The following is a 57,064-nucleotide window of genomic DNA, read 5'->3' on the forward strand; positions in this document are numbered from 1 at the left end:
GTCGGGGTGCAGGCGCGCGGTGCGAAAGCCGCGCACCCCGAGCGCCGGGTTTTGTTCGTGCTCCGGGGTGAGAAACGGCAGCGGCTTGTCGGAGCCGGCGTCGAGCGTGCGCAGCACGACGTGCCCGCCGCGAAACCCCTCGAGCACCGACCGGTAGGCGGCGACCTGCTCGTCAAAGCCGGGGGCCTCCGTTCTGCCGAGAAAGCAGAACTCGGTGCGAAACAGCCCAACGCCGTCGGCGCCGCGCTCGACAGCCGCCGCGACATCGGCGGGGCCGCCGACGTTCGCGAGAATGCCGACCGCAGTGCCGTCGGCGGTCGCGCCTGGCCCGGCGAAGGGCTCGAGCGCTACCGCGGGTTCGCTCGTCGCACTGGCCCGCTGGGTCGCATCGGGGTCGCGCATCACCTCACCGGTCGTGCCGTCGACGAGCACGATGTCGCCGTCAACGAGCTCGCGCGCGATGGGCGCCGCGACGACCGCCGGGATGCCGAGCCCACGGGCCAAGATCGCGGTGTGCGAGGTGGGGCCGCCCTCGGCAGAGAGAATGGCAATGCAGCGCGCCGGGTCGAGCTCGGCCGTATCGGCCGGCGCGAGATCGTCGGCGACGAGCACGAACGGCTCCGCTGACTCCGGGATGCCTGGAAGCGGCGCGCCCGTGAGCTCAGCGACAACGCGCGTGCGGATATCGCGCAGATCGGTGACTCGCTCCGCCTGCAACCCACCGACCTCGGCGAACTGCGCGGCGACGGTCTCGAGCGTCTCCCAGGCCGCCGCCTCGGGAGTGAGCCCGCGCTCGCGAATCGCCGCGGTCGCGTCTGCGATGAGCGAGGGGTCGCTCGCGAGCGCCGCGGTTGCGCGCAGCACTTCGGCGCTGGCGGGTGCGGATCCCGAACTGGCGAGAGCACCGCCCCGCGACGCGGGCGCCGGCGTTTCGGCCGCGTCGGCGCGGGCGCGATAGCCGGCGCTCACCGCGGCAACCGCGCGCTCAAGCGCCGCGACCGCGGCATCGCGCTCGCCCTCGGGTAGGCGCGCGCTCCCGTCTGGCTCGGGCAGGGCATCGGGCATGCGCAGCACGGGCCCGAAGACCCGGCCGGGGCTCACGCCGATCGGCTGCGCGCCCGGTGCCGCCGACGCGGCGGTGCGTGTGGCGGAGCGCGGCGCTTCGCCCGGCGCACCCGCTCCACGACCCGCGGCGGCCTCGCCAAAGCCCTCGGCGATGAGGGCTGAAAGTGCTGCAACCGCGGCCTGCGCCTCAGGCCCCTCGCCGGTGAGCGTGACAGTGTCGCCCGCGCGCGTGCCGAGGCCGGCGAGGCCGAGCGCGCTCACGGCAACCGCGCTGCGGCCCGCGGCGGTCGTCACCGTCACAGTGGCGTCGAAGCCCGCGGCCGCGGCCGCGAGCTGCCCGGCCGGCCGCGCGTGCAGGCCAGCAGGGTTCACGATCTGCACCTCGCGGGCGGCGGCGTTGGCCTCCACGGAAGCCGCCGCGGAGGCACCGGAGCGCGCCGACGAGGCCGCCGCGTGCTCACCGGGAGCTGACCCGGCGCCCGTATCTGCTCCACCCTCGTCACCCGGTTGACCACCGAGCTGCTCGATCTTCCCCGCGAGCGCGCCGGCGGCCTCCGCCGCTACCTCGGCGAGGCTCGCACCGCCGGCCGCGCGCACGACCGCGGCGAGCAGCCCCTCGACGAACGGAGCCGGCACAACACGCACCTCGACGTCTGGGTCTGACAAAAACTCGAGCGCCATCTCGGCCGAAAGCACCGCCGAGCCGAGGTCGGTGAGCACGACGACGCCCTGCCCGTCGTCTGCCTCGGCGATCGCGTCGGCGACCCGCACCGCGTCGGTGCCGAAGCCGCCGTCTGACGTGCCTGCCGCGAGCACCACCCGCGGCGGGGCGCCTGCGACCATTTCGAGCGCGAGCGCGAGCGCGGCCTCCGCGAGCTGAGCGCTGTGCGAGACGACGACGATGCCGACCACGGTCAGGCGCCCGCGAGCTCGTCGGCCAGCGCCCGCAGCAGCAGCGCGCTCGACGCGGCGCCCGGGTCGATGTGACCCGCGCTGCGCTCTCCGAGGTAGCTCGCTCGCCCCTTGTGGGCGACGAGCGGTGCGGTCGCGTCTCGGCCGGCCTCGGCGGCGGCAGCAGCAGCAGCGGCCGCCTCGGCGAGGCCGGCCCCAGACGCGGCTGCACCCTCAAGCTCCGCGACCGCCGGCAGCAGCGCGTCGAGCATGGTCTTGTCGCCCGCCTCGGCCTTACCGCGCGCGATCACCCCGTCGACGCCCGCCCGCAGGGCGGCCGCGAGCGCGGCGGCGTCGAGCTCGGTTGCGTCGCCCCCGGTCGCCCCGAAGCGCAAAAACAGCGTTCCGTAGAGCGGGCCGCTCGCGCCGCCGACGGTCGACACGAGCGTCATGCCGACGGCCTTGCCAAACGCGCCAACCGACTCCGGCGTCGCCTCGTCGATCTTCGCTACCGCCGCCGCCATACCTCGGCTCATGTTGCTGCCGTGGTCGGCGTCGCCGATCGCGGCATCGAGGTCGGTGAGGTACTGCCGCTCTGCGGTGACGGTGTCGGAATAGCGCCGCAGCCACGCGGTGAGCTGGGAGAGCGTGATCACATCGGTCATCGTTACGCTCCCCACCGCAGGCCGGGGGTGTTCACTGGCGCGTCCCAGAGCGCAAGCATGTCGTCGCTTGCGCGCAGCACGGTCACCGAGCAGCCCGCCATTTCGAGCGAGGTGATGTAGTTGCCGACGAGGCAGCGCGCGACCGTGACGCCGCGCTCGGCGAGCAGCTTCGAGACCTCGCCGTACATGAGGTAGAGCTCGAGAAGCGGCGTGCCACCCATGCCGTTGAGCATCACGATCGCGGGCGCACCGGTGAAATCGAGGTCGGCGAGAATCGGCTCGACGAGGCTCGCCGCCACCTCTTTCGCCGAGGCGAGCTTGACGCGCTTGCGGCCGGGTTCGCCGTGAATGCCGACGCCGAGCTCCATCTCGTCGTCTGCGAGCTCGAACGTCGGCTTGCCCGCGGCCGGAACCGTGCAGCTCGTGAGGGCCATGCCCATAGAGCGCCCGCTCGCGTTCACGTCTCGCGCGAGCTGCGCAACCGCGGCGAGGTCACGCCCCTCCTCGGCGGCGGCCCCGACGATCTTCTCGATGAGCACCGTGAGCCCAACACCGCGCCGCCCGGCCGTGTACAGCGAATCCTGCACCGCGACGTCGTCGTCGATGATCACCGATTCGACCTCGACACCCGTCTCGGCGGCGGCGAGCTCGGCGGCCATCTCAAAGTTCATGACGTCGCCGGTGTAATTCTTCACGAGGTGCAGCACGCCGGCGCCGCCGTCGACGAGCCGCGTCGCTTCGAGCAGCTGGTCGGGCGTTGGCGAGGTGAATACCTGGCCCGCGACGGCCGCGTCGAGCATGCCTGTGCCGACGAAGCCGCCGTGCAGCGGCTCGTGGCCCGACCCGCCGCCCGAAACGATGCCGACCTTGCCCGGCTTCGCGCCGCCGCCGCGCGCGATGATGCGGTGCTCGTGGTCGACGTGCAGCTCTGGGTGCGCGGCCGCGACCCCCAGCAGAAACTCCGCGACAACGTCGTCAACTCCATTGATCAGCTTCTTCATCGAGAATCACTCCTCCTGCTGGGCGCCCTCCGTTAGGCGGCCTCGGTCTAACCCTCTCGCCTCGCGCGGCGCGCGTCAAGAGTTCATAGGAGCTTCTCGGGGAGTCGGCAGGCCGAGCGGGGTTAGCCCCCGAAGAATTCAGCCGTCGTTTACCGCGACGCGGGCGGCTAGCCGGTTCGTGGCGAGCCTGAGCGCCCGATCTGGGTCGACTCCGGCCGCGTTCGCGCGGATCACGAGCGCGAGCATCGCGTCGCCGATTCCCACCTCGGCCATCGCTGCCTCGGCCGGCCCGATCGCCGCCGAGAGCGGGTCTTCTGCGGAGCGCTCGGCGGCCGACGGGTCGACGAGCTTCGCGCGCTTGAGCCGTTCGACGACCTTCGCGGCCCTGGCGAGCGTCGGCATCCCGGCTGGAATGCCCTCGAGAGGCGCGCGCGAGCCGCGCTCTTCCCCCGCCGCGTCTTCTTTGAGCTGCTCCCACTCGGCGTTGAGCTCCTCGACGCTCATGTAGCCCCGGTCGCCGAAGACGTGCGGGTGGCGGGCGATGAGTTTCTCGTTCAGCGAGCGGGCGACGCTCGCGAGGTCGTAACCCTCGCCGCGCTGCTCCGCGAGCACCGCGTGAAACAGCACCTGATAGAGCACGTCGCCGAGTTCGCCCCTGATTTCTTCTGGGGGCAGCTCCCGCTCGATCGCGTCGATGAACTCGGAGGTCTCTTCGATGAGAAACGGTGCGAGCGACTCGTGCGTTTGGGCCGCATGCCACGCGCAGCCGCCCTCTCCAACGAGGCGCCGCACGGTGTCGAGAACCCCCTGCACGGCTTCGCTTGCGGGTGTCGGGGTGGGTCTGTCGGCGCCAGCATCCATACCCCGAGCCTAGCGGGTGTGCCTGCCCGTCGGCGAAGAGTGGTGCCGCGACCGGCGCCTGGCTGCGTCAGCACCGCCGCCGAACTGAGCGCGAGTTCGCGCAACAGCCAGGCACTGGGTTAGGCAAGCAGTAGCTCTACCTTCACAAGCGAGCAGAAGGCCTGCAAGCGATCGAAGCCCGGGGCCCATCAGCATTGCGAGGTTAACGTCGCGCACGAGTTCGATGGCCGTCATCGTGCGAGTTTCGTAGCTCGCGCGCGGCAGAATTCCGCCGGCGGCCGGCACCTCGTGCAGCAACGCTAAACCACACCTCGCCACACTCGGGGGCGGCCCGCTGGCTCAAAGTCACAGCTCCCCTTGTGGCGCCGGCGTTAGGCTCGCCCGTATGACCTCCGTGACCACTCGCCGCACACGCCGACTTGCCTCCTCAGCAGCGGCCGCAGCCGCCGCAGCCGGGCTGCTCCTCGGGCTCACCGGCTGCGCCACGTTCTCGTTGGGTACGCCCCAGTCAGCCCCCGAGACGCAGCTCCCCGACCGCGTCGGGCCAGACGGCTGCGGGGTGAGCTCCGAGCGGGTCTCCGCGCTCGTGAACGAGGCGCTCGCCGAGGTCGGCAGCGTGCAGGAGTCGGTGCTCGCCGGCGAAGCACCAGACCTATCGGCGCTCCTCGCCCCGTTCGAGACCGACCTCGCCTCGCTCACCGAGGGCATCACCGACCCCGAGGTGCTCGCGGCGCTCAAAGACGTGCAGGCCGCTTTCACCGGGCTCGGTGAGATTCCCGTGCCCGCAAACCTGCTCGAGGGCGTCGGCTACGCCCAAGAGATCACGGCACAGATTCAGGCCCTGAACGACGCCGGTTCGGCGCTCCAGCAGCTCTGCAACGCGAAATAGCCTGCCGAGGCCGCGCCGAGTGGTCGGCGAGGCTCGCGCGGTTGCGTGCCGGCGGGGTGCGGATCCACGGCTGTGGTGGATCCGCGACGGCGGCGGATCCGCCACACTCACGGATCCACCGCCGCGCGCTACCCCTCGGCGCCCTGCCCGGCCTTCGGGTCGCCATCTGGCTCGAGCAGCGTCTGAATCACCGTCGACGTCCACTTCACAATGTCGCCGTCGTCTGGCGTTGCGCGCTGCCCCACCCCAGCAAGCGGGCTGCGGGCCGAAGCCGTGCCGCCCGGCAGCGGAATCTGCAGCGTCTTCGTCGACTCGGTGTATTTGCCGCCCGGGTACATGCGGTTCATGCGCATGCGGCGCGAATCGAGCAGCGTCACCGGCTCGAGTCTGAGCGTCGGGCCGAGCGCAACGACCTTCGTGAGGCCGAGAATCGAGGCACGGCGGCGCAGCCCCGAAACTCCCGCGAGGCGCTCAACCTCCGGCGGCGGCGCGCCGTAGCGGTCGGTGAGCTCCTCAAGCACGAGCTCGACGTTCTCGGCGGGGGCCTGCGGGTGCGAGGCGGCCGAGAACTTCTGGTAGGCCTCGAGGCGCAGCCGCTCGCTCTCGACGTAGTCCTCGGGAATGTGCGCGTCGACGGGAAGCTCAAGGATGAGCTCGGTGTTCGTCTGCACGTCCTCGCCCTTGAACGTGCTCACGGCCTCGCCGATCATGCGCAGGTAGAGGTCGAAGCCGACGCCGGCGATGTGGCCCGACTGCTCGCCGCCGAGCAGGTTGCCAGCCCCGCGCAGCTCGAGGTCTTTCAGCGCGACCTGCATGCCCGACCCGAGCTCGTTGTTCGCGGCGAGGGTCTCAAGCCGCTCGTTCGCGTGCTCGGTGAGCGGCTTGTCTGGGTCGTAGAGGAAGTAGGCGTAGGCGCGCTCGCGGCTGCGCCCGACGCGGCCTCGCAGCTGGTGCAACTGACTCAGGCCGTACTTGTCGGCCTGGTCGATGATGATCGTGTTCGCGTTGGCGATATCGAGGCCGGTCTCGATGATCGTCGTCGAGACGAGCACGTCGAACTTGCGCTCCCAGAAATCTTGCACCACCTGCTCGAGCTGGTGCTCAGACAGCTTGCCGTGGGCGACGGCGACGCGCGCCTCTGGCACGAGCTCCGCGATCTTCGCCGCGGTGCGGCCGATCGAGCTCACGCGGTTGTGCACGAAGAACACCTGGCCCTCGCGCAAGAGTTCGCGGCGGATCGCGGCCGAGATCTGCCTGTCGCTTCGGGGGCCGACGAAGGTGAGAATCGGGTGGCGATCCTCAGGCGGCGTCGCGAGCGTCGACATCTCGCGGATGCCGGTGACCGCCATCTCGAGCGTGCGCGGAATCGGGGTCGCGCTCATCGCGAGAATGTCGACGCCTGTCTTCAGCGCCTTGAGCTTGTCCTTGTGCTCGACGCCGAAGCGCTGCTCCTCGTCGATGATGAGTAGCCCGAGATCTTTGTAAATGACGTTGTCAGCCAGCAGCCGGTGCGTGCCGATCACCACGTCGACGGTGCCGGCGGCGAGGCCTTCGAGCGTCTCCTTCGCCTCTTTGTCTGTCTGGAAGCGGCTGAGCGCGCGCAGCTGCACGGGGAAGCCCGCGAACCGGTTCTGAAACGTCTCGAAGTGCTGGTTCGCAAGCAGCGTCGTCGGCACGAGCATCGCGACCTGCTTGCCGTCTTGCACGGCCTTGAACGCTGCCCGAATCGCGACCTCGGTCTTGCCGAAGCCGACATCGCCCGCGAGCAGCCTGTCCATCGGCACCGGGCGCTCCATGTCGCGCTTCACCTCGTCGATCGTGGTGAGCTGGTCGAGCGTCTCGGCGTACGGGAACGCCTCCTCGAGCTCGCGCTGCCACGGGGTGTCGATCGAGAACGCGTGGCCGGGCGACGCCATGCGCGCCGAGTAGAGCTTCACGAGTTCGACCGCGATGTCGCGCACCGCCTTGCGCGCCTTCTTCTTCGCGCCCTCCCAGTCGCTGCCGCCCATCTTTGAGAGCGCGGGCGCCTCGCCGCCGACGTAGCGCGACAGCTGGTCGAGCTGGTCGGTCGGCACGTAGAGCTTGTCGCGCGGCATGCCGCGCTTCGTCGAGGCATACTCGATAACGAGGTACTCGCGCAGCGCCTTACCTGCGTCGCGGCCGATGCCGGTCGGCACCATGCGCTGCGTGAGCTCCACGAACTGGCCGATGCCGTGCGTCTCGTGCACGACGTGGTCGCCGGCGACGAGCTTCAGCGGGTCGACGACGTTCTTGCCGCGGCGCCGCGCGAGCTTCTGCCCCGTCTGGTTCTGCGACGTGACCGTGCGGCCGAAGAACTCTGCCTCGGTCTCGACGAGCAGCTTTGCCTCTTCGCTCTCGAAGCCCTGCCACGCGATGCCGGTGACGAGGTAGATCACGCCACGCTCGAGCTCTTCGGGCAACTCGTCGACCATGCGCGCGGCCGCCCCGAACTCGGTGAGCAGGTCTCGGGCGCGCTCGACAAGCCCAACGCCCTGGGCAGTAATCACCGCGCGCCAGCCCTCGCTCACGCGCCCACTCAGGTACACGAGCGCCTGCGCGGTCGCGTCGCCCTCGCCGGCGCCGCGACGCACCGATCCGCCCTGCACGGTGACGACCACGTCGTCGACGCCATCGATGACGGTGAGGCCACGGGGCTCCGCCTCGAGATCGGCTGCGGTGGTCGCGGTCGGCACGGTGGTGTCGTCGGCGTCGCGCACGAACCCCGTCATGCTCCACCACGGCCGCCCGTGCGAGGCGCGCCTGAGCTCGGCGACGGTGAGCATGCCGCTGTCGCCGGTGGGAACTGGGGTCTCGGCGCCGACGGTCGCCGCGTGCCACGCGGCCTCGAGAAACTCGCGGTTCGTCTCGGCGAGGCTCACCGCGCGGCCCGCGACGCGCTCGGGAGACACGACGAGCACCGCACCCCCGGCCGGGAGCAGCGCGGTGAGCGGCGCGAGCCCCGGCACGAGCTGCGGCAGCAGGCTCTCCATGCCCTCGACGGCGATGCCCTCGGTCATCTTCTCGAGCATCGTCGACAGCGCCGGGAACTTCGGCAACAGCTCCGCGGCTCGCTCCCGCACCGCGTCGGTAAGCAGCAGCTCCCTCGCTGGCCACAGCTCGAGGGCCGCGACCGGGTCGCCGGCGCTGCGCTGGTCTGACACCGAGAAGCGGCGAATCTGGTCGACCTCGTCGCCGAAGAAATCGACGCGCATGGCCTGCTCGGCTGCGGGTGGGAACACGTCGAGAATGCCGCCGCGCACGGCGAACTCGCCGCGCCGCGTGACCATATCGACGCGCGTGTACGCATAGTCGACGAGCCTGCGCGCGACGGCCTCGAGCCCGCGCCCGCCGTCGCCAGCGCTTGGCTCCTCTCCCGCCCGCAACACCACGGGCTCGGCCTGTGCAGCGTGCGGCGAAACGGGCTGCAGCGCAGCGCGCACCGAGGCCACCATCACGAGCGGCCCGGCCTCTGCCCGCTCCGGGTCAGCAGCGTAGTCTCGCAGCATTCGGAGCGCCTCGGCGCGGCGCCCCACCGTCTCGGCGCTCGGGCTCAGCCGCTCGTGCGGCAGCGTCTCCCACGCCGGGAATTCGGTCGTGCGCGCCGACGGAACGAGCGAGGCTACCGCCTGGCGAATGGCGTCGGCCTCGCGGCTTGTCGCCGCGATGAGCAGGTACGCGCCGCGATCTCCAGCCTCGCGCCTGCGCCTGATGAGGCCGGCGATGAGCGGCGCGCGCAGCCCGTCGGCGACCGAGAATTCGGAGTCCCTGGGAGCTGAGTCGAGCGCCCTGGCAAACGACGGCGCGGCCTCAAGGTGACGGTCGAGCCCCCCGAGGCTCATCGCGCTCCTCCGTGGAAGCGCTGCTGGGTGGCGGTCAGGCCGTCGGTGACGAGCATCTCGCTCGCGTCGGCAGCGTCTTCGAGGAGCACGGCCAGCGTGTCGCGCTCACCCGAGGCGAAGGGCTTCAGCACGAAGTCTGCCGGGTCTTGCTGCCCTGGAGGCCTGCCGATGCCGATTCTCACGCGCAGAAACTCGGGGGTGCCGAGCGCCTTCGCGATGTCGCGCAGGCCGTTGTGGCCGCCGTGTCCACCGCCCTGCTTGAGCTTCAGCGAGTCGAAGGGCAGGTCGAGTTCGTCGTGCAGCACGATCACTCGCTCGGGGTCGACCCCGAAGTACTTCGCGAGCGCCGACACCGGGCCGCCGGAGGTGTTCATGAAGCCGTTCGACTTCGCGAGAATGAGCTTCGGCCCGCCTGGCACGAGCCGCCCCTCGGCAACCCGGGAGTTCGTCTTGTGCGGCGAAAACTTCGCGCCGAGCCGGTCGGCGAGCACATCGAGCGCCAGCTGGCCTACGTTGTGCCTGGTCGTCTCGTACTTCGGCCCGGGGTTACCAAGCCCGACGATCAGCCAACTATCACTCGCCACGATTACTTCGTCCTTTTTCTTTCGCAGGCCAAACACCCCCTAAGCCTATGCGGCCAGCGGGCCTGAAGCGTGCGAAATTGCTCTCGGCGGAACAGCTCGCACACCAACACAAAACCCGCCGGGCGGTGAGGCACCGCCCGACGGGTCTTGCGAACAACTCAGACTTACTCGGCAGCTGCCTCGGCGTCTGCTGCCTCGTCCTCGGTCGAGGTGCCGCGCGGCACAACGATCTGGACAACGAGGTGAGCCGCGTCGTCGATGAGCTCTGCGCCCTTCGGCAGTGCCAGGTCGCCAGCGAGAACCTGAGTTCCCTCTTCTGCGCCCTCGACGCTGACCTCGACCGACTCGGGGATCGCGGTTGCGGGAACGAGCAGGCGGAGCGTGTTGAGCTCCTGGAGCGCAACGGTGCCCGAGAACGAGGTGCCGGTGACGTGCAGCGGAACCTCAGCCTCGACCTTTTCGCCCTTCTTGACGATGATCATGTCGACGTGCTCGATGATCTGGCGTACCGGATCCTTCTGCACGTCCTTGACGAGCACGAGCTCCTTCTTGCCATCGAGCGTGATCTCGACGAGCGGGTTCGCGTAGCGAACGATGAGGCTCAGCGGGTGGGTCTCAACGGTGACGTGCTTGGGGTCGGTGCCGTGGCCGTAGACCACTGCGGGGGTCTTGCCAGCAGCGCGGAGCTTGCGGGCTGCGCCCTTGCCGAAGCTTTCGCGGACAGTAGCGTCGAGCTTGTTCTCGATCTCGCTCATGATGTTTCTCCTTGCGGGCTCTCGCCCCGTGTCGGGTGGATTTCTCCACCGGCGTGGTGTCTCGCACTTGTAACGTGCGACGCAGCGATGCCCCTAGAGGGGAGGTCGTTCCGCGTCGATAACGGGTGCTTACGCACCCCTCGCCGAAGTACAGCTACTCATCATACACGAGTCGATCGGGACACTATGCCGTTTCAGTGCTGGGCCAACGCGGCAACCGCGTCGGCTACGGGGGTGTCGCCGTCGAGCAGATCGAAGGCGAATCCGTTCAGATCCGGGCGAAGAAGCACCTCTGCGAGCACCCGCGCGACGTTGGCGCGGCTCACCGGCCCCCGCTCGAGCGCCCCAGTCTCAACCCTCCCCGACTCCGGGTCATTCGTCAGCGTGCCGGGGCGCACGATGAGCCAGTCAAGCCCGCTCGCCTGCAGCGCGAGATCTGCCCGGTGCTTCGCAAGCTGGTAGGCGAGAAAGTCGGGGCTTGTCCCCGCTGGCGGAGTGTTCGCAACGCCGATATACGAGATCTGGACGACGCGCGCCCCGAGGCGAGCGGCTGCGGCCATCGTCGTCAGCGCGCCCTGGTAATCCACCGTCTCCTTCCGCGCCGGGCCCGATCCGGGGCCGGCACCGGCAGCAAACAGCAGCGTATCGGCCTCCGCGACCGCGGCCGCCAGGTCGCCATCGGTTGCTCGCTCGATGTCCACCACGACCGGCTCACCACCCGCACGCTCGATCTCCGCGGCCTGGTCGGGGTTGCGGATCACGCTGAGCACCCGGTGCCCGGCAGCTGTGAGCAGCGCCGTTGTACGCAGCGCGATTTGGCCGTGACCGCCAACGATTGCGATCGTGAGGGACGAATGCTTCGGGGTCATTGATGCTTCCATGGCTGCGACCTTTCTCTGCTCGAACCGCGAATGCGGCTCTAGTGCGCTGCGGGCTCTCCACTCAGGTCGACGACGTCTGCTCCGTACGCTCGCACGAGGTCGTCGGCGTCGACGCGCGCCCCGATGCCGTGGCTGCCAGCGCCGACGAGGATCGCCTGCCCTGTGAGGCTGGCGTCAAGGATGACAGGCCACGCCGTCGACGCCCCCAGCGGGGTGATGGTGCCGCGTCGGTAGCCGGTCGCATCGAAGGCGGCGTCGGCGTCGGGCAGCGACAGTCGGTTCACCCCGAGGTGGGTGCGAAGCTTCACCCAGCTGAACTGGGCGTCGAGCGGGGTGAGCACGAACACGAACGAGTCGCCGCGCTGCACGACGATGCTTTTCACGATCGGTGCTCCGCCGAAGTCTGCGGCGGTCGGGCGGCCGGTGCCCTCGCGCTCGATGAATTCGACGGCGAGGCCACGCGCCTCAGCGTCGGCCGCTGCGCGAGCAACCGTGTCGTGAACGGCGGATCCCGCCGAAGTCTGTGCCTCTGTCGCTGCCATGACTGCCTCGTTTCTCCTCGGGGGCGCTCCCCACTTGGGGTGAAACGCCCCCGAGGGCGAAACTATTTCGTCGAGCTGCCCGAAGCACACACGCTGGGCTTAGCGCGCGGCTAGTCGTTCCACGACCAGATGTCGTCGCCGCGCAGCGTCGCGTCGGCACCGCCGTCGCAGTAGATGACCTGCCCGGCCATGTGCGTGTTCGCTGTGTCGGTCAGCCACACGAGCACGTCTGCGATCGATTGCGCTGGCTGGTGGGAGTTCAGGGGCATCGGCACGGCCGCGTCGACCATCGCCCGGCCTTCCTCGGTGGCGAGAAGCTCCGCGGTCATCGGCGTCACAACGGTTCCGGGGGCGACAGCGTTCAGGGCGATCCCGGCTCCGGCCCACGCCTCGGTCACGGCCTCGCGGCGCACCCAGCGGGCGATCGCACGCTTGGATGATGGATAGACGGCATAACCTGCCTCTGGCCCGTTGGCGACGATCGCTTCGGCGATCTCCAGCGTTTTCGCTTCGTCGCCCGAGAGTGCCGCCTCGACCATCTCCTTCGAGTTGGGCTGCAGCGATGCCATCGACGACACGACCGCGGCGCGCGGCGCATCCGAGGCGGCGAGCGCGGGCCTGAGCGCCTCGAGCAGTTCTGCCACTCCGAAGTAGTTGATCGAGATGGTCTTCGCGATCGGTGCCGAGATGCCGGCGCAGGCGATCACGCCGTCGATCACGCCGTCGGCGAGCTCGGTCGCTTGCGCCGCGGCGGCGATCCGCCCCTCGTGGGTCGAGAGATCGGCTTCGATCTCTGCGCCTTTCAGGTCGATGCCGATGACGCGGTCGCCGCGATCGCGCAGCGTCTTGGCGGTGGTGGCGCCGATGCCCGAGGCTGAGCCGGTGACAACGTATGTGCGAGTCATGATGGTTCCCCTTCTATTGCGTTCGCACCCCTGGGTGGGGTGCGCCGGGCGGCCGAGCAGCCGTCCAAGTCTTCGAGTGCCCGTTCGGGATCGGCGGTGGGCACTGGCCGCATGAGCCTGCGCACCACCCCTGCGACCGTGGCGGTCTCCTCGGGCGCGAGCCCTTCGACGGCACGTTCGATCATGGCGACCCCGGCGTCGACGAGTCGGCCGTAGGCGGCCTGGCCCGAAGGCGTGAGCAACAGCCGCGCGGAGCGCTGGTCGGTCGGGCTCGGTTCCTTCGCGATCACGCCAGTCGCGGTCAGCCGCGCGATCGCTTTGCTTGTGGTCGGCCTGCTGAGGCGGAGTTCGTGCGCGAGGTCGGCTGGGCGGATCCCGTCTGCCCGCTGCCCGATCGTGTAGAGGGCCCGAACGTCGCTCTCCGCGATGTCGAGTCCCATCTCTCGCGCGATTGCGCCCTGGGTGTTCGAGGCGCTCCAGTTCGCAATGAGTGCGACAATCGCGCCCAGTAGCTCGCGCGAAGCTTCATCAGGGTTACCGCTGTGCATACCCTCAGCCTACTCCGACAGTTGCCGAGGGCAACTATCTTCGCTCAGGGCGTTGCTCCGCGGCCAACACCGCTCCCCTGGCGCTACTCGCCGGCGGTCACCAACCCGGATTCGTAGGCGGTGATGACGAGCTGCGTCCGGTCGCGCAGCCCGAGCTTGCTCAGCAGCCGCGATACGTGCGTCTTGACGGTCTGCTCAGAGAGAAACAGCAGCCCGGCGATCTCGGCATTTGTGTGGCCGGCGGCGACGAGCCGCATCACGTCAAGCTCCCGCTCGGTCACCTGCGACAGGCTCGCCGACTGCTTACGCTCCGGTCGGGCCGCGTAGTCGGCGATCAGCCGTTTGGTCACCGACGGGGCGAGGAGCGCCTCGCCGCCCGCGACGATCCGCACCGCGCTAATGAGGTCGTCAGCACTCGCGTCCTTCAGCAGAAAGCCGCTCGCCCCGGCGCGCAGCGCGGCGAACACATACTCATCGGCGTCGAAGGTGGTGAGCATGATGATTCGCGGATTGTCGTCGCCAGGCCGCGACAGCACGGCGCGGGTCGCGTCAAGGCCATTCATGCGCGGCATGCGAATGTCCATGAGGATCACGTCAGGCCGTGTGCGCCTCACCAGCTCAACGGCCTCGTCGCCGTCAGAGCCATCGCCCACCACCGTGATGTCTGGCTGGGCTCCAAGCAGCGCGCCGAACCCCTGCCGAACCATCGCTTGGTCGTCAACGATCGCGACGCGAATGGGGGTGTCTGCTGGCACGCTGCTACTCATGGGACGATCTTATGGCGCGACGCCGCGCAGAACCGCGCGAGGCCGTGCCCGGGCGCGAACTTCACCCTCGGGAGGTACGCAGCAGCGGTCGAGGTTCACTCGCACGGGTGACGCGCAGGCCGCACCGCCAGACCTACAGTTGGCAGCATCGACAACATCTGCCCGAGCGAAGCGGTCGCATTGCGTACGCTGTGACTGAACGGGTAGCAGGATAGGGACAGCAATGGCATTCATTTCGGCACCGACCGACGCAGTACCGGCCGCGGCACGGCCGCATTCGGGCAGCGCCCCTCGCTCCGGGGCGTGGACCAGGCTCACCTCCCCGGCGATGGTCGGCCGAGACCTCGGGTACGTGCTCCCCGGTTTCTTCATCTCGCTGTTCGCGTTCGCCCTGCTCATTCCGCTCGCCGCAATCGGCCTGAGCACCCTCATCATCTGGGTCGGCGCCGTCATCCTGCCCTTCGCGCTGATCCTCGCAACGAAGTTCGCGGAGCTCTCGAGGCTCCGCGCCAGGTGGTGGGGCGCCGACGTGCAAACGCCGAACTATCGCCCCCAGGCGCCCGGGCTCGGCGGGCTCGCTCGGGTCATGCAAGACCCCAGGCGCTGGCTCGACCTCGCGTTTGAAACGCTCGTCGCGTTCCCGGTGCGGTGCGTCACGTTCTCGATCGGAATCGGCTGGCTCTCCGCAGCCCTCGGCGGCACCACCTGGATGCTGTGGTCGTGGTCGCTGCCGAAGAACGACAGCGTCTTCCCCGGCAACATGCTGCAGGCTGTGAGCGGCGGCGCGATCCCTGCAGAGGCCGCCTACTCGCGCACCGCCGAGGCGCTCACGTACACGGCGTTTGGCCTGGTGGCGCTCGCGCTGCTCCCACTGGTGGTGCGTGCACTCGCCGTCATCGACGTCGCGCTCACCCGCGCGGGGCTCGGCGCCGCTCCCCACGGCCCGCTGACCGGGCACACGGCATCCGCGCCTGCATCGATGGTGCCCAGCGCGGCCGACGGCCAGCAGCCCGCTTCGCAGTCGATCCCGACGGGGTGGTCGTGGATCCTCGTCGGCTTCGCCGCGGTCGCGACCCTCGCCGTCACCTGGCCGCTGCTCTCGGCGCTCTACGGCATGCACCCCGCGATCTCGATGATCTTCGGTCTTGGGCAGGCCACTATCCTCCCCCTCGCGCTCCGGCAGCCCGCAGTGGCGATCGCGCTCGGCGCGCTCACCCCCGCCGCCGCTGCGCTCGTCACCGCCACGCCAGCGGGTCTCCCCTGGCCCTGGCCGATCACGATGCTCATCGTGCAGGCGCTGCTCGTCTTTCTCCTTGGCCTCCGCAGCCACTGGCGTTGGGTGCTCGCCGCGTGGGCGCTACCGCAACTCGCCGTCATCGCGGCCGTCGTCATCGCGGGCGCCGCGTTCACACCGGGCACCATCACCAGCCTGGTCGTGTGCAGCTCGATCTCGCTCGGGCTCGGCCTCGTCGGCATCGTCGCGCAGGCCCTCCTCGAAGACCGCGGGGCGCTGCGGGAAGAACGCCGGCACAGCGCCGAACTCGACGCGAAGCAGCGCGAGCTTTCTGAACGCAACCTCGTCGCCCGCGAGCTCCACGACGTCGTCGCCCACAGCATGTCGGTCGTGAGCATTCAAGCGAACACCGCGAAGTACCGCATCCCCGGGCTCGGGGCAGAGGCCGAGGCCGAGTTCGAAGCCATCGCCCAGTCGTCGCGTCAGGCGCTCGGCGAAATGCGCGGGCTGCTCGCCACGCTGCGCGACAGCGACGGCACCGCACCGCTCGCTCCCCAACCGACGCTCGCAGACCTCCCCGCGCTCATCGAGAGCAGCAGGCAGTCGGGCGCGACAATCACCTATCAGGCGACCGGGTTCGATACCGCGCCGAGCCCGGCGGTGCCAGCCTCGACCGCGCTCACCGCCTACCGGGTCGCGCAAGAGGCGCTCAGCAACGCGATCAGGCACGCCCCAGGTTCGGCGATCGACGTGGCGGCACAGTTGTCCGGCAGCGCCGTGACGATCTCGGTGCGCAACGGCGCAGCAAGCGCCCCCGCTGGCCCGTCGGCGGGGTCAGGGATGGGCCTCGCCGGCCTCGGCGAACGCGTGGCCGCGCTCGGCGGAACGTTCGAGGCAGGCGCAGACGGCGACGGCTTCGCGGTTCGGGCGACGCTGCCGCTGTAATGCCCGGTGCGGTGGCAATGCCCAGTGCGGCGGCGCGGCAGTTCAGAGCGCGGCGAGCAGGTGTTCGACGTCTTTGAGCACGGCCGCGACCGTCGCCTCCGGGCTCGATGCGCCGCCCACGAGGGTGTAATCGCCGAAGCCGGCGGCCGACACCATGAGCGCCTTGGTGCTGCCGCGCGCCGCGCAAAAGGGGTGGTGCGCACCGTAGCCGCGAAGCTCGACGCGGGCGTCGTACCCCGCGGCGCCCCGCTCGAGCACCCCGACGAGCGCGGCCTTCTCACCCGCATCACGCCAGGCCCGCAGTTGCTCGTCGGTGACCGACAGCACGCTCTCGCGCGGCACCGCGTCGAGCGAGAGCCACGCCCCGAACGCAAGCCCCGCGATCACGACGAGCTTCGCCGCCGTGTCGCGGCCGTCGAGGTCGAAGGCGGGGTCGGGCTCGGCGATCCCCCGCGCCTGCGCCTCGGCGATCGCTTCGGCGAGCGTCGACCCCGATCTCACCATTTCGTCGAGCACGAAAGAACTCGTCCCGGTGAGCGCGGCCTCGACACGGGTCACCTCGGCGCCGGCGAGGTTGTGTCGCAGAACATCGACCACGGGCAGCGCTGCAGAGCTCGCGCCGCTCGCGTGCACCCGGCACCCGTTCGCCCGCGCCGTCGCGAGCAACCGTGCACCGTGCAGGGCGAGGGCGCTCTTTGACACCATGATCGCGTGCGCGCCATGGTTCACCGCCCACTCGAGGTGCGCGAGCCCGGGCCCGCCCGAGACGTAGTCGCTCGGGCCAGCGTCGATCACGACGTCGGGCCGCGCGGCCTCCAACAGCGGCACTCCGGCAAGCCCCGCGATCCACCCGCCGCGGTTCGTGACGTCGCCCGCTTCAAGCCCGTCGTCGCGCACGATCCCAGCCCGACTACCGCAGACGGCGACGAGGCGCACGTCACAGCCGAAGCGCTGAAACAGCTGTGCGCGCCGTTCGAGCAGCGCCACCGCGACGCGGGATCCGATCCCGCCCGTTCCGGTGAGCGCTACCCGCACGACGCGCACGGCTGACAACTCGAGTTAGGCTGCGCCCTCGAAGAGCGAGGTCACTGAGCCGTCTTCGAAGACCTCGTGAATCGCCTTCGCAAGCAGCGGGGCGATCGAGAGCACGGTGAGCTTGTCGAAGCGCTTCTCTTCGGGCACCGGCAGGGTGTCAGTGACGACGACCTGGTCGATGAAGTCTTGCGAGAGATGCTCCGTGGCGCGGCCCGAGAAGATCGCGTGGGTGCAGGCGATTGTCACGCCGCGCGCGCCGTTGGCCTTCAGCGCCTCGGCAGCCTTCGCAATCGTGCCACCGGTGTCGATCATGTCGTCGACGACGACGCACCAGCGATCCTTCACGGTACCGACGATCTCGTGCACGCTCACCTGGTTCGGCACGAGCGGGTCGCGGCGCTTGTGGATGATCGCGAGCGGGGCGCCAAGCTTGTCGCTCCACACGTCGGCGACGCGCACGCGGCCCATGTCGGGCGAGACCACGACGAGGTCGTCGCGATCGATGGTCTTCTGGAAGTGCTCGAGCAGCACGGGCATGGCAAACAGGTGGTCGACCGGGCCGTCGAAGAAGCCCTGAATCTGCGAGGCGTGCAGGTCGACCGACATGATGCGGTCTGCGCCGGCGGTCTTGAAGAGGTCTGCGACGAGGCGGGCCGAGATGGGCTCGCGGCCGCGGCCCTTCTTGTCCTGGCGCGAGTAGGGGTAGAACGGCGCGACAACGGTGATGCGCTTGGCCGAGGCGCGCTTGAGCGCGTCGACCATGATGAGCTGCTCCATGAGCCACTCATTGATCGGGTTCGTGTGCGACTGAATGACGAAGGCGTCGGAGCCACGAACGCTCTCGTCGAAGCGTGCGTACAGCTCGCCGTTCGCGAAGGTGCGAGCGTCGGTGGGAACGAGTTCGGCGCCGAGTTCAGCGGCGACCTGTTCGGCGAGCTCCGGGTAGGCTCGGCCGGTAATGAGAACGAGCTTCTTCTGCCCGGTCATCTCGATTTTGCTCATCAGTGCTTTCCCACTTGCCCTTCGGTGATTACGTTGTGTGAGGTGTGTCGTTGAGTGAGTCAGTTGCGGGCTGTGCTGCCCGCTCCGCTGCGGCGGCGGAGTTCGTGCCCGGGCGGTTCGCGGCGACCCAGCCCTCCAGGTTTCGCTGGGGTGCGACGGTCATCGCGAGCGCGCCAGCGGGCACATGCTTACGCACAATCGTCCCCGCAGCGGTGTACGTTCCGTCTTCAATGGTAACCGGAGCGATGAGCACATTCTTCGAACCGATGCGAACCGCGTCGCCGACCACGGTCTGGTGCTTATTCACGCCGTCGTAGTTCGCGACGATCGTGCCGGCACCGATGTTCGAGTCTCGGCCGATGGTGACGTCGCCGACATAGCTGAGGTGCGGCACCTTCGAACCGTCGCCGATTCGCGCGTTCTTCGCTTCGACGAACGCGCCGATCTTGCCGCCCTCACCGAGCTCGGTGCCGGGGCGAATGTAGGCGAAGGGGCCCACCTCAGCACCGGCTTGGAACGCGGCAAGCGTGGCCTCAGAACGACGAATGCGCACGCCCTCGCCAACCTCGCAGTCGGTGAGCGTCGTGTCAGGGCCAATCACGGAGCCCGTGGCAATCGACGTCGCGCCGTGGAGGAAGGTGCCTGGCAGCACCTCGACGTCTGCGTCGATCGAGACGTCAGCGTCGATCCAGGTCGTAGCGGGGTCGACAATAGTGACCCCGGCGCGCTGGTGTGCCCGAACGATTCGGGCGTTGAGCTCCCGGCCCGCGTCTGCGAGCTGGGCGCGGTCGTTCACCCCCGCAACCACCCACGGGTCGCTCGTGGCGACTGCCTCCACGCCACCGCCGCCAGCAAGAATGCGCGCGGCGGCGTCGGTGAGGTACTTCTCGCCCTGCGCGTTGTTCGTGTCGATCTCTGCGAGGGCCCGCGCGAGGGCGCGGTAGCCAAACACGTAAATGCCACCGTTGATCTCGGTGATGCGACGCTGTTCGTCGCTCGCGTCTTTCTCTTCAACGATGCCGGTCATGCTGCCGTTTTCGTCGCGCAGAATGCGCCCGAGCCCCGTTGGGTTGTCGAGTAGCGCGGACAAGAGCGTCATGTCGCGCCGCTCGGCGAAGTGGCCGTCGAGCAGGCTGGTCACCGAGGGGCCATCGACGAGCGGCGCATCGCCCGACAGCACCACAACCGAGCCGTCGAAGTCTGTCGGCAGCGCCGCGAGCGCGAGCTCGACCGCGCGGCCAGTGCCAGGTACCTCGTCTTGGTCGACGATGATCGTATCGGGCGCGTGCTCGACGATCGCCGCGGCAACACGCTCGCGTTCGTGCCGCACGACCGCGACGATGCGCTCGGGCGAGAGCGCTGCCGCTGTGTCGAGCACGTGCTCGATGAGCGAACGCCCGCCGATGCGGTGCAGCACCTTCGGCAGAGTCGACTTCATTCGGGTGCCCTGGCCCGCGGCCAGGATGACGACGGCGAGTGCGCGTTCGGTCATTTCGGGGGGTACCTTTCCTGTTCGCGGGGCGCAAGCGCTTCGCGGAACTGCGCCGCTTCCGGCGCGCCATGACGGGACTTTCCCCGCCCTGACAGCTCCGCCCCTAGGATTCGAACCTAGACTTAACAGCTCCAAAGGCTGTCGTGCTGCCATTACACCAAGGCGGACCGCACCGAAACCGGCACGGATATAGTCTGCCAGACGTCGGCGCATCTTTCGCACTCCTGAGGCAGAACCGCGTCAACTGCGGCGGGTTCACGGGGAAAATTGGTTCTAAACCCGCGATAATAAGCAGATGGAAGACCGCACGCCAGACGCAACCGACGAGGTTGACGGGATCATCGCATCGTGGAGCGCCGCGCGCCCCGACCTCGATTTTGCGCCCCTCACCGTGTTTTCGCGGCTCTCCCGCATCGCGAAGCACCTCGACCGCGCCCGCTCGCACGCGTTCGAGCGCTCCGGGCTCGCCTCGTGGGAGTTTGACGTATTGGCCGTGCTCCGACGCAGCGGCTCGCCGTACCGGCAGAGCCCGAAGGTGCTCGTGCAGCAGACGATGGTGTCGAGCGGCACGATGACGAACCGCATCGATCGCCTCGTCGAACGCGAGCTCGTGCGCAGACTCACAGACCCGAACGACGGCCGCGGCGTGCTCGTGGAGATGACGCAGCTCGGCCAGACGCTTGTCGACGCGGCGATGACGCGGCTCACCGACTCCGAGGAGCGCCTGCTCGGCGCGATGAGTCGCCCGGAGCGAGATCGCCTCGCCACCCTGCTGCGCAAGCTCGCGCACAGTGTGGATCGCTTTGAGCCCGTCTCCGAGGTCTCAGAGAGCGGCGAAACGCCAGACGTCTAGGCCTCGAACGACTTCGGCGCGACCCGCATCGAACCGGCACCGGCCCCGGCCTCAAACGCGGCAGCCCACGCGAGCAGTTCGACGTCTGCATAGGCCGCACCAGCGAACGTCAGGCCAACCGGCATGCCGATGTCTTCCATGACCCCCATCGCCACCGTCACCGTCGGAATGCCGAGGTGGCGCAGCGCGTAGTTGCCGTTCGAGAAGAACACTCCGTTCGACCACGCGTGATCCGCCGCCGCCACGTCGCGCTCCGCGTCCTCACGCCCGACGTCGGCGTTCGCCGGGAACACGACGCCATCGTAGCCCTCGGCCCGAAGCCACGATTCGAACAGCTGCTCACGCAGCTGAACGAGGGCCCGAAGGCCGTCGGCGAACTCGGGCAGCTCGCGCGGGTCGGGAATGCCTGCGCGGGCGTACTCGACGACGGCACGGTACCGGTTCGCATAATCCTCGACCTCTTCGTAGCGGTCAGGCAGCGTGCCCGGCGGCTGCGGGAAGATCGTGTCGGGGTCGACGACCGCGAGGCTCGGAATCGCCCCGTCGCCGTTCGCTCGCAGAAAGTCGTCCCACCCGAAGGCGAGGAAGTGGTTGAACTCGGTGTCCATCCAGCCATCGGGCAGCACGCCAAGCGCGCCGACGTTCTCCTGGCCTGGCCGGTTGCCCTCGTACTGCTCGATAAGCGGGAAGTCGGTGACGATCACCTCGGCGCCGAGTGCCTCGAGTCTCGCGCGCGCCACCTCCCAACGAGCGAGCACCGAGGGGCGCACCGCGATGGGAAACGCGGGGTCGAGGCCGAGATACATCTTTGGCACCGCAAAGCGCTTGCCCGCAAGCGGCGCGGGGTCGACTTCGGCATCGGCCCCGGCGGCGAGCGCCGCGTACGACGCCGGCCGGTGCTCGCTTGGCAGTGGCAGCTGCACGACCTGCTGCGCCCGCCAGAAATCGCCGCGGGTCGTGTCGTCGTCTTGCACGAGCACGTCGAGCAGCCGAAGCATGTCTGGCATCGAGCGGGTGTGCGGCACGACGACATCGCGCGCTGGGAACAGCGGCCAGTTGCCGCGAATCGAAAGCACGCCCCAGGAGGGCGTGTACGCGCAGAGGCCGTTGTTCGACGCGGGGCTGCGCCCGCTCGAGACCGTCTCCTCCCCCATGCCGAAGACGGCGAGATTCGCGGCGGTCGCGACGGCTGAGCCGTTCGAGGATCCCGAGGCGTAGGCGGCCGCGAGATACCCCCGGTTGTATGGCGACTCGGCCCGGCCGTAGACGCCGCGCTGCATGCCACCGTCTGCCATTGGCGGCATGTTCGTCTTTCCGAGGAGCACCGCGCCTGCCTCGCGCAGTTTCTCGACCGAGAACGCGTCCCACTGCGCGATGAGGTGCCCGAACGCCGGCGAGCCAGACGCGACCGTGAGGCCCGCAACCATGTACGAGTCTTTCACCGTAAACGGCACGCCCTCGAGCGCGCGCTGCGTGCCTGCGGCCCAGCGCGCGTCTGACTCGGCTGCCTGGTCGAGCGCCGCCGGGTTGTGCACGACGATCGCGTTGAGGCCCTCCTCGCCCGCGTCGAACTCGGATATTCGGGCGAGATACTGACGCGTCAGCTCGGTCGGCGTTATCGTGCCCGCCGCATAGGCCCCGAGCACGTCAGAGATTGTCGCTTCGATGAGAGCAAAAGACTCGCGCATGCCCCAATGGTAATGGGGCATGCGCGAGTCTGTGCGCTGGTTCGCGACCGCGTCGCGTGCGCCTCGCTGGCTACTTGCGGCCGGTGACCGCGCGGGCAACGATCTCGCGCATCACCTCGTTGGTGCCGCCGTAGATGCGGTGCACGCGCGCGTCGAGGAAGGCGCGCGCGATCGGGTACTCGGTGATGTAGCCGTAGCCGCCGTGGAGCTGCACGCCCTGGTCGAGGATCTCCCACTCGCGCTCGGTGCACCAGAACTTCACCTTTGCGGCCTCGTCTGCGCTCAGCTCGCCCTGCTCGAACAGCCGCATCGCGCGGTCGACGTAGGCCCACATGACGTCAACGGTCGTTGCCATCTCGGCGAGCCTGAAGCGACTGTTCTGGAAGTCGGCGACGGGCTTGCCGAATGCCTCGCGGCTCTTCGTGTAGTCGAGCGTCCACTCGAGCGCTGCCTCCGAGATCGCCGCGGCAACGACGCCGATCGAGAGCCGCTCGAGCGGCAGGTTCTCCATGAGCTGCACGAAGCCGTGGCCCTCGACACCGCCGATGAGGTTCTCGTCTGGCACGAACACATCGGAGAAGCTGAGCTCGGCGGTGTCGTGCCCGTGAGCGCCCATCTTCTGCAGCTTGCGGCCGTGGTCGAAGCCCTCCATGCCGTCTTCGATAATCACGAGGCTGAAAGCGTCTGGGCGGTTGCCCTCGCCGGTCTTCACAAACGTCACCACCATGTCGGCGGTCTTGCCACTCGAGATGAACGTCTTGGCACCGTTGACGATGTAGCCCCCATCGGTCTTCTTCGCGGTCGTCGCGACGCCTCGCAGGTCAGACCCTGTGCCAGGCTCGGTCATCGCGAGGGCGCCGAGCACCTCGCACGTTGCCATCTTGGGCAGCCACTTCTGCTTCTGGGCGTCGGTGCCGAAGCGCGCGATGTACGGCACGGCGAGATCGTCTTGAATGCCGAGGGCACCGGCGAGCGCCGCCCCGGTGCCCGAGCGAATCAGCTCCTCGTTGACGATGGAGCGGAACCGGTAGTCCTCGAGCATGCCGGCGCCGCCGAACTCCTCGGGTACTGAGAGCCCAACGAGCCCCTGCTCGGCCGCGGCAAGCATTGTCGCGCGATCGACCTCGCCCGCCTCATCCCACTCGAGCATCTTCTCCTGGGTGACGTAGCGCTTGACGAACTCCTTCACCAACTCACGAAAGTCATTGTGAATTTCTTCGTAGATATCGCGTTCCATGTGCGTGTTCCCTTCGCGTCGTCGCGGTGACCGGTGTGATGAGTACTCCCCGAGCAGCCTGCGCCTCACTCGGCACGCAGCTACGGGTAGTCAGTTACCCCAGCATGAACGACCACGCGGTGCAACGTCAAGCATTTTGTTGCGTTGCTCCAGGTTTCCCGGCCGCAGGGGCCACCGGCCTGCGCAACAGCTCCACCAGCAGCAACCCGGCGATCAGCCAGGCGAGCGCACCGAGCACGCTCCCGAGGGAGATCGGGCGGGTGAGAAAGACGCTCAGCACGGTCGCCGCCACCGCCACGAACCAGAGGAGCGGGCGCAGCCGATCCACCCAGGCCCCGAACGCTCCCGTGCCGAGGTGCATCCGATCGAGCTGGCCGCGCAGCCCCCCAAACCCGCGGTTCGCGGCCGCGCGCACCGCGGTGGCCTGGCGCGAGCGGCCGAACAGCCACGCTGCGACCGCGATCACACCCGAGAGCACCGACAGTGCCACGAGTATCGCGTGAATGTTCAGCGTCACCTGGCCGAACAGTGCCTCGGCCGTCGGCACCGGCATGAACGCAGGGCTCATCATCGACACGAAGAATATCTTGCCCGTGCCTATCCCGGCGATCAACAGCAGAAATGCAGCCAACAGCCCGAGCCCTGCGCCGAGCGTCGCGCGCGGTCGGTTGACAGCGACAGCGATGCCGCCGGCAAGCAGTGCGAGCACCACCCACGGCAGCCAGTACCCAACCGCCGTCGCGAGCGAATACGAGGTGCGCACCGAGCTCAGCGAGTCGGAGGTAACGAGTGGAATTGACCTGTCGATCTCTGGGATCAGCGCGGCGAGCTCGACGCCCTGCGCGACAAGCAGCGCCTTTGCCTCGGCGATGACGGTGCCGATCTCGATTGATACGGTGCCCTCACCCGAGAGCTGGAGCGCGCTCGCAGGGTCTCCCTGAATCAGCGCTATTGCGCGGGCGTGAGTCTGGCGCAGCGCAACCTCCCAGACCTGCGCGAACTGGGGAGACCGCACCATGCCGTCAACGGTGGTGCGCAGCATCGACCTGATGCCGTGCACTGCCGGCCCCTCGAGCATGCCGAAGGCGGCTGAGGCCTGTGGCGGCAGATCGAGCGACCCGAGCCCAACGATGGCGTCGTGCACGACCGCTTCGATGTCGAGGTTCGCCTCGATCGCGGTCACAACCTCGTCGGCGATGAAGGTTTGCACCGCAGGCTTCTCGGCGAGCGGCGCGAGCCCCGACACAAACCGGTCGGTGTCGACGAGTTCGGCGCGCACCCAGGTGCTCACCACCGCAGCCGGGGCGAGCAGGGCGGCGAGCAAGATGAGCACGACGGCGAAGGCCCCGCGGGTGCGTGCCCCTGCTGGCCGCACGCGGCCTCCCCGCAACGCGCTGTTCTCGCTCTCGAGCGCGTCAAGCCGCTCGCGCAGCTGCGCAACCTCTGCCCGCTGCTCCGACTCAGGTTCCCCTTGCAATGTGCCCATAGCTGGAGATTAGCGCACCCAAAGGTTCACGACTATCCCGGTGCAGCACCGCAACCTGTTGGGTTCCCGTTAGGGACCGTGCGACGGCCGTATGGATTCCGTTAGGGCGCCCCACCGAGCTCGTGCGCGGGTGTTCAATCGGGGCATGCGCCACCGCGGCGCCCCGGTCACGGCACCCGCCGCACCGCACCACTCGAAACGGAGTCCATCGTGCTTGATGTGATCTATGCGCTCGGCGCGATCGCACTGTTCGCGCTCATCGGCCTGCTCGCGAAGGCGGTGGAGAAGCTGTGATCGTCTTCAACGTCGCCGCGGCCATCCTCGCCGTCGCTGCCCTCGTCTACCTCGCCGTCGCGCTCACGAGACCGGAGAAGTTCTGATGCCGCTCACCACCGCGCTTTTCGCGCTTGTGGCTGTCGCCGCCGTTATCGCGGTGCTCTACCGCCCGCTCGGCGACTACATGGCGTGGGTCTACACCTCGGCGAAAGACTGGCGGCTCGAGCGCGGCATCTACCGGCTCATCGGTGTGGACGCTCGCGCCGAGCAGAGCTGGCAGGCCTACCTGCGCGGTGTGCTCGCGTTCTCGGCCGTCGGGCTGCTCATCGTCTACGGTCTGCAGCGGCTGCAGCAGTGGCTGCCGTACTCGCTCGGCCTCGCCGCCCCGCGCGAGCCGCTGTCGTTCAACACGGCGGCCTCGTTCGTTGGCAACACGAACTGGCAATCGTACTCCCCCGAGGCGACGCTCGGTTACTCGGTGCAGATCGCTGGGCTCGCCGTGCAGAACTTCACGTCTGCAGCGGTCGGCATCGCCGTCGCGATCGCGCTCGTGCGCGGCTTCGCGTATCGAAAGAGTGGCACGATCGGGAATTTCTGGGTCGACCTCACCCGTGGCCTCTTGCGGTTGCTCCTGCCAATCGCGGCGGTCAGCGCGCTCCTGCTGCTCGCGAGCGGCGTGGTGCAGAATTTCAACGGTTTCACCGATGTGACGACGCTTGCGGGCGGCGCCCAGTCGATTCCTGGCGGGCCGGTCGCCTCGCAGGAGGCGATCAAGCTGCTCGGCACCAACGGCGGCGGCTTCTTCAATGCGAACTCATCGCACCCGTTTGAGAACCCGACGCCGCTCACGAACCTGTTGCAGGTCGTGCTCATGCTCGCGATCCCGTTCTCGCTGCCGCGCACCTTCGGCCGCATGGTCGGCGACACCAGGCAGGGCCTGGCGATTCTCAGCGTGATGGGGCTGCTGTACGTTGCCTCGTTCACCGCGCTCACGCTCGTGGAGCTCGCCGGCCGCGGCACCGCCCCCGAGCTCGCTGGCGCAGCGCTCGAAGGCAAAGAGCAGCGCTTTGGCATCATCGGGTCGACGCTGTTCGCGACGACGAGCACCGGCACCTCTACGGGTGCCGTGAACTCGATGCACGACTCGTACACCGCGCTCGGCGGCTTCTTCCCGATGCTGAACATGATGCTCGGCGAGGTCTCCCCCGGCGGCGTTGGTTCGGGCCTCTACGCGTTGCTCGTGCTCGCGGTCATCGCGGTGTTTATCTCGGGCCTGCTCATCGGCCGCACGCCAGAGTACCTCGGCAAGAAGATCGGCCCGCGCGAGATCAAGCTCGCGGCGCTCTACATTCTTGTCATGCCGACGCTCGTGCTCGCGGGCACGGCGCTGAGCTTCGCGCTTCCCGGCGTGCGCGAGAGCGTCACGGGCGACTCGATCTTGAACGAGGGTGTGCACGGCATGTCCGAGGTGCTCTATGCGTTCACGTCGGCCGCGAACAACAACGGTTCCGCCTTTGCGGGTCTCACCGCTGACACGCCGTGGCTGAATACCGCGCTCGGTGTGACGATCCTGCTCGGCCGGTTCGTGCCGATCATGCTCGTGCTCGCGCTCGCGGGTTCCTTCGCCGCGCAAGACGCGGTGCCGGCGACCTCCGGCACGCTCCCCACTCACCGCCCGCTGTTTGTCGGGCTGCTCGCGACGGTCACCATCCTGCTGTCGGCGCTCGCATTTCTTCCCGTTCTCGCGCTGGGTCCCCTGGCTGAAGGGCTTGTGTAACCATGTCAACGCTCACCTCACCCGCCGGCGGCGGGTTCTCCCTCGCACAGTTGGGCGCGGCGCTTCCCGGCGCGCTCCGAAAGCTCGACCCGCGCAAGCAGTGGCGCAACCCGGTGATGTTCATCGTGTGGATCGGCGCGGTGCTCACCACCGCCGTCGCGTTCACCGAGCCGTTTCTCGGCGGCCCCGTCGATTCGGGCGGCAGCGCGGTTCCCGTCTCGTTTACCGCCGCGATCGCGGGGTGGCTGTGGCTCACCGTGCTGTTCGCGAACATCGCGGAGTCCGTCGCCGAGGGCCGCGGCAAGGCGCAGGCCGAGTCGCTCAAACAGACCCGCACCACCACGACCGCGCACCGCATCGATGGGTACGACGAGGGTGACGACGCCGCTGCGGCGAGCGCCGCGGCCTCCCAAGTACCGTCGGCCGATCTTCGGGTCGGCGATGTTGTGGTCGTCACCCAGGGCGAACTTATTCCCGGCGACGGCGACGTGATCTGGGGTATCGCCTCGGTCGACGAGTCGGCGATCACGGGCGAGTCGGCCCCGGTCGTGCGCGAGTCGGGCGGCGACCGCTCGGCGGTGACCGGCGGCACCCGGGTGCTGTCTGATCGGATCGTGGTGCGGATCACGTCGAAGCCTGGCGACACCTTCGTCGATCGCATGATCGCACTCGTCGAGGGCGCGGCCAGGCAGAAGACCCCGAACGAGATCGCGCTGAACATTCTGCTCGCGAGCCTGTCGATCGTGTTCGTGGTGGTCGCACTCACGCTCAACCCGATCGCGTCGTATGCCGCGGCTCCCGTGAGCCTCACGGTGCTCACGGCGCTGCTCGTCTGCCTCATTCCGACGACCATCGGCGCGCTGCTCAGCGCCGTCGGCATCGCGGGGATGGATCGCCTCGTGCAGCGCAACGTGCTCGCGACGAGCGGGCGGGCCGTCGAGGCGGCCGGCGATGTCACGACGCTGCTGCTCGATAAGACCGGCACGATCACCTACGGCAATCGGCGCGCGAGCGCGTTCATTCCGCTCCTCGGCATCCCCGAGCGCGATCTCGTGTCGGCCGCGGCGCTGTCGTCGCTCGCCGACCCGACGCCCGAGGGCAGCTCGATCGTTGAGCTCGCCGAGCGGCTCGGGGCAGACTTCGACCGCGAGGTGGCTGGCGAGATCGTGCCGTTCACGGCGCAGACGCGCATGTCGGGGCTCGACCTGCCTGACGGCACGCAGATCAGGAAGGGCGCGGGCTCGGCGGTCATCGCCTGGCTTGAGGAGGACGGGGCGCTGCCGCCCCAGCGTTCGGCCGAACTGCAGGCGCGCATCGCCGAGGTGTCGGAGACGGGCGGCACGCCGCTCGTGGTCGCGATCCGCGACGGCGCGAGCGGCGGGTCGGGACAAGCTACCCCGGGCGCCAGGCGGCTGCTCGGCGTCGTGCATCTGAAGGATGTCGTGAAGGAGGGGCTTACCGAGAAGTTCACGGAGCTTCGGGCGATGGGCATTCGCACGGTGATGATCACGGGCGACAACGCGCTCACGGCCGCGGCGATCGCGAGGGAGGCCGGTGTCGACGACTTCCTCGCCGAGGCGACCCCCGAAGACAAGCTCGCCTACATTCGCAGGGAGCAGGAGGGCGGCAATCTCGTCGCGATGACGGGCGACGGCACAAACGATGCCCCGGCGCTCGCGCAGGCCGATGTCGGTGTCGCCATGAACTCGGGCACCTCGGCTGCGAAGGAGGCGGGGAACATGGTCGACCTCGATTCCGACCCGTCGAAGCTCATCGAGATCGTGCGCATCGGCAAGCAGCTGCTCATCACTCGAGGCGCGCTCACCACGTTCTCCATCGCGAACGACATCGCGAAGTACTTCGCGATCATCCCCGCGATGTTCATGGGGGTCTTCCCCGGCCTCCAAGCGCTGAACATCATGGGGCTGAGCTCCGCAGCCTCGGCGGTGCTGTCGGCGATCATCTTCAACGCGATCGTCATCGTGTTCCTCATTCCGCTCGCGCTGCGCGGGGTGAAGTACCGGCCGGGGAGCGCCTCGTCGATTCTCGGCCGAAACCTCGCGGTCTACGGCCTCGGCGGCGTCATCACCCCGTTTGTCGGCATCTGGCTTATCGACCAGGTCGTCAGGCTCATCCCGGGCTTCTAATCGCGGCCATCGACCGCCAACCGAAGCCCGCACCCGCACACCCTCGATCCACCCTCACGAAAGAAGCTCACATCATGGCTGCCGCAACTCGCACCTCACGCCGCACCGTCTGGGTGGCGATCCGCGCGATGGCGCTGTTCACGCTGCTGCTCGGCGTCGCCTACCCGCTCGTCATCACAGGCGCAGGCCAGCTCGCCCTCCCCGCGCATGCAAACGGCTCGCTCCTCGCTGCGCCTACGGCGCCCGGCGGGCAGCCCGTCGGCTCCTCCCTCATCGGGCAGCAGTTTCTCACCGCGTCGGGCGAGCCCGACCCCGAGTTCTTCCAGCCGCGCCCCTCGGCTGCAGGCGACGGCTACGACGCCGCGGCCTCCTCGGGGTCGAACCTCGGCCCCGAGAACGCCGACCTCGTCGCCGCGATCGGGGAGCGCAAGCGTGCTGTCGCCGCCTTCAACGGCGTGCCTGAGTCGCGCGTACCGGCCGACGCGGTGACCGCCTCGTCGTCGGGCCTCGACCCGCACATCAGCGAGGCGTACGCCGCGATCCAGATCGACAGGGTCGCCGCCGCCCGCGGGCTCGCGCAGGGCGACGTAGCTGCGCTTGTCGAGGAACACACCCAGGGCCCTGACCTCGGCTTTCTCGGGGAGAGTAGGGTGAACGTGCTCGAACTCAACCTGGCGCTCGAGCAGTTGCGGGGGTGAATATGCCAAAACGCGGAAGGCTGCGCGTGTTCCTCGGCGCGGCACCTGGCGTCGGCAAGACGTTTTCGATGCTCGAGGAGGGCAAGCGACTCCTGGGCGACGGCCGCGACGTCGTCATCGCCGTCGTCGAGTCGCACGGCCGCGCCCAGACCGCGGCGCTCACAGCGGGCCTTCCCGAACTCGCCCGCACCACGCTCACGCACCGCGGCGTTGAGCTCGACGAGATGGATCTCGACGCCGTGCTCGACAGGCACCCCGGCATCGCGCTCGTCGACGAGCTCGCGCACACGAACGTGCCAGGGTCGCGGCACGAGAAGCGCTGGCAAGACGTCGAGGAGCTCCTAGCGAACGGCATCGACGTGATCTCCACGCTGAACGTGCAGCACATCGAGTCGCTCAACGACGTCGTCGAGCAGATCACCGGGGTGCCGCAGCAGGAGACGGTGCCCGACAGCTTCTTGCGCGCCGCCGACGAGCTCGAACTCGTCGACATCGCCCCGCAGTCTTTGCGCGTGCGCCTCGCGGAGGGCTTCGTCTACCCCGCCGAGCGGATCGATGCGGCGCTCTCGCACTACTTCAGGCTCGGAAACCTCACGGCGCTGCGCGAGCTCGCGCTCGTGTGGCTCGCCGACGAGGTCGACGAGGCCCTGAAGGGGTACCGCGCCGAGCACGGCATCGAGGGCACGTGGGAGGCGCGCGAGCGCGTCGTTGTCGCCCTCACCGGCGGCCCCGAGGGCGAGACGCTGCTGCGTCGAGGGGCGCGCATCGCGGCGCGCACCTCGGGTGGGGAGCTGCTCGCCGTGCACGTCACGAGCCAGGATGGCCTGCGCACCGCGGGGCCCGACGTGCTCGCCCAGCAGCGGGCGCTCGTCGAGAAGCTCAACGGCAGCTACCACCAGGTCGTCGGCGAGGACGTGCCGAGCGCGCTCGTCGAGTTCGCCCGCTCGGTCAACGGCACGCAGCTCGTGCTCGGCGCGAGCCGTCGCGGCCGGCTTGCGGCGGCGCTGACGGGGCCGGGGATCGGCGCGACGGTGGTGCGCGAGTCGGGCGACATCGACGTGCACATGGTCAACCACGCGGCGGCGGCGCGGCGGTTTCGGCTGCCGCGCGGCAGGGGCGCGCTCACCGCTAAGCGGCGCGTCCTCGGCTTCGTCGTCGCAGTGCTCGGCGGGCCGGCGCTGACGTATCTGCTGTCGCTGTCGCGCAGCCCGGATTCGATCACGAGCGACGTGCTGAGCTATCAGCTCCTCACCGTCGTCGTCGCGCTCGTCGGCGGCATCTGGCCGGCGCTGTTTGCCGCGGTGCTCTCGGGCCTGACGCTCGACTTCTTCTTCATCGAGCCGATCTACACGGTGCACATCCACGAGCCGCTGCACCTGCTCGCGCTCGCGCTCTACGTCGTCATCGCGAGCCTCGTGAGCATCATCGTCGACCGCGCTGCGCGCCACACGCGGGCGGCGAAGCGTTCGGCCGCCGAATCCGAACTCATTCAGACGATCGCCGGCAGCGTGCTGCGCGGCGACGACGCCGCGCAGGCGCTCGCCGATCGCACCCGCGAGGCGTTCCAGCTTGCCGCGGTGCGGGTGCTGCACGAGAGCCCCGAGGCTGACGCGAGCCATGTCGATGGCGCAGACCACGACGCCGCCCGCGATTCCAGCCGCCAACCGGAGCGCGTCATCGCGGAGGCCGGTGATCCAGAGACCAGCTCCGGTGCTGTCTCCGGTGCGGTCTCCGAAGTCACGCGGATCCGCCTCGGCGAACACGCCGTGCTCGAACTGCACGGCGAGCCGCTCGCGGCCTCCGAGCAGCGGCTGCTCTCCGTCGTCGTCGCGCAGCTCTCCGCGGCGATCGCGCACCAGGAGCTCGAGCAGACCGCGAAGGAGATCGAACCGATCGCCGCCTCCGACCGGGTGCGCGGCGCGCTGCTGTCGGCGCTGAGCCACGACCTCAGGCGGCCCCTCGCTGCAGCAACCGCCGCCGTCGGCGGGCTACGCGCCGCGGGCCCCCGCCTCTCCGGGGAGGATCGCGTCGAGCTGCTCGACACCGCGGACGAGAGCCTCGCCTCGCTCGGCACGCTGCTCACCGACCTGCTCGACGTGAGCCGGCTCCAGGGCGGCGTCATGAGCATCGCCGAGCTGCCGACAGACCCCGCCGAGGCGATCGCCCCCGCGCTCGACGAGCTCGGCCTCGGCCCCGGCGAGGTGCGACTCGCGCTCGGCCACGGCGAGGCGCGCGCCGCCGCGGACCCGGTGCTGCTGCAGCGGGTGCTCGTGAACCTGCTCGCGAACGCGTGGCGGCACTCCCCCGCAGGCACTCCAATCGTCATCTCGACAAGCGTGTTCGCTGGCACCCTCGAGGTGCGCGTCATCGACCACGGCCCCGGAGTGCCCGAGGAGAAGTTCGACGACATCTTCGTGCCGTTCCAGCGCCTCGGCGACACCGACAACGACACGGGCCTCGGCCTCGGCCTCGCGCTCTCGCGCGGCTTCGTCGAGGCGATGCACGGTACGCTCAGGCCAGAAGATACCCCAGGAGGAGGGCTCACGATGGTCGTCTCACTCGCTGTCACCCCCGAAGCCGGTCGCGCATGAAGATCCTCATCGCCGACGACGACCCGCAGATCCTCCGTGCGCTGCGCATCACGCTCACCGCGAAGGGCCACGAGATCTTCACCGCGATCAACGGCACCGAGGCGATCGCGCTCGCGATCGACCACGAGCCAGACCTCGTGCTGCTCGACCTCGGCATGCCTGAGCTCGACGGGCTCGAGGTGATCCACGCGATTCGCGGCTGGTCGCGCGCGCCCATTCTCGTAGTCTCGGGCCGGGCCGGCGCAGCCGACAAGATCGAGGCGCTCGACGCCGGCGCCGACGACTACGTCACGAAGCCGTTCTCGGTCGGCGAGCTGCTCGCGCGCATTCGTGCCCTCACCCGGCGCGCACCGCACGAGGTGGAGACACCCGTCGCGCGGCTCGGCGACGTCACGATCGACCTCGCCTCGCACAGCGCAGTGCGAAGCGAATCGACGGGCGACCGCCAGATCAGGCTCACCCCGACCGAGTGGCAGGTCATCGAACTGCTCATTCGCAACGCCGGCAAGCTCGTGACCCGGCAGACCCTGCTCACGAACATCTGGGGCACCGAGCACGCCGAAGACTCCGGCTACCTCAGGCTGTACGTCTCGCAGCTGCGGAAGAAGCTCGAGGCAGACCCGGCCAATCCCGTGTACATTCTCACGGAACCCGGTATGGGGTACCGTCTCGCCGGGCTCGGCGAGTAGTCGCACGCCGCCAGCACGAGCACCAAAACCAGGCATCGCCGACTACTCAAATCAACGGGGCCGCTCCCCCAAATAACGCGGCCGATAGCCGTGTGGGCGGTGTGAGCACACCCCTCGGGTGTATTTTTTTCCGGTGCCGTAGGCGACGTGTGTCACTTAGTCGCGCCGGCATGCCACCGAACCCGAAGGGAAGCCATGTCTACACTCACCCGATTCGGGGCATTCGTCGCTGCTGCGGTCGCTGTCTCGTCACTCGCGCCACCACTGACTGAGGCGAGGGCCGTCGACGACCCGGTCACCGCCACGCCTCAAGCTCCCCCGTCGTCGGTCGACGGCCGGCCGGCCAGCGACCGCGAGCTCGAGGCGCTCGGCAAGTCGACCGGCAGCGACCAATACGGCCTGATCGGCAGCGACACCACCCCGCTCCCGAGCCTGTACGGCGTCACGGTCGCCGCAGACGGCTCGATTTGGTACGCGAACCCTGGCGCTGGTGGGTTCGGGCGCGGCATCTTCGAGTACCCGCGCGGCTCCTTCGATCCGCTCGCGGGTGACTACCTCGGCGGCGGCAACTACGCGGCAGATGGGGGCGGCTACCTCGCGTCTGCCTGGGGCGACCCAGTTCGGTACGCCAATCGCGACAGCACCGCGGCAGCGCCCTCGGGCGGCAGCGAGCCATGGGCTGAGCCGCGCGGCATCGAAGCGCTCCCGGGCGGCGGCGTCGCTGTCAATGACACGAACGGCAACACCAACACGCCCCAGGGCACAATCTTGTTCTACGACTCGGCACACAAGCGCATCGGCAACGCCGGGTTCGCGAGCAATCAGGGTTGCACTCAGCTCGCCGCGGGCGAGCTCATGTGGGGGCCGTACTTCACAGTGCTCGGCGACCGGCTCTACGCCCCATACGAATTGTGCAACGTCGTAAGCGTGTTCAGCACACCATCGAGCGGCGAGAACAGCGCCCCGCTCTACCGGCTGACAGGCGAGCGCCAGGTCGCAGGCAGCTACCCTAACGCGCCACACCCCGAGTCGCCTGGCGACCTCGCGGGCGCCTACGGCGTCTCATCAGACGGCACGGCCCTCTACACGACAGACCTCGGTAGTGGCCGCCCAGAAGGTGGCGCCCTGCAGCGCTGGCTGATCGACGACGCGAACGAGTCGTGGCAGCTCGACACCGACTTCGGCTACAAGGGTGCCGTGTTCGTGCCAGGCACGCAGCTCTACAACACCGCGGTAGACCCGCGCCAGGGGTTGTTTCTCATTCCCGGCACGGGGCAGATCTCGCGGCTGAGCATGAGCGGCGACTTCATCGAGAACGTGGCACTGCCCGGCCTGCCCTACGACACCGCCCGAGATGTCGCATTCACCGAAGAGGGCTGGCTCGCCGTGTCGGTGCGAGCGGAGCAGCCGCTTCGGCTGCTCGCGAAGAGCCCCGACCCGCTCGCAAACCTCGAGGCGGCGGCCGGCACGGCGCCGGGGAGCGTGACGCTCAGCTGGGATGAGGTCGCCACCGAGTACGGGCAGGCTCCCGTGATCGACTACGTGATCGAGTCGTCGACCGACGGTGGCGCCAGCTGGAACACCGTGGAGCGGGATCCGTCGCTCGACACGAGCGTGTCGCTCACTGGCCTTCCCGGCGGGGAGCACAGCTTCCGCGTCGCCGCGTACAGCGAGGCGGGGCGCGGCGACGCCGCGACCGTTGACGGCGTGAACGTGGCGCAGATCGCGCCGTCGCTCACCGTTGAGCTGACGGGCACCGCCCCCGAGACCACGAAGGTCGGGGCCGAGGTCGAGTGGTCGGCCACCGTGAAGAACACGGGCAATGCGCCCCTCGTCGACGTCTGGGCGGTGTTCGAGTTTGGCGACACCGACAACGAAGACGGCGACCACGCCGTCGAGATCGACGAGCTCGCGGTCAACGAGACCACGGTGGTGCCCATGACCTCGACGCTCACCGCGGAAGACGTCGGGCGCCTGTCGGCGAACAACGCGGTCTTCGTCGTGGCCTACGAGCCCCAGGCGGGCAAAGACCTGATGGTGGAAGCCGAGGCGACCGTGCAGCTCAACAAGGTGACCGGCGGCGGCGGCCAGGGCCCGAAGCCCGATGAATCAGGGAAGGGCCCGCTCGGCGACACCGGCGGCGGCCCAGCGCTCGCCGGCCTCGCGCTCGCGCTGCTGCTCGCGGCGGGCGGCGCCGGGGGCGTTGCGCTCGGCAGGAAGCGCCGTCGCGGCGTGCAGAGCTAAGCGACCCAGCGCGCGCAACGACAGCGTGAGCCAGTTCGCCCCCACGGCGTGCTGGCTCACGCTGCTGCCACTGCGGCCGTTGGTGCCGCTGCGGGCCGTTGCTGCTGCTGCCGTTGCAGCCCGCTGCGGCCGTTGCTGCAGCTGCGGCCCGTATTAGGCGGCCACTCCCCCGATCAGGCGGGCGAACAGCTCCTCCGGCGCGACGCGCGGGCCGGTGAAGAACGGCGTCTCCTCGATCACGTGGTTGCGCGCCTCGGTTGCCCGGAGCTCGCGCATGAGGTCGACGATGCGGGTGAGGTCTGCCGCCTCAAACGCGAGCAGCCACTCGTAGTCGCCGAGCGCAAACGAGGCGACGGTGTTTGCGAGTACGTCACCGTAGTCGCGGGCGGCCGCGCCATGTTCGCGGAGCATCTTCGAGCGCTCCTCGTCTGGCAGCAGGTACCACTCGCGGCTGCGCACGAAGGGGTACACGCACAGGTAGTCGCCCGGCGTCTCGTTCGCGAGGAACGCGGGAATGTGCGCGCGGTTGAACTCGGCGGCGCGGTGCACACCAATGTTCGACCAAACGGGCGATAGCCGACCGGCGGCGCCCTCGAGCACCGTGCGGTAGGCGGCCTGCAACGCCTCGGTCGTTGGAGCATGGAACCAAACGAGCAGGTCGGCATCTGCCCGGAAACCGGCGATGTCGTACCAGCCGCGAACGGTGAGCCCAGAAATGGCCTCGAGCGCTCGGAGCGTGCCCTGCGTGGCCGCCCGCGGATCCGCCACGACAGCCGCTCCGCGCTCCTCCCGGAACACCGCGAACATCGTGTAATTCACCGCCTCGTTCACGGACTCGGCGATGGCGCTGTGATCAATCACGGGGCGTGCGGTTTCGGTCACGATCGTTCTCCTTGTTAGTCCTCTGCCCCGGCGATCACGGGAATACCCGTGACCTCGCCGTGGCGCATGCGGCAGCTCCCTGGCGGAGCGACGTCAGGCAGCGCGGGGTAGGCCCCCACGGTGCGTGCCGGGGCCTCCTCGCCTCGTTCGCGGGCTGCACGCTCGAGCACCAGGTCGACGAGACCGCTCACGAAGCGCTCGCGCACCCCAACCGTGTCAGCGCGCACGGCCTCGATGCCGTGCTCTGCGGCGGTCTCGAGCGCCTCGGTGTCGAGATCGAACGCGACCTCCATGTGATCTGAGATAAACCCGATCGGCGCAATCACCACCTTGCGCACCCCGGCCTGCGCAAGCGCCTCGAGGTGGTCGTTGACATCGGGCTCGAGCCACGGCGTGCGCGGGTCTCCCGAGCGCGAGCAGTAGGCAAGAGACGACTCGAAGGTCGGGGCGACGTCTCCGGCGAGCAGCGCGTTGATGGTTGCGAGTACGTCTTCGTGCTGCTCGCGGTAGCCGGGGCCAGTCACCGCCGACGCGTCTTGCATTGCGTCGGGAATCGAATGGGTGACATAGACGATATGGGCGCCAGCGAGCCCGCCGTCGAGCTTGGCTGCGGCCTCGGCGATCGCGTCGGCGTTCGCCAGCACGAACCCCGGTTCGTTAAAGAACGGGCGCACGATGTCAATCTCGGGTGCGATGTCACCGAGCTCGCTCACGGCAGCGGCGAGGTGCTCTCGGTACTGCCGGCTGCCCGAGTATGAAGCGTAGGCGCTCGTAACGATTGTGAGCACCCGCTTCGTGCCGAAGGCTGCCGCGTCGCGCAGCGCGTCGACGGTGTAGGGGTGCCAGTTGCGGTTGCCCCAGATCACGGGCAGGTCGATGCCGCGGCGCCCGAGCTCGGCCTGCAGCGCCGCAAGCAGCTCGAGGTTCTGCTCGTTGATGGGGCTCTTGCCGCCAAAGTGACCGTAGTGCTCACCCACTTCGACAAGGCGGTCCTCCGGGATGTTCTTGCCGACGGTGACGTTGCGCAAGAACGGCAGCACGTCGTCTGGGCCGTTCGGGCCACCGAAGGAGCACAGGAGCAGGGCATCGTAAGGAGCCGCAAGCGCGGCAGGCGAATTCTCAGTCACGCTCCGTACGCTATTCGACCGAACCTGAACGTCTGATGTGAAAGGTCTGACTTACTACGTCTGATCTATGACTAGAGTGGTTCCGGCGCCGCTTGACGCCCCTCGACCATTTTGCTGCAGGAGAATCGTGAGCCGCACCCGACACCCGGTCCTCTGGACGACCGTCTGCGGTGTACTCGCACTCGCGGTCGCCGCCATGCTGTCGCTCATGCTAGGTATCGTACGCCTCTCTCCAGCCGATACGTTCACCGCCCTGTTTGCGCCGCACCAGGCCGACATCCAGGCCTCGACCGTCGTCTGGTCGATCCGCCTGCCGCGGATCGTTGTTGCGGCTCTCGTCGGTGCGGCGCTCGCAGTCGTCGGCACGGTCATGCAGGCGATCTTGCGAAACCCTCTCGCCGAACCGGGCATCACGGGCGTTTCCGCTGGCGCGGCTGTCGGAGCGGTCGCGGGAATCACATTTGGGTTCTCTGGCACGAATCAGTGGGGCATTCCGCTCGCGGCCTTCGCCGGCGCGGCGACGGTCGCCCTCATCTTGCTCGGCGTGCTGCGCAGCAGGCGTGATCTTGGGCCCGGCACGATCATTCTCGTTGGCGTCTCGATCAGCGCGCTCGCCGGCGCGCTGATCAACGTGCTCATCGCCAATGCCAAAGACGACTCGCTCGTACGCAGCGCAATGTTCTGGCTGGCAGGCGACCTCGAGCTACGCACCTGGGATCACGTGTTGCTTGCCGTCGGCCCCATCATCGCCGGGCTCATCATCCTCGCGACGCGCGTTCGTTCGCTCGATGCACTCGCACTCGGTGAGCAGATCGCCGCTACCTCGGGAGTGAACGTCGCGCGCGAACGCACGCTGCTGCTGCTCGTCGCTGCGCTTGTCACCGGCGCAGCGGTCGCCGTCAGCGGCATCATCAGCTTCGTTGGCCTTGTCGTTCCCCATTTTCTTCGGCTGCTCGTCGGGGCCTCGCACGCCAGGCTGCTGCCCCTCGCCGCTCTCGGCGGTGCGCTGTTTCTCATCGTCGCCGACACGATCGCCCGCACTGCGTTCGGGGCTGTGGTCGTGCAGACCGGCGTCGTCGCCGCTCTCGTCGGCGCCCCCGTGTTTCTGTCACTGCTGCTGCGAAAGTCGCGCGCATGATCCCGGCACCCGCGCAGCTGCGCCAGCTCCGTCTCACCGAGTTTGGCGCCATTCAGGGCAGCACGGCGCTGAGCGACCCCCTCACACTGACCCTCGAGCCCGGCACCGTGCTCGGCATCGTGGGGCCAAACGGGGTCGGAAAGTCGTCGCTGCTCGGCGCGATCGCGCACTCGGGCATCGCGAGCTACGGCAGTGCACTGTTCGGCGAAGAAGAGCTGTCGGCGACCCGCGCACGCAGGCGCGCGCAGCTCGTGTCGCTCATGGCGCAAGATCACGGAGCGCCGGGCGAGCTTCGCGTCAGCGAGCTCGTGGGGGTGGGCGCGTGGGCGTCGGGGCGGGCGGATCCCGGTGACGCGGTCGCCTCGGCCCTCGCACGGGCAGGTATCGCCGAGCTCCAAGACCGTCGCTACAGCGAGCTCTCAGGCGGTCAGCGCCAGCTGGTGCAGCTCGCCCGCGTACTCGCGCAGAACACCCCCGTCGTACTGCTTGACGAACCGACGAGCGCGCTCGACCTCTCGCACCAGCGCGCGGTCGAGCAGATTATGCGCGGCCTCGGCAACCAGGGCCGCATCGTCATCGCGGCGATTCACGACCTCAGCCTTGCACTGAACGCCTGTACGCGGGTGCTGCTGCTCGACCCCGGCGGCTCCTCGCACAACGGGGCACCCCACGAGGTGCTCGGCCCAGACCGCGTCTTCGCCGCCTACGGCGTGCGCACCACAATTCATACCACCCCGAAGGGGCGCCGCATTCTCGCGGCAGACGACTAAGCCCACGGGCGCGACAAGCGCCCGTGCGAAAGGAACACCATGTCTTTCAAAACCGCCGTTGCCGCTGGTGCGGTTGCCGCGCTGTCGCTTGTTGCGCTCGCTGGGTGCTCGCCCGCAGCCAGCCCCGAACCCGCGGCAGCACCGGCCAAGACGGCCGAGGCCGACTTCCCGCGCACCGTCGAGATTCCCGCCGGCCGCGGCGGCGAAGCGCGCAGCCTGACCGTAGCGGCCGAGCCGCAAGCAATCGCGGCCCTCGATTACGAGAGCGCGGAGGTGCTCGCAGAGCTCGGGCTTGCCGACCGTCTCGTGCTCGTCCCCGAGGCGGTGCTCAACCCAGCCCTCGGCGGCCACGTCGACGAGATGGAGCAGGTGCCGGCGACCTTCCCCGTCGCCATGAATCTCGACACCGAGACCGTCATCTCGACCGGCCCCGATCTCGTCGTGATGAGCCCCCGACACGGCGCCGAAGACACGATCGGCGCCGTGCTCGAGCAGGCCGGCCTGACCACCCTGCAACTGCCGAGCTCGTGGACAGACCCCGCGATGCTCACGCAGAACATCGCACTCATCGGCGAGACAACCGGCACTGAACCCGCTGCGGCCGCGCTCGTCAGCGAGATCGAGTCTGGTCTTGCTGACAACGCCGCGAGCACCGCCGGCGCCGACACGAGCGACGCGCCCCGCGTGCTCGTGCTGACAAATCAGGCGGGCCGCCCGTTCGCAACGGCCGGGAGCGCCTTCCCGCTGCACCTGCTCAACCTCGCCGGAGCCGTGAGTGTCAGCGACGAGCTCGGAATGACCGCGACCGGGCCGATCAGCGCTGAGCAGATCGTGCAGGCAGCGCCCGACGGCATCGTGCTCATCGATATGAACGGCACTGGCGACCGCATGTACGCCGAGCTGCTCGCAAACCCCGCGGTCGCGACCGTGCCAGCTGCTGCCGATGACAAGCTGCTGCGCGTGAGCGGGCGAGATGTGCAGGCGCTCGGGCTCGCGGCGACGGGGCCCGGCCTCGCCGAGCTGACGCAGTGGGTGGCGACGCTGCAGTAGCTGGGGGTGGGCGCTGGGGCCTAGCCGAGTGTTCCCTGTGTGCGCGTCGCCCCCGAGACGGCGCGCGCTCGGTACACTCAGTGCATGTCCTCCACACAGCTCGGTTCGCACAAGGTGCGCGAGGCTCATGTTTTTCTCCGCTCCCGTATCAGCAGTGGCGAGTGGGCCATAGGCCAGCTCATTCCCAAAGAGCCCGAGCTCATGGATCTCATCGGCGTCGGGCGATCCACCGTGCGTGAGGCCGTGCGCTCGCTCACGACGCTCGGAATGCTCGAACCCGTGCCGGGCGTTGGCACGTTCGTGCGCGCCCGCACACCCGTGAGCTCGCTGCTCACCGAGTTTCTTGCCGAGCAAGATCTCGAAGAGGTGCTCATCTACCGGCGCTCCCTCGAAATCGAAGCTGCCCAGACCGCGGCGGTCAAGCGCAGCGACGACCAGTTGGCTGCGCTTCGCGCGAGCTACGAGCGCAGCCTGCTGTTCGACGAGAACCCCGACAGCGAGAGCTCCGACCTGTCGGGCTGCGAGCGCTGCAATGACATCTTGCGACCAGATTCGTTTCACCGCCTCATCGTTGAGGCGAGCGGCAGCAAGCTGCTGCTTGACCTCTACACCGGGGTCATGACAGTGCTCGGCCGGGCGGTCTCAAGCGGCGTAGTGTTCCTCGGCATCTCAGCCGACACCATGCACCTCGACCACGGAGCGCTGCTCAAGGCAATCGAAGAGCGCGATGTTCGTGACGCCGCGCACTCGATGGCCCTGCACGCAGACCGCGACCTCGGCGTGCACGCCGATATGCTCGACCTCGCACCCAACACCGAGCGCGCCGAGAGCCTCATCGAGGCTGGCTACGACCCGCAGGGCGTGGCTTCGGAATAGGTGCGCCGGGGCTGCTGGGCCGCCGCGCCGCTGGCCGCCGCGCCGCTGGCCGCCGCGCTGCTGCGCTCGATCGGTAATCTGCACAGCCACGCATAGACCGCGGCTCCCACGCCCTTGGCTATGCAGATCGCCCCTGATTCTGCAGCCGCGCACCGGGGCCGAGCGGCTCGCCCTGGACGCGACCTGTAATAACAGGTAGTCTCTCCTGTAATTACAGGCCGGTTCGTGACGACGCGAGCCTCACCGAGGAGCAATGATGCCCGAGTTTCACACACCACCGATCATGCCCATGGCGATTCGGTTCGACCACGAGCAGCTGACGCTTGCGCCGGCTGGCCCAACGCTCACCCGCCGCATGAGCGATCTCGAGGGCCTGTTTCGCGACGAGGCGGCCCGCGCCGCGGCCGCGGCCGGTGAGAACCCAGTCGTGTACACCGTCACGAGCTCCCCCGTGCCCGAGGCGAACCGCGAGCTACCGCAGTCGATCACCACCATCATGCCCGGCACGACGAGCGGTGAGTTTTGGATGACGAAGGGCCACCAGCACCCAGACCACCAGGGCGAAATCTACCTTGCGATCACCGGCAGGGGTGGCATCTTGATGTTCGATGGCGAGCAGACCTCGTGGCTCGAGATGCTGCCTGGCACGATCGGCTACATTCCGCCAGGCTGGGCGCACCGCTCCGTCAACACGGGCACCGAGCCCTACGCTTTTCTCGCGGTCTACCCCGGCGGAGCCGGGCACGACTACGACTGGGTAGTCGAACACGGCATGGGCAAGCGCGCGTTTCGCGGGCCAGACGGCTCGGCGCTGCTTCGCCCCTTCGCCGAGTAGCCCGGGCGCATGATCATCGCCCACGACCTCGGCACGACCGGGAACAAGGCCTCACTCCACGCCGACGACGGGCGGCCGCTCGCCGCGGTCACCGTGCCGTACCCGGCTCATTTCGCCGCGGGCGGAGTCGCGGAGCAAGATCCGCACGACTGGTGGAACGCTGTCGCTCAGGCAACCAGAGAGCTCCTCGCACGCACCGAGACGCCGGCACACGCGGTCACGGGGCTCGTCGTCAGCGGCCAGATGATGGGGGCTGTGCTGCTCGATGCTGACGGCATGCCCGTGCGGCCCGCCATCATCTGGGCAGACACCCGCGCAACGGAGCAGCATCGCGAACTCGAGCTGGCGCTCGGCGCCGAACGCGCCTACGGCATTCTCGGGCACCGCCTGAACCCGACCTACTCGGTCGAGAAAGTGATGTGGGTGCGCGACAACGAGCCAGACACCTGGGCGCGGGTGCGCAGGTGCTGCGTTGCGAAAGACTACATCGTGCTCCGCCTCACCGGCAGGCTCGCGACCGACCGGTCAGACGCCTCGGGAACCAACGCCTACGACCAGCTCGCCGGCGACTGGTCTGACGACGTGCTCACCGCCGCACGGCTCGACCGGTCGCTGTTTCCCGAGATCTTGGAGTCGACGGCTATCGCTGGCCCGCTGACCGCCGACGCGGCGGCAACGCTCGGGCTGCACACCGGAGTGCGAGTGGTGATGGGCGGTGGCGATGGGCCGCTCGCCGCCGTTGGCTCGGGCATCGTCGCGCCCGAGGACGGCGCCTATGTGAGCCTCGGCACCTCGTCGTGGATCTCATTCGCGAGCACGGAGCCCCTGCACGACCCGAAGCTTCGCACGTTCACGTTCAACAACGTTGTTCCGGGAAGTTTCGTGCCGACGGCAACGATGCAGGCTGGCGGAGCGTCGCTGCAGTGGATCACCGAGGCCCTCTCCCCCGACCCGGCCCGCCCTGATACGGCCGCACTCACCGCCGACGCGGGAGGCGATCTCGACACCGACGGGCTGTACTTTCTGCCGTATTTGCTCGGCGAGCGTGCGCCGCTGTGGGACCCGGCGGCCAGGGGCGCCTTCGTCGGCATTGGGCGGCACCACACCCGCAATCACCTCACCCGGGCCGTGCTCGAGGGAGTCGCGTTCAACCTATTGACCTGCATTCAGGCGTTCCGCGAGTCGGGGGCGAGCATCGACCGCATCGACGCGGTCGGGGGCGGCGCGCAGAGCGACGTGTGGCTCGGCATTCTCGCCGATGTCTGGGGCATTCCCGTGAGGCGGCGCACGATTGTCGAGGAGGCGAACAGCCTCGGCGCCGCCGTCACCGGCTCGGTCGGGCTGGGGCTCACTGACTTCGGTGCGGCCAGGGCCCTGAGCGAGGTCACCGCGGAGTTTACCCCCGACCCCGGGGCGCACGATACCTACGTGAAGCGGCACACCAGGTTCTCCGAGGCCTACACCGCCCTCGCACCGTGGTTTGGCGCGGCGACCGAGGCCGGCTGATGGCGACAATTCTCGTGACGAGTCGATCGTTTTCTGGCGGCGACCTCGACCTCATCGGCCGGGCGCACGCTGCGGGACACACCGTCGTGCGCGGCCCGGCGCATCACGCGCTCGATGAGCTTGCGCCGCTGCTCGCAACTGCGGTTGGCTGGATCGCTGGCACGGGCGGGGTCACCGACGCTCACCTCGCCGCGGCGCCACAGCTGCGGGTCATCGCGCGGTACGGAGTCGGCACGGAGGCCGTCGACCTCGCAGCGGCAGAGGCCCGCGGTGTCGTCGTCACCAACACCCCTGGCGCGAACTCCGACGCGGTCGCCGACCACGCAGTCGCGCTCATGCTCGCGAGCCTCCGCGCAATCCCAGACGGCGATCGGCGGGTGCGCACCGGCGACTGGAGCACCCGCCGCGGCCGCGAGCTTGGGGCGTCGACCGTCGGCATCATCGGGTTCGGGCGCATCGGGCAGGGCGTCGCCAGGCGGCTCGGCGGCTTCGGCTGCCGCCTGCTCGCCGCAGACCCATTCCTGCCCGACCGGGTTGTGCGAGAGCTCGGGGCAGAGCCTGCCGGGCCAGACGAGGTGTTCGCCGAGGCCGACGTCATCACGCTCCACACGCCCGGCGGGTCGCGGCTCGTCGACGCCGCACGCATCGCCGCAATGAGGCCGGGAGCGCTGCTCGTGAACACCGCCCGCCCCGAACTTGTCGACGAGGCGGCACTCGCTGCCGCGCTCGCCAGCGGTCAGCTCTCGGGGTACGCGGCCGACACGCTCACCGGCGACACCGCGGCAAGCGGCAGCCCGCTGCTCGACGCAGCCCTCGCTGACCGCGTCATCGTCACCCCGCACCTCGGGGCGCAGACCACGCAGGCCGTCGACAATATGGGAAGCATGGCCCTCGCCGAGGTGCTCGCAGTGCTCGGCGGCGGCGCCCCAACGCACAGGGTGACGCAGACCGAGCGCGGCCAGCGCGGCCCGATCCGCCCACCGGCGCAGCCCGCCGCGCAAGCCACCAACAGACCGACAGAAGGAACAACGCGATGACGAGCGAGACCAACGACTACATGGGTTTCGTGGGGGTGAGCACCGGCGCCTCCTCAATCATGCGCGTCTTCCCACGGTGGGCCGAAATTCTCGGGCTGCCCACCCGCACGCTCGTCGGCCACGATCTTCCGCTCGATGCGACCGCGGCAGAGTATCGCGCCCTGGTCACCCAGATACGCGACGACGAGCGTCACCGCGGCGCCCTCGTCACGACGCACAAAATGAACCTCTACGCCGCAGCGGCAGAGCTGTTTGACGAGCTCGACCCGTTCGCGGTGTCGTGCTCCGAGATCTCGAGTATCGCCAAGCGTGGCTCGCGGCTCTCGGGCCGGGCAAAAGACCCGATCACTGCCGCTCTCGCGCTCGACGAGTTCTTGCCACCGCAGCACTTCGCGACCACGGGAGCTGAGGCCGTAATTCTCGGCGCTGGCGGCGCGGGAACGGCGCTGAGCTGGGCGCTCGCCGAGCGCGACGATGCCCCGGCCAGGGTAACGATCACCGCGCTTGACGATGCCTCGCTCGCCCAGTTGCGCGAGGTACACCTCGCGCAGGGAGCCACCGACGGGCTGTTCGACTACGTGCGCACCGATAGCCCGGCACACGCGGCGCGCATCGTGGCGGCCGCCGCGCCAGGTTCGCTCATCGTGAATGCGACCGGGCTGGGGAAGGATCTCCCGGGCTCCCCACTGCCCGACGACGTCGAGTTCCCCGCTGGCGCATATGCCTGGGAGTTCAACTACCGGGGGTCGCTCGAGTTTCTTGGGCAGGCCCGGTCGGCTGCCCCGGGGCTCGGTCTGCACGTCGAAGACGGCTGGCGCTATTTCATTCACGGTTGGAGCCAGGTGATCGCCGACGTGTTCGAGCTCGAACTCACCGCCGACACCCTCGAAGAGCTCGCCGCGGCAGCGGAGTTCGCGAGGCAGTGATGCCGAGCCCGATCATTCGCACCGTGCTCGGCGACGTTGCCCCTGAGGCGCTCGGGGCGACAAACTATCACGAGCACCTGTTCCAGGTCACCCCGCTACTCCCGGGCGACGAACTCGACAGCGAGACGGCCTCTGCGCGCGAAGCCGCGCTGCTGCGCGACAGCGGGTTCGCCGCGATGATCGACGCGACGCCCTTCGGCCTTGGCCGCAGGCCCGAGGCAGTTGCGCGCATCAGCGCGGCTACCGGCCTCACGATCGTTGCAACTACGGGCCGCCACCGCGAGGCGCACTACGCAGCATGCGACCCGACGCGCGAGCGCGGGGTCGCCGAGCTCTCCGCAGGCTTCGTCGCAGACATCGCCGAGGGCATGCCAGCTGACGATGCGGCAGAGGCGCCGCGCGTTGCCCGTTCGCCAGCCGGCAATCCGGTGCGCGCGGGGGTGCTCAAGGGCGGTATCGATTATTGGAAGATCAGCGCGTTCGAGCGCGCAACGCTCGACGCCCTGGCGATCGCGCACGCCGCAACGGGCGCCGCCGTGATGATCCACCTCGAATTCTGCACCGCGGCCCACGAGGTGCTCGACCTGCTCGGCGCTGCCGGGGTGCGCGCCGAGCGCGTCGTGCTCGCGCACGCAGACCGCTCCCCCGACGCCGGGCTGCACGGCGAACTGGCCGCTCGCGGGGCCTACCTCGGCTACGACGGCGTCGCGCGCCAACGCACGCGCAGCGACGCCGAGCTGCTCGACCTCACCGAGCAACTGGTGAGCGCTGGGTACGGCGACCGGGTGCTGCTCGGCGGTGACGTTGCCAGGAGCAGCCGCTTCGTGGCATACGGCGGCATGCCTGGCATGGCATATCTCGGCGAGCGCTACCTGCCGCGGCTGCGCCGAACGGTCGGCGATGCCGCGGTGCGGCGCATGCTCGTCGACAACGCAGCAGCCCTGCTCGCGCTGACGCACGAGCAGGGCTGAGCCGCCTGGTTATCGAGCTGCCGAGCAGCCTGGCCACCTCTTATTCGTACAGCACCGCGGCGATCTTCGGGTCGTCGATGTTGGTCTTGTCGTACCACATCGAGCCCGTGTCGTAGAACTTCTCGACGGTCTTGCCGTTCGCGGCATCGTAGGCTGCCTGAACGACCTGCGCGCCGATGCCAATCGGATCCTGCGTCACGGCACCCGCCATGAGGCCGTCCTTGATCGCGTTGACCTGGGCCGCACCAGAGTCGAAACCGACGATCGTGATCTTGCCGTTCTCGAGACCGAGCTCGTTCGCAGCGTTCACGACGCCGATGGCCGAGCCCTCGTTGGTGCCATAGATGCCCTTGAGGTCGGGGTGAGCGGTGATCATCGCCTTCGCGATATCGGCCGACTTCAGGTGATCGCCATCGCCGTACTGAATGTCGACGATCTCGATGTCTGGGTAGTCAGACTCGATCTTCTCGACAAACCCATCGCGGCGCTCGACGCCGGTTGAGTTGATCTGCGAGTGGCCGACGATGCCGACTTTGCCCGATCCGCCGATGAGGTCGGCCATGTTCTCGGCGGCGAGCGCACCGGCAACCTTGCTGTCGGTGGCCGACAGGCTCAGCCCGACGTCTCCGTTACACGGCGCGTCGAAGTAGACCACGGGAATGTTCGCCGCCTTGGCCTTATCGAGGTAGGGCACGCACGCCTCTGGGTCGAGCGAGGCATACGCGATCGCGTCTGGTTGCTTGTCGATTGCGGTCTGCAGCATCTGCAGCTGGGCGTCGACCTCGGTCTCGGCAGCGGGCCCCTCGAACGTGATGCGCACGCCGAGCTCTTTGGCCCGCTCCTCGGCCCCGGTCTTTACCGCCTGCCAAAACTGATGCTGGAAGCCCTTCGAGACCATGGCGATGTACATCTCGTCGCCGCCCTCGCCGCCGCCCTCGGCAGCGCCGTCACCGTTGCCCGAGCAGCCGGCCAACACCAGAGCCGCTGAAGCGACGAGCGCCGCGAAGGCAGTTTTCTTTCCGAATTTCATGACAACTCCGTTGTTAGTGAGCCAGCTCTCGCCAGCTTCGTAGACATGATTCGCTGTGCCGATGCGGACGAGTCCGCGGGGTTTCAGCCGAAGCCGATCGGGCGGTGGCGGGCACGAGCGTCACCGCCGCCCGAGGTCTAGGTGCGATCGCGGTTGCGGAGCGAGTCGAAGAACACCGCGATGAGCACGACGGTGCCAACGACAATGTTCTGCCACTCCGATTGGATCGACATGATGCGCAAGCCGTTCACGAGCACACCCATGATGAGCGCGCCGATCACGGTGCCGAGAATCGAGCCGCGCCCGCCGAGCAGCGACGTGCCGCCGATAATCACCGCGGCAATCGCCTGCAGCTCGTAGCCCTGGCCAATCTGCGGCTGGGCCGAGTCGAGCCTCGCCGCGATGAGCACTCCGGCGACCCCGGTGAATGCGCCCGACAGCATGTACACGTAGATCTTCCAGCGACGCGTGTTGACGCCCGAGAGGCGGGCGGCCTCTTCGTTCGAGCCGATCGCAAACGTGTAGCGGCCGAGCAGAGACCTATTGAGCACGAGGTAGGCGAGCACGGCGAGCACGAGGGTGATGAGCACCGCGTTTGGCAGGCCAGGGATGAGCGTGCCGGTCGCGAGCAGCTTGAAGGTCGGCGCCGATGACGAGAAATAGATCGGCGCGACGCCAGAGATCACGAGGGCGAGGCCGCCCGCGATCATCATCATCGCGAGGGTCGCGATGAAGGGCGGCAGTCGCAAGAATGTCACGTTCAGGCCGTTGATAAGCCCCATGAGCACGCCGGTGAGCACGCCGCCCACCACACCGACCGCGATCGGCATGCCGAGGTTCGTAATGAACACACCCGTCATCACCGAGCACAGCGCCATGCCGGTGCCGAGCGACAGGTCAATGCCTCCCGTAATGATGACGAAGGTCGTGCCAACGGCGAGCACCGCGATCACTGCGGTTGCCAGCAGCACGCCCGAGATGTTGCTCCAGGTGAGAAAGTTGGGGTTCGCGAGCGAGAAGAAGACGAACAGCGCGATCAGGGTGCCGAAGGCCAGCGATTGCTGCACCTGCTTCTTCATGAAGTCGCGCGCACTGCGCCTGTCGGTGTTTTCATCGACCGCGATCTGCACGATCGAGGTCGTTGACCCGGGTTCTGAACTACTCATGCGACGGCCTCCCCGTGTGCTGCGAGCTGCATAATTTTCTCCTGGCTGGCGTCTTCGTTTCGAAGGGTGCCCGTGATTCTTCCGTTTGCAAACACCGCGATGCGGTCGGCAACACGGAGAATCTCCGGCAGTTCTGATGAGATGACGATGATGGACTTGCCCTGGTCGGCGAGCTGCCGCATCAGGCGATAGATTTCTTCTTTGGCACCGACATCGATGCCCCGAGTCGGCTCGTCGAAGATCAGCACATCGCAGTCGCGCATGAGCCAGCGCGCGATGACGATCTTCTGTTGGTTGCCGCCCGACAGCAGCTTGACCACCTGGTTCACGGACGGGGTCTTCACCCGAAGCTGCTCGACGTAGCCCTTCGTGTCGTTTCTGGCGCTCCTGTCGCCCATCCACCCCAGACGGTTCGCATACGACCCGAGCGAGGCGAGGATCGTGTTAAACGTCACGTCTTGTTCGAGCATGAGGCCGAGCAGTTTTCGATCTTCGGAAAGATAACCGACTCCGCGCTTCACCGCGTCTGCTGGCTGGCGAATTGTCGCGGGCCTGCCCGCAATGCTCACGCTGCCGCCGTCGCTGGGGTCGGCCCCGATCAGCGCCCGCGCCGTCTCGGTGCGGCCCGCGCCCATGAGCCCGGCGAAACCGAGAATCTCTCCGCGATGCAACTGGAACGAGACGCCCTTCAAGAGAGCCTTCGTAGAGAGCCCCTGCACGTCTAACACCACCGGGTGCTCCTCGTGGTTTCGCGGTGCCGGCCGCGTGCCCTCGTCGATGGGCCGACCGACCATCATCTCGATAATTCGCGGAATCTCGATCTCGTCTTTCGACAGTGAGCCGATGTATGCGCCGTCTCGAAGCACCGTGACCCGATCTGCAAGGCGCCGCAGTTCGTCCATGCGGTGGGAGATGTACACGATGCCGGTGCCGTTCGCGCGGAGCTGCTCGATGAGCACAAACAGCGTTTCGACCTCGGTGTCGGTGAGCGCAGAAGTCGGCTCGTCCATGATGAGCACCTTCGCGTCGAACGACAGCGCCTTGGCGATCTCCACCATCTGCTGCTCCGCGACGGTCAGCTCGCCGACGCGCTGCCTCGGGTCGAGTCTGATGCGCAGTCGCTGCAGCAGCTCGGAGGTCTGTTCGTTTAGCCGTCGCTCCGACAGCAGTGGCCCGGAGTGTGGCTCACGGCCGATGAAGATGTTCTGCGCAACGGTGAGGTCGCTCATCAGGTTGAGCTCCTGGTGAATGATCGTGATTCCGAGCTGTTGCGCCTGGAGCGGGCTGGTGAGATCGACCTCGGCCCCGTCGAACGTGATCGTACCGGCGTCCCTGGCATAGATACCGGAGAGGATCTTCATCAGCGTCGACTTCCCGGCGCCGTTCTCGCCGACAAGCACGAGCACCTCGCCCGCGTGCACCTCGAGACTCACGTCGCTTAAGGCCTGCACCCCGGGAAAGCCCTTGCTGATACCCGCCACGCGGAGAATCGGGTCCCCCATGCGTTCACCCACTTCCTTGAAGGTTCTCGTAACGCCCGCATTTGCTGCAAACATCGGAGCAATTCTGCCCGAGCAAACTCCTCGGTGCAAGTTGTATCTAAATGTACCCAAGGCTGGGGAAAAGCGAAACGCTTGTAATAACATCTTGGTCACGGACGCAGATCACACCCGTCGACACCACAGGGAGAACACCATGCTCATAGGCGCGCATGCATTGGTTTTTAGCGGAAAATTTGACCACGAGGGTCTGAAAACCGCGATCGAGGGCACCCGAAAGGCGGGGTTCGATCTCATCGAAATCCCGCTCATGGACCTAGAAAACTTCGATGTCGGCCTCGCACGAAGGCTCGTAGACGACAACGGCCTCGAGGTGAGCGCCTCGCTCGGGCTCACGGAAAGCACCGACCTCAGCAGCGAGAATTCTGCCGTAGTCGCTGCCGGCGAGACGCTGCTCTCACGCTGCATCGACACCGTCGAGGCGCTGGGAGGCACGCGGCTGTGCGGAGTCATCTACTCCGCTATGCAGAAATACGTGCAGCCCGCGACAGCCGGTGGCCGCGCCAACAGTCAGGCGGCGCTCTCACGCCTCTCACGCTACGCCGCAGACCGCGGCGTCGAGCTGTCACTCGAGGTCGTCAATCGCTACGAGTCGAACGTGATCAACACCGCCCGATCGGGGCTGCAGTTTCTCGACGGCGTCGAGAAGCTTACCGGGCTCGATGGCGGCGCCGACGGGCGCGTGTCGTTACACCTCGACACCTACCACATGAACATCGAGGAGCCAGACATGTTCTCACCGGTGCTCGCAGCGGGAAGCAGGCTCGGCTACGTGCACATCGGGGAGAGCCATCGCGGCTACCTCGGCAGCGGATCCGTCGACTTTGGGAGCTTCTTTCGCGCGCTCGCGCAGATCGGCTACGACGGCCCAGTGGTGTTCGAATCGTTCTCCACAGCCGTGGTGAGTGCGGAGCTGAGCAACACACTCGGTGTGTGGCGCAACCTCTGGCACGATTCCGACGACCTCGCAGCCCACGCGAACCGGTTCATTCGGGACACCGTGCACGCCGCCGAAACGATCGCACTGCACTGAGCGCTTCGCGCTACGCGCTGCGTTCCAGGCTCAGCCTGAGCATTTCTGAGTCGAACTCGGCCGCCGAGCTCTCGCTCACCTCGTGCCACAGCATTTCTCTGATAACCGCCGGCGCTGCCGTAAAAAAGGGCACACCGGCAAGCCGGAGCGACACAACGTCGTCAGCCGAGCGCAGGCTAGCCGCGAGCACGTTGGTGTCGCTGCCTGCGCAGGCTGCCTGCATATCGGCGATGAGCGCGTCGGCCGGCATGCCCGCGTCGCGCATGCGCCCGAGATAGGGGGCGATGTAGCGCACGCCCATCGCAGCGCAGGTGAGCGCTTGCGCGACCGAGTACACGGCGGTGACGAGCACGCTCGTGCCCTGTTTCACGAGCACGCTCGCCGCGGCGAACCCGGCAGGCGTCGCCGGGACTTTCACCGCCACCTTTTCCCCCAGCGACGCCAGGCCCGATGCGTTTCGCAGGTACGCGTCCGTGTCGCCGCCCCAGGTTTGAAAGAAGACCTCGTCAGCGCCCTCAGAGACCCACCGGTCGTACAGCTCGGGGATGTCAACCGCGGCCCTCCCGCCGCGCGCGAGAATCGTGGGGTTCGTCGTCACCCCGCGCACCACCCCGGCAGCCAGAAGCGGGCTCACTTCGTTGACGTCGGCGCTATCGACATACAACCTGGGCCGTGTGGGGGTAAGCATCGTCGTGGGACCTCCGTTGTCGCCGAGCCTGTCATTACAGGCAGAGATTCCGCTAGTGTAATAATCACCAGTCAGCGAAGTCAACGAAGATCAGGGGTACTATGCCCACCAGCGACACTCCGACGCGATCTGGCGTCGTCATCGTCGGGAGCGTCACTGCCGACCTCACGACGTTTTCGCAGCGCCTGCCCGTCGGCGGCGAGACCATACTCGGCGACGACTTCACCCTCGGGCTCGGAGGGAAGGGCGCGAATCAGGCCGTCGCCGCCGGCCGTGCCGGGGCGAACGCCGCGTTCGTCGGCTGCGTGGGCGACGACCTCTTCAATGAGCTCGTCGTCACCGGTCTCAGCGACGCCGGGGTGAACATCGCGCACCTGCGAACCGTGCCCGGCCCAACGGGTATCGCGCACATTCGGGTCGATGCATCTGCGCAGAACGATATCGTCGTTGTTCCGCTCGCGAACGCACGGCTCGATGCCGAGCAGGTGGATCTGGCGCTCGCCGCCCTCGCCCCGACAACCTCCGTGCTGCTCACCCAGCTCGAAACCCCGCTCACCCTCACTGCCCACATCACCGCGCGGGCGCGCGAGCTCGGAATCACAACGATTCTCGACCCTGCCCCAGCTGCTGCCCTGCCAGACGCAGTGTGGCGCAACGTCGATATCGTTACTCCCAACGAGACCGAGGCTACCGTGCTCAGTGGCATAGCCGTCACCGACGCTGAGTCTGCTGCCCTGGCCGGTCAGTGGTTCCTCGATCGCGGCGTCGGCGCCGCGGTGATCACGCTGGCCGAGCGGGGCTCGTGCGTCGTCACCGCAAGCGGGGCAACACTCATCGGGTCGATCGCGGTCGAGGCAGTCGACACGACCGCGGCAGGCGACGCATACGCGGGTTACCTCGGAGCCGCGCTTGCCAGCGGCTCCTCGCTCGCAGCGGCGGTGCAGCTCGCCACAGCTGCTGGCGCGCTCGCCGTGACACAGCGCGGCGCTTCGCCCAGTCTGCCAGTGCGAGCCGCTGTCGATGCCTTTCTCGGCACCAACGGTGCTCCCGTCGTCACCCTGGCTCCATGACAGCCCCGCCGCGCGCAATAGACCGCCACTCGGCTGCCCCGATGTACGAGCAGTTGCGGCAGCTGCTGCTCGGGTCGATCGCGCGCGACGGCCTGCGCCCGGGAGACCCCCTCCCCGGTGAGCATCGCCTGTGCGAACACTACGGCGTGTCGCGCACCGTCGTGCGGCAGGCGCTCGCGCAGCTCGAGCACGAAGGCTATGTCGAGCGAGTCAAGGGCAAGGGCACCTTCGTGTCGCGCCCGCGCACCAGCGAAAGCCTGGCTCATACGCTCGTAGGCCTGTTCGAAGACGTCAGCCGCCGCGGCGGTCAGGTGCGAAGCGACGTGCTGCGCCACGAGCGAAGCCATGCGACCGGCGATGTTGCCGCTGCGCTCGAGCTTTCGGTCGGCGACCCGGTTGTGGTGTTGCAGCGGCTGCGCTACGTCGACGGCGAGCCCTGGTCGTTCACCACGACGTGGATGCCCGAGCAGATCGGCGCGGCCACCCTCGGCTCAGACTTCACCGAGCGTTCGCTCTACCAGTTTCTCGCGCAGCACGGTGTCGTAGCTGCCCGCGGCATTCGCTCGGCTGAGGCGGCGGTCGCGTCTGCCGAGCAGGCCAAGCACCTCGGCGTTGCCCCCGGCTCGGCCCTGCTGCGGCTCCGCAGCGTCAGCCGTGATGCGCAGGACAGGCCGATCGAACACTTTGTTGCCTATCACAGGGGCGATCGGTCGCGCTTCGAGTTCGAGGTTCGTCGCGATGCCTCGCCACTCGCCTCGCTGCTTCACATCGATGGCAGCGGCGACGCATCGCGCGCGGGCAGCATTCACCTATAAGTGGCTGCGCTTCGGCAGCGGCTCCGAGGGGAGAAAAGCACAAGATCTGCCGCAAACGCCGGTTTCGGGCCGTATGCCCGCAGATTACCTATCTTCTGCAGTGCGCAGAGGTCAGCCCCGGAACACCCAGCCAGCCCCGGAAAACCCAGCACGCACCCCGGGCCCCGGCCTAGCTCGAGCGAAGCGAGACCCTGCCGCGCAGCTCCTGCACGCTGTCGACTCCCGTGAGCTGCATCGTTCGCAGCGCCTCGGAGCGCATGATCTCGAACATGCGGTCAACGCCGCGCTCGCCGCCCGCCATGAGCCCGTACAGATACGCGCGCCCGACCATGCAGGCGTCGGCACCGAGGCCCACCGCGGCAAGCACATCGGCGCCCGAAAGGATGCCGGTGTCGAGGAAGATCTGGGCGCGGCCGTTCACGGCCTCCGCGACCCGCGGGAGCAGCTCGAGCGGCGTCGGGGCACGGTCGAGCTGCCGCCCGCCGTGATTCGACACGACGATGCCGTCGACACCGAGCTCGACGACCCGCTTCGCGTCTTCAACCGACTGAATGCCCTTGACGACAAGCGACCCCTCCCACTCGTCGCGCAGCCACTGCAGGTCGTCGAGGCTCAGGCTCGGGTCAAACATCTGGCCTACGAGCTCGGCGACCGTGCCGTCGAACGACTTCAGGCTCGCGAACTCGATGGGGTCGGTCGTCAAGATATTCGCCCACCAGTTGGGGTAGAGCGCGAAATCGACGAACGTCTTGACACTCAGCGACGGCGGAATCGTCAGGCCGTTGCGGGTATCGCGCAGCCGGTTGCCCGCAACGGGGGTGTCGACGGTGAGCACGAGCGTGTCGTAGCCCGCAGCGCGCACCTGGTCGATCAGCTGGCGGGTCGCGTCGCGGTCTTTCCACAGGTAGAGCTGAAACCAGTTGTTGCCGCTCGGCACCGCAGACTGCAGGTCGCCGGGGGCGGTCGTGCCCATCGTCGACAGCGTGTAGGGCACCCCGGCCCTGGCTGCAGACCGGGCGACGGCGATTTCGCCCTCGTGGTGCATCATGCGGGTGAACCCGGTCGGCGCGAGAATCAGCGGAAAACTCGCGGGCTTACCGAGGATCGTCGTGCTCGTGTCGATGTTCGCAACATCGTGCAGCACCCGCGGCTCGAACTCGACGCGCGAGAATGCATCGCGCGCACGCCAGATCGACAGCTCGCCCTCGGCGGCCCCGTGCACATAGTAGAAGACCGATTTCGGGGTGCGCCGCCGCGCAGCCTCAGCGAGGTCTTTGACGGTGAGCGCCCTCTGAAGCCTGCGCTCGACGGGGTCGAGCTCCGGCTTCTTGAAGCCGAGAAACGGGGAAACCTCGCTCCATTTCGGCAGCTTCCGCTTGATCTTTCGAGTTCCGAGAGGGTCTCCCGCTCGCGTGCTCACTTACCGCCACCACCAGTTCCCAGGTATGCCTGAATAATGCCATCGTCTGCGAGGAGCTCTGCCCCGGTGCCAGACCGCACGATCTCACCGTTTTGCAGAATATGCCCCCCGTCGGCCGCCTGCAGCGCGCGGCGTGCGTTCTGCTCGACAAGCACGACGGTGGTGCCCCCAGCACGAATCTCCTCGATCACCTTGAACACCTCATCGACGATCTTCGGCGCCAGGCCCATCGACGGTTCGTCCATGAAGATCAGCTGCGGCTCGGCGAGCATCGCGCGGCCGATCGCGAGCATCTGCTGCTCGCCCCCAGAGAGCGAACCCGCCGGCAGGTGCCGGCGTTCACCGAGCACTGGGAAGCGCTCGTAAATGCCGTCGATCGCCGACGCGGCGCCCCCGCGAAGCTTGCGCGCCCCGAGCTGCAGGTTCTCGCCGATGGTCAGCGTGCTGAGCACCTGCCTGCCCTCGGGCACCTGCACGAGCCCGCGCCCAACGAGCTTGTGCGAGCCTGTGCGGGTGATGTCTTGGCCCTGGAAGGTCACCTTGCCGCCGGCGGGCTTCACGATGCCTGCGATGGCGTTGATGATCGACGACTTGCCCGCACCGTTCGCCCCGACGAGTGTCACGAGCGAGCCCTGCTGCACCTCGAACGAGACGCCACGCACAGCCTCGACTTTGCCGTAGGTCACCCTGAGGTCGGTCACCTGCAAGATAGCTTCAGTCATGGTTATGCCCTCCCCTGGTTCGGGTCGTCGCTGGCGTCGGCTACGACGGGGGCTGAGGTCTCGGCCTCGGCCTCCTGCACGGCGCCGAGGTAGGCCTCGATCACCCGCTCGTCTGCCTCGATCTCGGCCGGGGTTCCGCTTGCGAGCAGCTGGCCGAAGTTCAGCACCGCGATGTGGTCGCAGGTGCCGAGCACCATTCCGACGTTGTGCTCGATGAAGATAATCGTCAGGCCGTCGTTCGCCAGTGAGCGAATGAGCGCTGAGAGCTCCTCCGCCTCGACGTGGTTCATGCCAGCGGCGGGCTCGTCGAGAATCAGCAGCGACGGATCCGCCGCGAGCGCGCGCGCAATCTCCAAGCGCCGTTGGTCACCGTACGACAGCCCCTTGGCCTCGACGTTGGCCTTCTCGAGCAGCCCAACGCGATCGAGGCAGCGAGCGGCCTGCGCCAGCGCGGCCTGCTCGTCTCGCCGCGCTGACGGCAGCCACAGCAGGCGCCGCAAGAACGTGGGCTTCGCAACGAGGTGAGTGCCGATAAGCACGTTCTCGAGCGCGCTTAGCCGGTTGAACAGCTTGGAGTGCTGGAAGGTGCGGGTGACGCCGGCCGCCGCGATCTTGTGTACGGGGGTGCGCCCCACCTCCACGCCGAGCACCGTGGCGGAGCCGCTCGAGGGTGGAATCAGCCCACTGATCATGTTCACAAGCGTCGTCTTGCCCGCGCCATTCGGGCCGATAAGCCCGACGACGTCGCCGCTGCGCACGGTCAGGTCGACGCCCTGCACGGCGTGCACTCCCCCGTATTCCTTTGCGAGCGCGTTGAGCTGCACGACGACCTCGC

General features: G+C 68.3%; 49 protein-coding genes, 1 tRNA gene and 1 pseudogene (2 of these 51 only partly in view). 22 read left to right on the top strand and 29 right to left on the bottom strand.

Going from position 1 to position 57,064, the window contains the following annotated elements:
• The 5 genes and pseudogenes from ptsP to ABD115_RS09620 all read right to left on the bottom strand — a co-directional run.
• Positions 1-1,107, bottom strand: partial view of a phosphoenolpyruvate--protein phosphotransferase gene (gene ptsP / locus ABD115_RS09605; RefSeq protein ID WP_382388751.1) — the 5' portion only. 591 nt of this gene lie to the left of the window's left edge; only the first 1,107 of its 1,698 coding nucleotides appear in the window; it begins with the start codon at positions 1,105-1,107; the stop codon falls past the left edge of the window.
• A 117-nt stretch (positions 1,108-1,224) separates the two neighbouring features.
• A pseudogene (dhaM, locus tag ABD115_RS16620) lies at positions 1,225-1,977 on the bottom strand (dihydroxyacetone kinase phosphoryl donor subunit DhaM); the annotation flags it as partial.
• Between the two features lie 2 nt (positions 1,978-1,979).
• A complete protein-coding gene (gene dhaL / locus ABD115_RS09610; RefSeq protein ID WP_343960497.1) occupies positions 1,980-2,621 on the bottom strand; it encodes a dihydroxyacetone kinase subunit DhaL in 642 nt (213 codons plus the stop codon).
• Positions 2,622-2,623: 2 nt separating this feature from the next.
• Entirely contained in the window at positions 2,624-3,622 is a 999-nt protein-coding gene (gene dhaK, locus ABD115_RS09615; protein ID WP_343960498.1) for a dihydroxyacetone kinase subunit DhaK, read from the bottom strand.
• Between the two features lie 138 nt (positions 3,623-3,760).
• Positions 3,761-4,483: a MazG nucleotide pyrophosphohydrolase domain-containing protein gene (locus ABD115_RS09620; RefSeq protein WP_343960499.1), complete on the bottom strand. Its 723-nt coding sequence runs from the start codon at positions 4,481-4,483 to the stop codon at positions 3,761-3,763.
• A gap of 385 nt (positions 4,484-4,868) precedes the next feature.
• Here ABD115_RS09620 and ABD115_RS09625 point away from each other — a divergent pair, with 385 nt between their 5' ends.
• A complete protein-coding gene (locus ABD115_RS09625) occupies positions 4,869-5,372 on the top strand; it encodes a hypothetical protein (protein ID WP_343960500.1) in 504 nt (167 codons plus the stop codon).
• A 128-nt stretch (positions 5,373-5,500) separates the two neighbouring features.
• On the opposite strand, the gene mfd is transcribed toward ABD115_RS09625, so the two are convergent.
• From mfd to ABD115_RS09665, 8 genes are all read right to left on the bottom strand, one after another.
• Positions 5,501-9,232, bottom strand: coding sequence for a transcription-repair coupling factor (mfd, locus tag ABD115_RS09630; RefSeq protein WP_343960501.1), 3,732 nt, complete (start codon positions 9,230-9,232; stop codon positions 5,501-5,503).
• On the bottom strand, positions 9,229-9,816 hold the full coding sequence (pth, locus tag ABD115_RS09635; RefSeq protein WP_343960503.1) for an aminoacyl-tRNA hydrolase: 588 nt from the start codon (positions 9,814-9,816) through the stop codon (positions 9,229-9,231). Before pth ends, mfd begins: the two co-directional genes overlap by 4 nt.
• Positions 9,817-9,980: 164 nt before the next feature.
• Entirely contained in the window at positions 9,981-10,571 is a 591-nt protein-coding gene (locus tag ABD115_RS09640; RefSeq protein WP_343960504.1) for a 50S ribosomal protein L25/general stress protein Ctc, read from the bottom strand.
• Between the two features lie 194 nt (positions 10,572-10,765).
• Positions 10,766-11,440, bottom strand: a complete 675-nt coding sequence (locus tag ABD115_RS09645; RefSeq protein WP_343960505.1) for an SDR family oxidoreductase — start codon at positions 11,438-11,440, stop codon at positions 10,766-10,768.
• Between the two features lie 50 nt (positions 11,441-11,490).
• Positions 11,491-11,994, bottom strand: coding sequence for an aminoacyl-tRNA deacylase (locus ABD115_RS09650; RefSeq protein WP_343960506.1), 504 nt, complete (start codon positions 11,992-11,994; stop codon positions 11,491-11,493).
• Between the two features lie 110 nt (positions 11,995-12,104).
• The gene (locus tag ABD115_RS09655) at positions 12,105-12,899 is read right to left on the bottom strand and encodes an SDR family NAD(P)-dependent oxidoreductase (RefSeq protein WP_343960507.1); all 795 of its coding nucleotides are present in this window, start codon (positions 12,897-12,899) and stop codon (positions 12,105-12,107) included.
• A complete protein-coding gene (locus ABD115_RS09660; protein ID WP_343960508.1) occupies positions 12,896-13,447 on the bottom strand; it encodes a MarR family winged helix-turn-helix transcriptional regulator in 552 nt (183 codons plus the stop codon). Before ABD115_RS09660 ends, ABD115_RS09655 begins: the two co-directional genes overlap by 4 nt.
• 83 nt (positions 13,448-13,530) lie before the next feature.
• Entirely contained in the window at positions 13,531-14,214 is a 684-nt protein-coding gene (locus tag ABD115_RS09665; RefSeq protein ID WP_343960509.1) for a response regulator, read from the bottom strand.
• 223 nt (positions 14,215-14,437) lie between these two features.
• Here ABD115_RS09665 and ABD115_RS09670 point away from each other — a divergent pair, with 223 nt between their 5' ends.
• Positions 14,438-16,393: a sensor histidine kinase gene (locus ABD115_RS09670; RefSeq protein ID WP_343960510.1), complete on the top strand. Its 1,956-nt coding sequence runs from the start codon at positions 14,438-14,440 to the stop codon at positions 16,391-16,393.
• A 42-nt stretch (positions 16,394-16,435) separates the two neighbouring features.
• Here the strand turns inward: ABD115_RS09670 and ABD115_RS09675 are convergent, their stop codons facing one another.
• The 4 genes from ABD115_RS09675 to ABD115_RS09690 form a co-directional block, all read right to left on the bottom strand.
• Entirely contained in the window at positions 16,436-17,437 is a 1,002-nt protein-coding gene (locus ABD115_RS09675; protein WP_343960688.1) for a homoserine dehydrogenase, read from the bottom strand.
• Positions 17,438-17,452: 15 nt separating this feature from the next.
• On the bottom strand, positions 17,453-18,430 hold the full coding sequence (locus ABD115_RS09680; RefSeq protein WP_343960511.1) for a ribose-phosphate diphosphokinase: 978 nt from the start codon (positions 18,428-18,430) through the stop codon (positions 17,453-17,455).
• A 28-nt stretch (positions 18,431-18,458) separates the two neighbouring features.
• Entirely contained in the window at positions 18,459-19,922 is a 1,464-nt protein-coding gene (glmU, locus tag ABD115_RS09685; protein ID WP_343960512.1) for a bifunctional UDP-N-acetylglucosamine diphosphorylase/glucosamine-1-phosphate N-acetyltransferase GlmU, read from the bottom strand.
• A gap of 95 nt (positions 19,923-20,017) precedes the next feature.
• Positions 20,018-20,089, bottom strand: a tRNA-Gln gene (locus ABD115_RS09690).
• Positions 20,090-20,217: 128 nt separating this feature from the next.
• On the opposite strand from ABD115_RS09690, the gene ABD115_RS09695 reads away from it, so the two are divergent.
• Complete coding sequence (locus ABD115_RS09695) at positions 20,218-20,775, top strand: MarR family winged helix-turn-helix transcriptional regulator (RefSeq protein ID WP_343960513.1); 558 nt, start codon at positions 20,218-20,220, stop codon at positions 20,773-20,775.
• Here ABD115_RS09695 and ABD115_RS09700 read toward each other — a convergent pair.
• The 3 genes from ABD115_RS09700 to ABD115_RS09710 all read right to left on the bottom strand — a co-directional run bounded on the left by ABD115_RS09700 (position 20,772) and on the right by ABD115_RS09710 (position 25,186).
• Positions 20,772-22,463: an amidase gene (locus ABD115_RS09700; RefSeq protein ID WP_343960514.1), complete on the bottom strand. Its 1,692-nt coding sequence runs from the start codon at positions 22,461-22,463 to the stop codon at positions 20,772-20,774. The genes ABD115_RS09695 and ABD115_RS09700 overlap by 4 nt on opposite strands.
• Positions 22,464-22,533: 70 nt before the next feature.
• Positions 22,534-23,700 (bottom strand): acyl-CoA dehydrogenase family protein, encoded by a 1,167-nt coding sequence (locus ABD115_RS09705; protein WP_343960515.1) that lies wholly within the window; start codon positions 23,698-23,700, stop codon positions 22,534-22,536.
• Between the two features lie 127 nt (positions 23,701-23,827).
• The gene (locus ABD115_RS09710) at positions 23,828-25,186 is read right to left on the bottom strand and encodes a hypothetical protein (protein ID WP_343960516.1); all 1,359 of its coding nucleotides are present in this window, start codon (positions 25,184-25,186) and stop codon (positions 23,828-23,830) included.
• Between the two features lie 290 nt (positions 25,187-25,476).
• On the opposite strand from ABD115_RS09710, the gene ABD115_RS09715 reads away from it, so the two are divergent.
• From ABD115_RS09715 to ABD115_RS09745, 7 genes are all read left to right on the top strand, one after another.
• Positions 25,477-25,566 carry a potassium-transporting ATPase subunit F gene (locus tag ABD115_RS09715; protein WP_343960517.1) on the top strand — a complete coding sequence of 30 codons (90 nt, stop codon included), beginning with the start codon at positions 25,477-25,479 and terminating at the stop codon, positions 25,564-25,566.
• Positions 25,566-27,239 carry a potassium-transporting ATPase subunit KdpA gene (kdpA, locus tag ABD115_RS09720; RefSeq protein WP_343960518.1) on the top strand — a complete coding sequence of 558 codons (1,674 nt, stop codon included), beginning with the start codon at positions 25,566-25,568 and terminating at the stop codon, positions 27,237-27,239. Before ABD115_RS09715 ends, kdpA begins: the two co-directional genes overlap by 1 nt.
• 2 nt (positions 27,240-27,241) lie before the next feature.
• Positions 27,242-29,386 (top strand): potassium-transporting ATPase subunit KdpB, encoded by a 2,145-nt coding sequence (gene kdpB, locus ABD115_RS09725; RefSeq protein ID WP_343960519.1) that lies wholly within the window; start codon positions 27,242-27,244, stop codon positions 29,384-29,386.
• 74 nt (positions 29,387-29,460) lie between these two features.
• A complete protein-coding gene (gene kdpC, locus ABD115_RS09730; RefSeq protein ID WP_343960521.1) occupies positions 29,461-30,084 on the top strand; it encodes a potassium-transporting ATPase subunit KdpC in 624 nt (207 codons plus the stop codon).
• 2 nt (positions 30,085-30,086) lie between these two features.
• Positions 30,087-32,675, top strand: a complete 2,589-nt coding sequence (locus ABD115_RS09735) for a DUF4118 domain-containing protein (RefSeq protein WP_343960522.1) — start codon at positions 30,087-30,089, stop codon at positions 32,673-32,675.
• Positions 32,672-33,364 carry a response regulator gene (locus ABD115_RS09740; RefSeq protein WP_343960523.1) on the top strand — a complete coding sequence of 231 codons (693 nt, stop codon included), beginning with the start codon at positions 32,672-32,674 and terminating at the stop codon, positions 33,362-33,364. Before ABD115_RS09735 ends, ABD115_RS09740 begins: the two co-directional genes overlap by 4 nt.
• A gap of 195 nt (positions 33,365-33,559) precedes the next feature.
• The gene (locus tag ABD115_RS09745) at positions 33,560-35,608 is read left to right on the top strand and encodes a DUF7507 domain-containing protein (RefSeq protein WP_343960524.1); all 2,049 of its coding nucleotides are present in this window, start codon (positions 33,560-33,562) and stop codon (positions 35,606-35,608) included.
• A gap of 153 nt (positions 35,609-35,761) precedes the next feature.
• Here the strand turns inward: ABD115_RS09745 and hemQ are convergent, their stop codons facing one another.
• Together hemQ and ABD115_RS09755 are read right to left on the bottom strand one after the other, a co-directional pair.
• Entirely contained in the window at positions 35,762-36,490 is a 729-nt protein-coding gene (gene hemQ, locus ABD115_RS09750) for a hydrogen peroxide-dependent heme synthase (RefSeq protein ID WP_343960525.1), read from the bottom strand.
• A 14-nt stretch (positions 36,491-36,504) separates the two neighbouring features.
• Positions 36,505-37,617, bottom strand: a complete 1,113-nt coding sequence (locus tag ABD115_RS09755) for a ferrochelatase (RefSeq protein ID WP_343960526.1) — start codon at positions 37,615-37,617, stop codon at positions 36,505-36,507.
• 127 nt (positions 37,618-37,744) lie between these two features.
• Between ABD115_RS09755 and ABD115_RS09760 the strand changes: the two genes are divergently transcribed.
• The 9 genes from ABD115_RS09760 to ABD115_RS09800 all read left to right on the top strand — a co-directional run bounded on the left by ABD115_RS09760 (position 37,745) and on the right by ABD115_RS09800 (position 46,726).
• Positions 37,745-38,755, top strand: coding sequence for a FecCD family ABC transporter permease (locus ABD115_RS09760; RefSeq protein WP_343960528.1), 1,011 nt, complete (start codon positions 37,745-37,747; stop codon positions 38,753-38,755).
• A complete protein-coding gene (locus ABD115_RS09765) occupies positions 38,752-39,525 on the top strand; it encodes an ABC transporter ATP-binding protein (protein ID WP_343960529.1) in 774 nt (257 codons plus the stop codon). The genes ABD115_RS09760 and ABD115_RS09765 overlap by 4 nt, the downstream gene beginning before the upstream one ends.
• Positions 39,526-39,564: 39 nt before the next feature.
• Positions 39,565-40,575 (top strand): ABC transporter substrate-binding protein, encoded by a 1,011-nt coding sequence (locus tag ABD115_RS09770; RefSeq protein ID WP_343960530.1) that lies wholly within the window; start codon positions 39,565-39,567, stop codon positions 40,573-40,575.
• An 84-nt stretch (positions 40,576-40,659) separates the two neighbouring features.
• On the top strand, positions 40,660-41,451 hold the full coding sequence (locus ABD115_RS09775; protein ID WP_343960531.1) for a FadR/GntR family transcriptional regulator: 792 nt from the start codon (positions 40,660-40,662) through the stop codon (positions 41,449-41,451).
• A 256-nt stretch (positions 41,452-41,707) separates the two neighbouring features.
• Entirely contained in the window at positions 41,708-42,286 is a 579-nt protein-coding gene (locus ABD115_RS09780) for a glucose-6-phosphate isomerase family protein (RefSeq protein ID WP_343960532.1), read from the top strand.
• Positions 42,287-42,295: 9 nt separating this feature from the next.
• Positions 42,296-43,792 carry a xylulokinase gene (gene xylB, locus ABD115_RS09785; RefSeq protein ID WP_343960533.1) on the top strand — a complete coding sequence of 499 codons (1,497 nt, stop codon included), beginning with the start codon at positions 42,296-42,298 and terminating at the stop codon, positions 43,790-43,792.
• Positions 43,792-44,829 (top strand): NAD(P)-dependent oxidoreductase, encoded by a 1,038-nt coding sequence (locus ABD115_RS09790; RefSeq protein ID WP_343960535.1) that lies wholly within the window; start codon positions 43,792-43,794, stop codon positions 44,827-44,829. Before xylB ends, ABD115_RS09790 begins: the two co-directional genes overlap by 1 nt.
• The gene (locus tag ABD115_RS09795) at positions 44,826-45,755 is read left to right on the top strand and encodes a shikimate dehydrogenase family protein (RefSeq protein ID WP_343960536.1); all 930 of its coding nucleotides are present in this window, start codon (positions 44,826-44,828) and stop codon (positions 45,753-45,755) included. The genes ABD115_RS09790 and ABD115_RS09795 overlap by 4 nt, the downstream gene beginning before the upstream one ends.
• Entirely contained in the window at positions 45,755-46,726 is a 972-nt protein-coding gene (locus ABD115_RS09800; protein ID WP_343960538.1) for a phosphotriesterase family protein, read from the top strand. Before ABD115_RS09795 ends, ABD115_RS09800 begins: the two co-directional genes overlap by 1 nt.
• Before the next feature lie 40 nt (positions 46,727-46,766).
• Here the strand turns inward: ABD115_RS09800 and ABD115_RS09805 are convergent, their stop codons facing one another.
• The 3 genes from ABD115_RS09805 to ABD115_RS09815 all read right to left on the bottom strand — a co-directional run bounded on the left by ABD115_RS09805 (position 46,767) and on the right by ABD115_RS09815 (position 50,478).
• Complete coding sequence (locus tag ABD115_RS09805; RefSeq protein ID WP_343960539.1) at positions 46,767-47,756, bottom strand: ABC transporter substrate-binding protein; 990 nt, start codon at positions 47,754-47,756, stop codon at positions 46,767-46,769.
• A gap of 137 nt (positions 47,757-47,893) precedes the next feature.
• Complete coding sequence (locus tag ABD115_RS09810) at positions 47,894-48,922, bottom strand: ABC transporter permease (RefSeq protein WP_343960540.1); 1,029 nt, start codon at positions 48,920-48,922, stop codon at positions 47,894-47,896.
• Positions 48,919-50,478: a sugar ABC transporter ATP-binding protein gene (locus ABD115_RS09815; protein ID WP_343960541.1), complete on the bottom strand. Its 1,560-nt coding sequence runs from the start codon at positions 50,476-50,478 to the stop codon at positions 48,919-48,921. The genes ABD115_RS09810 and ABD115_RS09815 overlap by 4 nt, the downstream gene beginning before the upstream one ends.
• A gap of 139 nt (positions 50,479-50,617) precedes the next feature.
• On the opposite strand from ABD115_RS09815, the gene ABD115_RS09820 reads away from it, so the two are divergent.
• Positions 50,618-51,514, top strand: coding sequence for a sugar phosphate isomerase/epimerase family protein (locus ABD115_RS09820; protein ID WP_343960543.1), 897 nt, complete (start codon positions 50,618-50,620; stop codon positions 51,512-51,514).
• A gap of 10 nt (positions 51,515-51,524) precedes the next feature.
• Here ABD115_RS09820 and ABD115_RS09825 read toward each other — a convergent pair whose 3' ends face one another.
• Positions 51,525-52,202 carry a transaldolase family protein gene (locus tag ABD115_RS09825; RefSeq protein ID WP_343960544.1) on the bottom strand — a complete coding sequence of 226 codons (678 nt, stop codon included), beginning with the start codon at positions 52,200-52,202 and terminating at the stop codon, positions 51,525-51,527.
• Between the two features lie 101 nt (positions 52,203-52,303).
• Here ABD115_RS09825 and ABD115_RS09830 point away from each other — a divergent pair, with 101 nt between their 5' ends.
• Positions 52,304-53,272, top strand: coding sequence for a ribokinase (locus ABD115_RS09830; protein WP_343960545.1), 969 nt, complete (start codon positions 52,304-52,306; stop codon positions 53,270-53,272).
• Complete coding sequence (locus ABD115_RS09835) at positions 53,269-54,087, top strand: GntR family transcriptional regulator (RefSeq protein WP_343960546.1); 819 nt, start codon at positions 53,269-53,271, stop codon at positions 54,085-54,087. Before ABD115_RS09830 ends, ABD115_RS09835 begins: the two co-directional genes overlap by 4 nt.
• Positions 54,088-54,256: 169 nt before the next feature.
• Here ABD115_RS09835 and ABD115_RS09840 read toward each other — a convergent pair whose 3' ends face one another.
• The 3 genes in view from ABD115_RS09840 to ABD115_RS09850 are tightly spaced (at most 2 nt apart) and all read right to left on the bottom strand, a layout consistent with a single transcriptional unit that may run on beyond the window.
• Entirely contained in the window at positions 54,257-55,507 is a 1,251-nt protein-coding gene (locus tag ABD115_RS09840) for an alpha-hydroxy acid oxidase (protein ID WP_343960547.1), read from the bottom strand.
• Positions 55,504-56,229, bottom strand: coding sequence for an ABC transporter ATP-binding protein (locus ABD115_RS09845; RefSeq protein WP_343960548.1), 726 nt, complete (start codon positions 56,227-56,229; stop codon positions 55,504-55,506). The genes ABD115_RS09840 and ABD115_RS09845 overlap by 4 nt, the downstream gene beginning before the upstream one ends.
• 2 nt (positions 56,230-56,231) lie before the next feature.
• Positions 56,232-57,064, bottom strand: partial view of a branched-chain amino acid ABC transporter ATP-binding protein/permease gene (locus tag ABD115_RS09850; RefSeq protein WP_343960549.1) — the final stretch only. 910 nt of this gene lie beyond the right edge of the window; the window shows 833 of its 1,743 coding nt (coding positions 911-1,743); its start codon lies off the right edge, out of view — the gene reads right to left on this strand; it ends in the stop codon at positions 56,232-56,234.

Source organism: Leucobacter albus, assembly GCF_039528015.1.
Classification (GTDB): Bacteria; Actinomycetota; Actinomycetes; order Actinomycetales; family Microbacteriaceae; genus Leucobacter; species Leucobacter albus.

Coding starts and splice junctions, on each gene's coding strand:
- dhaL (WP_343960497.1), bottom strand. CDS start 2,621: ATGACCGATGTGATCACGCTCTCCCAGCTCACCGCGTGGCTGCGGCGC.
- dhaK (WP_343960498.1), bottom strand. CDS start 3,622: ATGAAGAAGCTGATCAATGGAGTTGACGACGTTGTCGCGGAGTTTCTG.
- ABD115_RS09620 (WP_343960499.1), bottom strand. CDS start 4,483: ATGGATGCTGGCGCCGACAGACCCACCCCGACACCCGCAAGCGAAGCC.
- ABD115_RS09625 (WP_343960500.1), top strand. CDS start 4,869: ATGACCTCCGTGACCACTCGCCGCACACGCCGACTTGCCTCCTCAGCA.
- mfd (WP_343960501.1), bottom strand. CDS start 9,232: ATGAGCCTCGGGGGGCTCGACCGTCACCTTGAGGCCGCGCCGTCGTTT.
- ABD115_RS09640 (WP_343960504.1), bottom strand. CDS start 10,571: ATGAGCGAGATCGAGAACAAGCTCGACGCTACTGTCCGCGAAAGCTTC.
- ABD115_RS09645 (WP_343960505.1), bottom strand. CDS start 11,440: ATGACCCCGAAGCATTCGTCCCTCACGATCGCAATCGTTGGCGGTCAC.
- ABD115_RS09650 (WP_343960506.1), bottom strand. CDS start 11,994: ATGGCAGCGACAGAGGCACAGACTTCGGCGGGATCCGCCGTTCACGAC.
- ABD115_RS09655 (WP_343960507.1), bottom strand. CDS start 12,899: ATGACTCGCACATACGTTGTCACCGGCTCAGCCTCGGGCATCGGCGCC.
- ABD115_RS09660 (WP_343960508.1), bottom strand. CDS start 13,447: ATGCACAGCGGTAACCCTGATGAAGCTTCGCGCGAGCTACTGGGCGCG.
- ABD115_RS09665 (WP_343960509.1), bottom strand. CDS start 14,214: ATGAGTAGCAGCGTGCCAGCAGACACCCCCATTCGCGTCGCGATCGTT.
- ABD115_RS09670 (WP_343960510.1), top strand. CDS start 14,438: ATGGCATTCATTTCGGCACCGACCGACGCAGTACCGGCCGCGGCACGG.
- ABD115_RS09680 (WP_343960511.1), bottom strand. CDS start 18,430: ATGAGCAAAATCGAGATGACCGGGCAGAAGAAGCTCGTTCTCATTACC.
- glmU (WP_343960512.1), bottom strand. CDS start 19,922: ATGACCGAACGCGCACTCGCCGTCGTCATCCTGGCCGCGGGCCAGGGC.
- ABD115_RS09695 (WP_343960513.1), top strand. CDS start 20,218: ATGGAAGACCGCACGCCAGACGCAACCGACGAGGTTGACGGGATCATC.
- ABD115_RS09700 (WP_343960514.1), bottom strand. CDS start 22,463: ATGCGCGAGTCTTTTGCTCTCATCGAAGCGACAATCTCTGACGTGCTC.
- ABD115_RS09705 (WP_343960515.1), bottom strand. CDS start 23,700: ATGGAACGCGATATCTACGAAGAAATTCACAATGACTTTCGTGAGTTG.
- ABD115_RS09710 (WP_343960516.1), bottom strand. CDS start 25,186: ATGGGCACATTGCAAGGGGAACCTGAGTCGGAGCAGCGGGCAGAGGTT.
- kdpA (WP_343960518.1), top strand. CDS start 25,566: ATGCCGCTCACCACCGCGCTTTTCGCGCTTGTGGCTGTCGCCGCCGTT.
- kdpB (WP_343960519.1), top strand. CDS start 27,242: ATGTCAACGCTCACCTCACCCGCCGGCGGCGGGTTCTCCCTCGCACAG.
- kdpC (WP_343960521.1), top strand. CDS start 29,461: ATGGCTGCCGCAACTCGCACCTCACGCCGCACCGTCTGGGTGGCGATC.
- ABD115_RS09735 (WP_343960522.1), top strand. CDS start 30,087: ATGCCAAAACGCGGAAGGCTGCGCGTGTTCCTCGGCGCGGCACCTGGC.
- ABD115_RS09740 (WP_343960523.1), top strand. CDS start 32,672: ATGAAGATCCTCATCGCCGACGACGACCCGCAGATCCTCCGTGCGCTG.
- ABD115_RS09745 (WP_343960524.1), top strand. CDS start 33,560: ATGTCTACACTCACCCGATTCGGGGCATTCGTCGCTGCTGCGGTCGCT.
- ABD115_RS09765 (WP_343960529.1), top strand. CDS start 38,752: ATGATCCCGGCACCCGCGCAGCTGCGCCAGCTCCGTCTCACCGAGTTT.
- ABD115_RS09770 (WP_343960530.1), top strand. CDS start 39,565: ATGTCTTTCAAAACCGCCGTTGCCGCTGGTGCGGTTGCCGCGCTGTCG.
- ABD115_RS09775 (WP_343960531.1), top strand. CDS start 40,660: ATGTCCTCCACACAGCTCGGTTCGCACAAGGTGCGCGAGGCTCATGTT.
- ABD115_RS09780 (WP_343960532.1), top strand. CDS start 41,708: ATGCCCGAGTTTCACACACCACCGATCATGCCCATGGCGATTCGGTTC.
- xylB (WP_343960533.1), top strand. CDS start 42,296: ATGATCATCGCCCACGACCTCGGCACGACCGGGAACAAGGCCTCACTC.
- ABD115_RS09790 (WP_343960535.1), top strand. CDS start 43,792: ATGGCGACAATTCTCGTGACGAGTCGATCGTTTTCTGGCGGCGACCTC.
- ABD115_RS09795 (WP_343960536.1), top strand. CDS start 44,826: ATGACGAGCGAGACCAACGACTACATGGGTTTCGTGGGGGTGAGCACC.
- ABD115_RS09800 (WP_343960538.1), top strand. CDS start 45,755: ATGCCGAGCCCGATCATTCGCACCGTGCTCGGCGACGTTGCCCCTGAG.
- ABD115_RS09805 (WP_343960539.1), bottom strand. CDS start 47,756: ATGAAATTCGGAAAGAAAACTGCCTTCGCGGCGCTCGTCGCTTCAGCG.
- ABD115_RS09810 (WP_343960540.1), bottom strand. CDS start 48,922: ATGAGTAGTTCAGAACCCGGGTCAACGACCTCGATCGTGCAGATCGCG.
- ABD115_RS09815 (WP_343960541.1), bottom strand. CDS start 50,478: ATGTTTGCAGCAAATGCGGGCGTTACGAGAACCTTCAAGGAAGTGGGT.
- ABD115_RS09820 (WP_343960543.1), top strand. CDS start 50,618: ATGCTCATAGGCGCGCATGCATTGGTTTTTAGCGGAAAATTTGACCAC.
- ABD115_RS09825 (WP_343960544.1), bottom strand. CDS start 52,202: ATGCTTACCCCCACACGGCCCAGGTTGTATGTCGATAGCGCCGACGTC.
- ABD115_RS09830 (WP_343960545.1), top strand. CDS start 52,304: ATGCCCACCAGCGACACTCCGACGCGATCTGGCGTCGTCATCGTCGGG.
- ABD115_RS09835 (WP_343960546.1), top strand. CDS start 53,269: ATGACAGCCCCGCCGCGCGCAATAGACCGCCACTCGGCTGCCCCGATG.
- ABD115_RS09845 (WP_343960548.1), bottom strand. CDS start 56,229: ATGACTGAAGCTATCTTGCAGGTGACCGACCTCAGGGTGACCTACGGC.